The 57,671-nt window shown below is 67.2% G+C and carries 50 protein-coding genes (1 of these 50 running past the window's edge); 38 read left to right on the top strand and 12 right to left on the bottom strand.

All coding sequences use genetic code 11. The features are described from left to right. Window positions 1-72, bottom strand: the beginning of a protein-coding gene (locus QCD75_RS00250; protein WP_301224518.1) for a gamma-glutamyl-gamma-aminobutyrate hydrolase family protein. The gene continues 759 nt to the left of window position 1, outside the view; 72 of the gene's 831 nt are visible here — the first part of the coding sequence; it begins with the start codon at window positions 70-72; its stop codon lies off the left edge, out of view. A gap of 53 nt (window positions 73-125) precedes the next feature. Here QCD75_RS00250 and QCD75_RS00245 point away from each other — a divergent pair, with 53 nt between their 5' ends. From QCD75_RS00245 to QCD75_RS00225, 5 genes are all read left to right on the top strand, one after another. Next, window positions 126-614, top strand: coding sequence for a polyketide cyclase / dehydrase and lipid transport (locus QCD75_RS00245; RefSeq protein WP_301224516.1), 489 nt, complete (start codon window positions 126-128; stop codon window positions 612-614). A gap of 118 nt (window positions 615-732) precedes the next feature. After that, entirely contained in the window at window positions 733-1,440 is a 708-nt protein-coding gene (locus tag QCD75_RS00240) for a FadR/GntR family transcriptional regulator (protein ID WP_301224514.1), read from the top strand. Between the two features lie 196 nt (window positions 1,441-1,636). After that, the gene (locus QCD75_RS00235; RefSeq protein ID WP_441005416.1) at window positions 1,637-3,025 is read left to right on the top strand and encodes an MFS transporter; all 1,389 of its coding nucleotides are present in this window, start codon (window positions 1,637-1,639) and stop codon (window positions 3,023-3,025) included. Between the two features lie 27 nt (window positions 3,026-3,052). After that, window positions 3,053-3,826 (top strand): SDR family NAD(P)-dependent oxidoreductase, encoded by a 774-nt coding sequence (locus tag QCD75_RS00230; protein ID WP_301224510.1) that lies wholly within the window; start codon window positions 3,053-3,055, stop codon window positions 3,824-3,826. A gap of 134 nt (window positions 3,827-3,960) precedes the next feature. Further along, window positions 3,961-5,094, top strand: a complete 1,134-nt coding sequence (locus QCD75_RS00225; RefSeq protein ID WP_301224508.1) for an LOG family protein — start codon at window positions 3,961-3,963, stop codon at window positions 5,092-5,094. A 4-nt stretch (window positions 5,095-5,098) separates the two neighbouring features. On the opposite strand, the gene QCD75_RS00220 is transcribed toward QCD75_RS00225, so the two are convergent. After that, complete coding sequence (locus tag QCD75_RS00220) at window positions 5,099-6,025, bottom strand: matrixin family metalloprotease (RefSeq protein ID WP_301224506.1); 927 nt, start codon at window positions 6,023-6,025, stop codon at window positions 5,099-5,101. Beyond that, on the bottom strand, window positions 6,025-7,254 hold the full coding sequence (locus QCD75_RS00215) for a VIT1/CCC1 transporter family protein (RefSeq protein WP_301224504.1): 1,230 nt from the start codon (window positions 7,252-7,254) through the stop codon (window positions 6,025-6,027). The genes QCD75_RS00220 and QCD75_RS00215 overlap by 1 nt, the downstream gene beginning before the upstream one ends. Before the next feature lie 264 nt (window positions 7,255-7,518). On the opposite strand from QCD75_RS00215, the gene QCD75_RS00210 reads away from it, so the two are divergent. After that, entirely contained in the window at window positions 7,519-7,755 is a 237-nt protein-coding gene (locus tag QCD75_RS00210; protein WP_301224502.1) for a hypothetical protein, read from the top strand. Between the two features lie 160 nt (window positions 7,756-7,915). Here the strand turns inward: QCD75_RS00210 and QCD75_RS00205 are convergent, their stop codons facing one another. After that, window positions 7,916-9,439, bottom strand: a complete 1,524-nt coding sequence (locus QCD75_RS00205; protein ID WP_301224500.1) for a sodium:solute symporter — start codon at window positions 9,437-9,439, stop codon at window positions 7,916-7,918. A gap of 311 nt (window positions 9,440-9,750) precedes the next feature. Between QCD75_RS00205 and QCD75_RS00200 the strand changes: the two genes are divergently transcribed. The 13 genes from QCD75_RS00200 to QCD75_RS00140 all read left to right on the top strand — a co-directional run bounded on the left by QCD75_RS00200 (window position 9,751) and on the right by QCD75_RS00140 (window position 26,238). Beyond that, window positions 9,751-10,326, top strand: a complete 576-nt coding sequence (locus QCD75_RS00200) for a helix-turn-helix domain-containing protein (RefSeq protein ID WP_301224498.1) — start codon at window positions 9,751-9,753, stop codon at window positions 10,324-10,326. A 304-nt stretch (window positions 10,327-10,630) separates the two neighbouring features. Further along, a complete protein-coding gene (locus QCD75_RS00195; protein WP_301224496.1) occupies window positions 10,631-12,034 on the top strand; it encodes an ammonium transporter in 1,404 nt (467 codons plus the stop codon). After that, entirely contained in the window at window positions 12,031-12,372 is a 342-nt protein-coding gene (locus QCD75_RS00190; RefSeq protein ID WP_301224494.1) for a P-II family nitrogen regulator, read from the top strand. Before QCD75_RS00195 ends, QCD75_RS00190 begins: the two co-directional genes overlap by 4 nt. 118 nt (window positions 12,373-12,490) lie before the next feature. Beyond that, complete coding sequence (speB, locus tag QCD75_RS00185; RefSeq protein ID WP_301224492.1) at window positions 12,491-13,615, top strand: agmatinase; 1,125 nt, start codon at window positions 12,491-12,493, stop codon at window positions 13,613-13,615. Further along, window positions 13,612-15,312 carry a thiamine pyrophosphate-binding protein gene (locus tag QCD75_RS00180; RefSeq protein WP_301224490.1) on the top strand — a complete coding sequence of 567 codons (1,701 nt, stop codon included), beginning with the start codon at window positions 13,612-13,614 and terminating at the stop codon, window positions 15,310-15,312. Before speB ends, QCD75_RS00180 begins: the two co-directional genes overlap by 4 nt. A gap of 166 nt (window positions 15,313-15,478) precedes the next feature. Next, the gene (locus QCD75_RS00175) at window positions 15,479-15,958 is read left to right on the top strand and encodes a MarR family winged helix-turn-helix transcriptional regulator (RefSeq protein WP_301224488.1); all 480 of its coding nucleotides are present in this window, start codon (window positions 15,479-15,481) and stop codon (window positions 15,956-15,958) included. 10 nt (window positions 15,959-15,968) lie between these two features. After that, window positions 15,969-17,696, top strand: coding sequence for an MFS transporter (locus QCD75_RS00170; protein ID WP_301224486.1), 1,728 nt, complete (start codon window positions 15,969-15,971; stop codon window positions 17,694-17,696). 290 nt (window positions 17,697-17,986) lie between these two features. Beyond that, entirely contained in the window at window positions 17,987-19,720 is a 1,734-nt protein-coding gene (locus tag QCD75_RS00165) for an ABC transporter ATP-binding protein (RefSeq protein WP_301224485.1), read from the top strand. Next, entirely contained in the window at window positions 19,717-21,786 is a 2,070-nt protein-coding gene (locus QCD75_RS00160) for an ABC transporter ATP-binding protein (protein WP_441005415.1), read from the top strand. The genes QCD75_RS00165 and QCD75_RS00160 overlap by 4 nt, the downstream gene beginning before the upstream one ends. 50 nt (window positions 21,787-21,836) lie before the next feature. Beyond that, window positions 21,837-22,301, top strand: coding sequence for an acyl-CoA thioesterase (locus tag QCD75_RS00155; RefSeq protein WP_301224754.1), 465 nt, complete (start codon window positions 21,837-21,839; stop codon window positions 22,299-22,301). Between the two features lie 78 nt (window positions 22,302-22,379). Continuing rightward, window positions 22,380-22,658 (top strand): hypothetical protein, encoded by a 279-nt coding sequence (locus QCD75_RS00150; protein ID WP_301224483.1) that lies wholly within the window; start codon window positions 22,380-22,382, stop codon window positions 22,656-22,658. A gap of 93 nt (window positions 22,659-22,751) precedes the next feature. Next, window positions 22,752-24,983 carry an McrB family protein gene (locus QCD75_RS00145; RefSeq protein WP_301224481.1) on the top strand — a complete coding sequence of 744 codons (2,232 nt, stop codon included), beginning with the start codon at window positions 22,752-22,754 and terminating at the stop codon, window positions 24,981-24,983. A gap of 52 nt (window positions 24,984-25,035) precedes the next feature. Further along, entirely contained in the window at window positions 25,036-26,238 is a 1,203-nt protein-coding gene (locus tag QCD75_RS00140) for a 5-methylcytosine restriction system specificity protein McrC (RefSeq protein WP_301224752.1), read from the top strand. 21 nt (window positions 26,239-26,259) lie between these two features. Here the strand turns inward: QCD75_RS00140 and QCD75_RS00135 are convergent, their stop codons facing one another. The 3 genes from QCD75_RS00135 to QCD75_RS00125 form a co-directional block, all read right to left on the bottom strand. Further along, window positions 26,260-26,550 (bottom strand): hypothetical protein, encoded by a 291-nt coding sequence (locus QCD75_RS00135; RefSeq protein WP_301224480.1) that lies wholly within the window; start codon window positions 26,548-26,550, stop codon window positions 26,260-26,262. A gap of 162 nt (window positions 26,551-26,712) precedes the next feature. Next, the gene (locus tag QCD75_RS00130) at window positions 26,713-27,144 is read right to left on the bottom strand and encodes a very short patch repair endonuclease (protein WP_301224479.1); all 432 of its coding nucleotides are present in this window, start codon (window positions 27,142-27,144) and stop codon (window positions 26,713-26,715) included. 35 nt (window positions 27,145-27,179) lie between these two features. Next, window positions 27,180-27,614 (bottom strand): pyridoxamine 5'-phosphate oxidase family protein, encoded by a 435-nt coding sequence (locus tag QCD75_RS00125; RefSeq protein WP_226758546.1) that lies wholly within the window; start codon window positions 27,612-27,614, stop codon window positions 27,180-27,182. 372 nt (window positions 27,615-27,986) lie between these two features. Between QCD75_RS00125 and QCD75_RS00120 the strand changes: the two genes are divergently transcribed. After that, the gene (locus QCD75_RS00120; RefSeq protein ID WP_367400614.1) at window positions 27,987-28,643 is read left to right on the top strand and encodes a DUF6318 family protein; all 657 of its coding nucleotides are present in this window, start codon (window positions 27,987-27,989) and stop codon (window positions 28,641-28,643) included. 443 nt (window positions 28,644-29,086) lie between these two features. After that, the gene (locus QCD75_RS00115; protein ID WP_301224445.1) at window positions 29,087-29,587 is read left to right on the top strand and encodes a PKD domain-containing protein; all 501 of its coding nucleotides are present in this window, start codon (window positions 29,087-29,089) and stop codon (window positions 29,585-29,587) included. A gap of 34 nt (window positions 29,588-29,621) precedes the next feature. On the opposite strand, the gene QCD75_RS00110 is transcribed toward QCD75_RS00115, so the two are convergent. After that, window positions 29,622-30,956, bottom strand: a complete 1,335-nt coding sequence (locus QCD75_RS00110; protein WP_301224750.1) for a GAF domain-containing protein — start codon at window positions 30,954-30,956, stop codon at window positions 29,622-29,624. A 205-nt stretch (window positions 30,957-31,161) separates the two neighbouring features. Here QCD75_RS00110 and QCD75_RS00105 point away from each other — a divergent pair, with 205 nt between their 5' ends. The 12 genes from QCD75_RS00105 (at window position 31,162) to QCD75_RS00050 (ending at window position 44,209) form a co-directional block, all read left to right on the top strand. Then, window positions 31,162-32,952, top strand: coding sequence for an NAD(P)/FAD-dependent oxidoreductase (locus QCD75_RS00105; RefSeq protein WP_301224443.1), 1,791 nt, complete (start codon window positions 31,162-31,164; stop codon window positions 32,950-32,952). A 134-nt stretch (window positions 32,953-33,086) separates the two neighbouring features. Further along, window positions 33,087-34,142, top strand: a complete 1,056-nt coding sequence (locus QCD75_RS00100) for a 2,3-butanediol dehydrogenase (protein ID WP_301224441.1) — start codon at window positions 33,087-33,089, stop codon at window positions 34,140-34,142. Window positions 34,143-34,224: 82 nt separating this feature from the next. Then, window positions 34,225-35,298, top strand: coding sequence for an alkene reductase (locus tag QCD75_RS00095; RefSeq protein WP_301224439.1), 1,074 nt, complete (start codon window positions 34,225-34,227; stop codon window positions 35,296-35,298). A 292-nt stretch (window positions 35,299-35,590) separates the two neighbouring features. After that, window positions 35,591-36,301, top strand: a complete 711-nt coding sequence (locus QCD75_RS00090; protein ID WP_301224437.1) for a GntR family transcriptional regulator — start codon at window positions 35,591-35,593, stop codon at window positions 36,299-36,301. Window positions 36,302-36,578: 277 nt separating this feature from the next. Then, a complete protein-coding gene (locus QCD75_RS00085; RefSeq protein WP_301224435.1) occupies window positions 36,579-37,583 on the top strand; it encodes a sugar phosphate isomerase/epimerase family protein in 1,005 nt (334 codons plus the stop codon). A gap of 108 nt (window positions 37,584-37,691) precedes the next feature. After that, window positions 37,692-39,449 (top strand): dihydroxyacetone kinase subunit DhaL, encoded by a 1,758-nt coding sequence (dhaL, locus tag QCD75_RS00080; protein ID WP_301224433.1) that lies wholly within the window; start codon window positions 37,692-37,694, stop codon window positions 39,447-39,449. Continuing rightward, window positions 39,446-39,928 carry a ribose-5-phosphate isomerase gene (locus tag QCD75_RS00075; RefSeq protein WP_301224431.1) on the top strand — a complete coding sequence of 161 codons (483 nt, stop codon included), beginning with the start codon at window positions 39,446-39,448 and terminating at the stop codon, window positions 39,926-39,928. Before dhaL ends, QCD75_RS00075 begins: the two co-directional genes overlap by 4 nt. Before the next feature lie 2 nt (window positions 39,929-39,930). Beyond that, entirely contained in the window at window positions 39,931-40,917 is a 987-nt protein-coding gene (locus QCD75_RS00070) for a 3-hydroxyacyl-CoA dehydrogenase family protein (RefSeq protein WP_301224429.1), read from the top strand. Window positions 40,918-40,983: 66 nt separating this feature from the next. Beyond that, window positions 40,984-41,751, top strand: a complete 768-nt coding sequence (locus QCD75_RS00065; RefSeq protein WP_301224427.1) for an SDR family NAD(P)-dependent oxidoreductase — start codon at window positions 40,984-40,986, stop codon at window positions 41,749-41,751. 12 nt (window positions 41,752-41,763) lie between these two features. Then, window positions 41,764-41,889: a hypothetical protein gene (locus QCD75_RS00060; protein WP_301224425.1), complete on the top strand. Its 126-nt coding sequence runs from the start codon at window positions 41,764-41,766 to the stop codon at window positions 41,887-41,889. Between the two features lie 67 nt (window positions 41,890-41,956). After that, window positions 41,957-43,342, top strand: a complete 1,386-nt coding sequence (locus QCD75_RS00055) for an MFS transporter (RefSeq protein ID WP_301224423.1) — start codon at window positions 41,957-41,959, stop codon at window positions 43,340-43,342. A 12-nt stretch (window positions 43,343-43,354) separates the two neighbouring features. After that, entirely contained in the window at window positions 43,355-44,209 is an 855-nt protein-coding gene (locus QCD75_RS00050; RefSeq protein WP_301224421.1) for a triose-phosphate isomerase family protein, read from the top strand. Window positions 44,210-44,379: 170 nt separating this feature from the next. Here QCD75_RS00050 and QCD75_RS00045 read toward each other — a convergent pair whose 3' ends face one another. Next, window positions 44,380-48,024, bottom strand: a complete 3,645-nt coding sequence (locus QCD75_RS00045) for a TM0106 family RecB-like putative nuclease (protein ID WP_301224419.1) — start codon at window positions 48,022-48,024, stop codon at window positions 44,380-44,382. A 185-nt stretch (window positions 48,025-48,209) separates the two neighbouring features. Between QCD75_RS00045 and QCD75_RS00040 the strand changes: the two genes are divergently transcribed. From QCD75_RS00040 to QCD75_RS00020, 5 genes are all read left to right on the top strand, one after another. Continuing rightward, on the top strand, window positions 48,210-48,815 hold the full coding sequence (locus QCD75_RS00040; RefSeq protein ID WP_301224417.1) for an SOUL family heme-binding protein: 606 nt from the start codon (window positions 48,210-48,212) through the stop codon (window positions 48,813-48,815). Window positions 48,816-48,952: 137 nt separating this feature from the next. After that, window positions 48,953-51,391, top strand: a complete 2,439-nt coding sequence (locus tag QCD75_RS00035; protein WP_301224748.1) for a Tex family protein — start codon at window positions 48,953-48,955, stop codon at window positions 51,389-51,391. Window positions 51,392-51,550: 159 nt separating this feature from the next. Further along, window positions 51,551-52,945, top strand: coding sequence for an OFA family MFS transporter (locus QCD75_RS00030; RefSeq protein WP_301224415.1), 1,395 nt, complete (start codon window positions 51,551-51,553; stop codon window positions 52,943-52,945). 1 nt (window position 52,946) lies between these two features. Beyond that, on the top strand, window positions 52,947-53,075 hold the full coding sequence (locus QCD75_RS00025) for an MFS transporter small subunit (RefSeq protein ID WP_264196830.1): 129 nt from the start codon (window positions 52,947-52,949) through the stop codon (window positions 53,073-53,075). 59 nt (window positions 53,076-53,134) lie between these two features. Beyond that, window positions 53,135-54,973 (top strand): gamma-glutamyltransferase family protein, encoded by a 1,839-nt coding sequence (locus QCD75_RS00020; protein WP_301224411.1) that lies wholly within the window; start codon window positions 53,135-53,137, stop codon window positions 54,971-54,973. 16 nt (window positions 54,974-54,989) lie between these two features. On the opposite strand, the gene QCD75_RS00015 is transcribed toward QCD75_RS00020, so the two are convergent. From QCD75_RS00015 to QCD75_RS00005, 3 genes are all read right to left on the bottom strand, one after another. Next, window positions 54,990-55,238, bottom strand: coding sequence for a VOC family protein (locus tag QCD75_RS00015; RefSeq protein ID WP_301224409.1), 249 nt, complete (start codon window positions 55,236-55,238; stop codon window positions 54,990-54,992). A gap of 78 nt (window positions 55,239-55,316) precedes the next feature. Continuing rightward, window positions 55,317-56,342, bottom strand: a complete 1,026-nt coding sequence (locus QCD75_RS00010; RefSeq protein WP_301224407.1) for an alpha/beta hydrolase — start codon at window positions 56,340-56,342, stop codon at window positions 55,317-55,319. Between the two features lie 107 nt (window positions 56,343-56,449). Further along, window positions 56,450-57,671: HNH endonuclease signature motif containing protein (locus QCD75_RS00005; protein ID WP_301224405.1), on the bottom strand; the 1,222-nt coding region annotated here is incomplete at its 5' end.

Raw genomic sequence — 57,671 nt, 5'->3', positions numbered from 1 at the left:
CGTGGAGCTGCTGAGCCGGACGGGAATGCCGATGCGGGGCCGGCCGCAGCGGGGGAGGGTCGGAATCTGCATGATTTATTCTGCAACAGATCTTCTGTCCCACAACGCAGGTCTAGGCTTAGCGGATGACCAACAGATATCTCGTGTCCCGCAGCCGCTTCATCGCGGCCGCTCCGGAAGCCATCTTCGAAGTGCTGTCCAACCCCGCGCTGCACAGCGTGATTGACGGTTCGGACACCGTGAAGGGCGCCCAGCCGCGCGGCCCCGAACGGCTCGCCCTGGGTGCGAAGTTCGGCATGGACATGAACATGAAACTGGACTACAAGATCCTCAACACGGTGTGCGAGTTCGAGGAGGGCCGGCGGATCGCCTGGCGGCACTTCGGCGGCCACATCTGGCGGTACCTGCTGGAGCCCGCGACCGACGCCGCCGGCAACCCCGGCACCCTCGTCACGGAACAGTGGGACGCACGGCAGGTGCGCGCCAGGATCCTGCTGCGCCTGGCCGGCTACCTCCGCCGCCATCCGGCCAACATCGAGCAGACCCTCGCCAAGCTGGACGCCTACGTTGCGGCCCCCGGGCGGCGCCAAGCCGGCACTCCCGGGGCTTCCTGACGCCTGGGCCGCGCCCATACGGGCCGTGCCGCCGGGCGGTGGCTCCCGCCGCGTCCGGCGGCTTCTGTAATGTGGATGGCACCGGGAGCAAAAGGCAGGACTGAAGGTAGGAGCCGCGATGGGCCGCAGGACACTCGTTGACGACCTCGTCGACGGCCTGCTCGCCGACATCCTGGACGGCAAACTGCAGCCCCACCAAGCCATTCCCCCTGAAGCTGACATCGCCAAGGCCTACGATGTCAGCCGCCTGACGGTGCGCGAAGCGCTGAAGGCCCTGCGCGCGCAGAATATCCTTTACGTGAAGGCCGGCCGCGGAACCTTCGTCAATCCGTCGGACAACTGGACCGGCCTTGATGCGATCTTCAAGGCCGCCTCGCACGGCAGCGGGGCGGAGCAGGTGGGTGCAGGCCTGATTGAGATGCGCCGCATGGTGGAAACCGGGGCCGCCGCGCTGGCGGCCAAACGCCACACCCCCGAACATGCCCAGCAGATGCGCGAGTGCATCGCGGACATGAAACGCTTCCATGATTCCGGCGACCTGGATGCCTTTGTGGCGGCGGACATCGGCTTCCACGACGCCGTGCTGAAGGCCTCGGGCAATCCGTTCGTGCGGGCGCTGTTCGCCCAGCTGGGGCAGCTCCTGTACCTGAAGCGGCGCGAAACGTCAGCCGTCGAGGAAATCCAGGTGCACGCCATCGAGTACCACCAGAAGGTCCTGGACGGGATCCTGAGCGGCGACGCCGAGCTGGCCCGCCGCAGCATGGACGAACACATGGACCAGACGTACCGGGACTACGAGCGCTACGTGCACAACGCGGCGTCCTGACCCGACGGTCGCACGCCGGCCGGGGGCTTGACGTAACCCACGTCACTCTTTTATGCTCTTCCTCATGCTCTTCCATCAGATGTCTGACATCTGACTCAGTTCCTTTCGAGCCGGTACACCCGGACTGAGCCTCCCCACCCTCCCCACGGAGACCCGCCACCCCCGCCGGTGCGGGCCTCCGTTAGACAGAAGGTCGATGATGACTTCCCTCTCCCAAAAGTCCGCCGGACTCGGCGAGCTCGGCGAGCGCACGCTCCGCAAGGTCCGCCGCCGCGTTATGCCGCTGATCGTCCTGCTCTACTTTGTCGCCTACCTTGACCGCAACAACGTCGGCTTCGCCAAACTCACCATGAGCGAGGACATCGGCTTGAACGCCGCCGCGTACGGGCTGGGCGCCGGCATCTTCTTCCTCGGCTACGCGCTCCTCGAGATCCCGAGCAACGCAGGCATGTACCGGTTCGGCGCACGCAAGTGGCTGGCCCGCATCCTCATTACCTGGGGCATCTTCGCCACGGCCATGTGCCTGGTGAACGGCGAATCCACGTACTACATCGTCCGCTTCCTGCTGGGGGCGGCCGAGGCCGGGTTCTTCCCCGCAATCCTCTTCTACCTGACCCTCTGGTTCCCCGCCGCGCAGCGTGTGACCGTGCTCGGCATCTTCATCCTGGCCCAGCCGGTGTCCAACGCCCTGGGTGCCCCGGTGTCCGGGCTGCTCCTGCAGATGGACGGCGTCATGGGCCTTCAGGGCTGGCAGTGGCTCTACATCATCGAGGGCATCCCGGCCATCCTCCTGGGCCTGCTCACGCCCATCCTCATGACCGACCGCCCGCGGGATGCCAAATGGCTCGACAATGACGAGCGTGAATGGCTTGCCGGCACCATGGAAGCCGAACTGGCCGTCAAGTCCGGCGCCGGCAACCACAACTTCCTGGCTGGCCTCAAGGACAAGCGCACCCTGGTCTACTCCGCCCTCTACTTCGGACTGGTCTGCGGCATCTATGGGCTGGGCCTGTGGATGCCCACCATCGTCGCCGCCCTCGGCAAGTTCTCCACGCCCCAGATCGGCTTCATCGTCTGCATCCCGTACACCGTGGCCGCCGTCTTCGTCTACTTCTGGAGCAAGCGTGCGGACCGGACCGGGAAGCGTGCCTGGCACACCGCCGTCAGCATGCTGCTGGCCGGCATGGGCCTGCTGGCCGCAGGATACCTGCTGCCCGTCAACCCCGTTCTGGCCATGATCGGGCTGACGGCCTCGGCCATGGGCATCTACGGCGCCATCGCACCGTTCCTGTCGATGCCTTCCGCCGCCCTGACGGGGGCGGCCGCTGCCGCCGGCCTGGCCATGATCAACTCACTGGGCAACCTGGGCGGGTTCGTTGCCCCCTACGCCGTCGGACTCCTGAACGACGCCACGGGCAGCAACCAAAGCGGCCTGCTGTTCCTGTCCCTGTGCCTGTGCATTACCGCGGTGGCAACGTACCTCTACTCCCGCAAACGCCCCGAGGGCGATGCCGCGCTGGATCCCGCAGTGGCCGCGGCCGCCGCAGCGACCACCGGCTCCACGGCCCCCACCAAGATCTCCTGACCCCGACATCCCCAAAGGAAACACAAAATGAGCGCAACCACTTTCCCCACCGAACGCACAGTTGTTCTGACCGGCGCTGCATCGGCCCGAGGCATCGGCCGCGCCGCCGCAGACCGGATGGCCAGCGAAGGATGGTCCATCGCCATCCTGGACATCAACGCCGAGGACGCCAAAGCCGCCGCCGCCGAGATCGGCTCCAACCGCGCGGTCAAGGCCATCGGGGTCGGGGCGGATGTCTCCGATGCGGCGTCCGTTGACCGGGCGATCACCGAGATTGAAGATTCGCTGCCGCCGATTGTGGCCCTGGCCAACCTGGCGGGCATCAGCTCCCCGACGCCGTTCATGGAAACGACCGTCGAGGAGTGGGACAAGGTTTTCGCCATCAACATGCGCGGAACATTCATCGTCTCCCAGCGGGTGCTCAAGGGCATGATCGAGCGCAAGCTCGGGCGGATTGTGAGTATCTCCTCCATCTCCGCCCAGCGCGGCGGCGGCACCTACTCCAAGGTTGCCTACAGCGCCTCCAAGGCCGGCATTATCGGTTTCACCAGGGCCCTGGCCCGGGAAGTGGGCGAATTCGGCGTCACTGTCAACGCCATCGCACCCGGTCCGATCGACACGGACATCATGGGCGGCGCGCTGAGCGACGAGCGCAAGGCCCAGATGTCCGAGGGCATCATGATGGGCCGCGTCGGCACCCGCGAAGACGTGGCGGCACTGATCGCCTTCCTGCTGGGACCGGATGCTGGCTACATTACGGCCGCCACCTATGACATCAACGGCGGCCTCCAAGTTTCCTGACGCGATCCGTAACCACCCACGGGTGCCCCGCCGGTTTCGGCGGGGCACCTCCGTGTTGGCGGCCCCTGTGCCTGCCGCGGCGGAGCCGATGACCTTGCAGGGACCTGCAGCTGCGCCCCCATTAGGCTGGCCCTATGAACGCCGCCCGCAGCCTGCACCCGAGCCCGCGAACACTGGAGGTCGAAAGCCTGGACAGCTTCGACCGGCTGGTCGCGGCCGGGGCCAGGACGATGCAGGGCTGGCATGCCCAGTCGCTGGACCTGCGCGGACGCACAGCACAGCTCAAGGCCATGAACGCGCAGGGCGGGATCTTCCTCGGCTGCACCTTTGACGACGGCGTGGAGGATGCGCTGCGCAGCCGCGGCGCCCTCATTTTCCCCAAGCTTGCGGCGGTGCCGTTCAATCCGTACCGCGCACGGCTATACACCCCGCAGGAGCTTTACGAGGGGATCGGCGAATCACGCTATGAGGACACCCTGGACGCCAGGGTGTACCAGTGGAGCATCCAGCCGGGACAGCGCCACCGCCTGGACGCGACCCTGGCCGCGGCCCTGCACGACCACTCGATCGGCGATGCCCTCGAGGAGCTGACCCGCTCCGAACTCTGCGTGGGCCGGACCATGGTGGGCGTGATGGGCGGGCACGCGGCGCGGCGCGGTTCCGGTGTTTTCGAGGAGGCCGCGCTGCTGGGGCGGCTGCTGGCCCGGGACGGCCGGGTGGTTGCCACCGGCGGCGGTCCCGGCACGATGGAGGCTGCCAACCTCGGCGCCTACCTGAGTGACGCCCCAGAGCAGGATTTCCGGCGGGCACTCGACGACCTCGCCGCGGTTCCCGGCTTCAGGCCCTCTGTTTCGGCGTGGACGCGTACTGCCGCCGCCGTCGTCGAACGCCATCCGGAGGGCACGCCGTCACTGGGGATCCCCACCTGGTTCTACGGGCACGAGCCGCCGAACTTCTTCGCCACCCACATTGCCAAGTACTTCGCGAACGCCATCCGCGAGGCCATCCTGCTGGAGCTATGCAACGGCGGCATTGTCTTCCTGCCGGGATCCGGAGGCACCGTGCAGGAGATTTTCCAGGATGCCTGCGAGAACTACTACGGCACCCCGGAAACCATCATGCCGATGGTGCTGGTGGGACTGGAACACTGGCTGCGGCGCTACCCGGCCTGGCCCCTGCTGCAGAGCCTCGCCGCGGGGCGGGGGATGGAGAGCCGGATCTTCCTGGTGGACACGGTGGAGGAGGCGCTCGCCGTCCTGGACCGTTAGGCGCTCACAGGTCCTTGCGGCAGTGCGCCTTGCCCAGCTCGTACAGGCCGTTCAGATCGCCGGCGGCCAGGCCGTCCGGGGCACCGATCTCGGGGTACATCAGCTGCGTCGGGTCGTCCACATGCTCCAGCCCCATGACATGGCCGAGTTCGTGCAGGATCACCGCGGTGGCATACGCGGCTCCGTCCCGCCGGTTGAGGTCCTCGGCGATCTGCGGAGCGTCGAGTTCCAGGCTGCCGGTGACAAAGCTTTTGGGTCCGGCGCCGAAGCTGAAGTGGGTGCTGCCGCCGGTGCCGATCACCGGGCCCTTGAGCTGCGGGGCCTGCTCCGGGGTAGTCCAAGCGATCAGCAGCGGCGCCCAGCGTTCGCCGTAGACGTCCTGCTGGTAGGGGACGCGGGACTGCGAGGGCTGCTCGGCGGTGGGCCCGTCGTTGACGAATTTGATGCCGGTCGCCCGGGACACGGTCCTGATCGCGTCGTCAACCAGGCGTTCGGCGCCCTCCGGGGCGACTGCCGCGTTCACCACAAAATGCAGCGGCCGGCAGGGCGAGTAGCCCACCGGGGTGCCGTCGTCGTTCATGGCCAGGAACTTGTATGAGCTGCTGGAAAGGGCCGGTTTCTGCGGGCGGCCCAGCGGCTCGTCCTGCTCCTGCAGTCCGGGCGGGGGAGTGTCGGTCCGCACGGCTTCAGCCGCCGCAGGCTGCCCGGGCTGGGCCGGCTGGCCTGCCTGCCCCGCCATCGACCTGCCCGGCCCGGTTCCGCGGCTGACCTCGAAGAGCCCGGCGAATCGCGGATCCCCGTAGATGAAGCCGGCCGCCAGGAACGCGGCGCCGGCAATCAGGGCTGCCGTGGCGAGGCCCCGGATGATCCGCCACGTGGTGCGTGAACGGCTGTGCCGCGGTGTCCGGTCCCGGAACTCAGGACCGTCCACTAAGAGACCACGGCGCCGAAGGCCATGCCCAGCAGGTACGTCACGCCGGCGGCGCCCATGCCGATGGCCAGCTGGCGGAGGCCGCGGGAGGTGGGCGAGGTGCCGGAGAGGAGGCCGACGACGCCGCCGGTGAACAGCAGCGCCAGGCCCACCAGGACAGCGGACACGGCGAGGGCCGCGACGCCGGTCATGCCCAGGACGAAGGGCAGGATCGGCACGATCGCGCCGGAGGCGAAGAAGCAGAAGCTCGACGCCGCCGCGCTCCAGGCGGTGCCGACCGCTTCGTGCTCGTCGCGGGCCTCCGGCAGCTCCGGCTGCAGCGAAAGGCTGGGGTCGCAGTCGCAGTCGAGCAGGCCCATCCGCTCCGCGACGCGGTGTTCGGCAGCCTCCCGCGACATGCCGCGGGCCAGATAGACCAGCAGGAGTTCGTTGTGCTCGATGTCCAGCGAGGGTGCGGCGGCCAACGTGATCTGGGTGGGGCGGGTCGCGGCCAGGAGTTCGCGTTGCGAGCGTACGGAAATGAACTCGCCGGCCCCCATGGACAGCGCCCCGGCCAGGAGCCCGGCGACACCGCTGAGCAGGACCACGGAACTGCCCACACCGGAGGCGGCCATGCCCATGACGAGGGAAAGGTTGCTGACCAGCCCGTCGTTGGCGCCGAAGACGGCCGCACGGAAGGTGCCGGCCAGCCGGTTGCGGCCCCGGGTCGCGAGCCCGCGGACGACTTCCTCGTGGATCTGTTCGTCGGCGACCATGGCCGGGGTGGCCGAGGGGTCGTTGGCGTACGGCGAACGGCTTTCGGCCCGCTGGGCGAGGGCCAGGACAAAGACCGAGCCGAAGTGGCGGGCCAGGAAGCCCAGCAGTTGGCTGCGGAGCGAGGCGGGGCGGGGCCGGCCGGCGTGCCCGCCGAGCAGCTGGAGCCAGTGCGCCTCGTGGCGGCCTTCGGCTTCAGCCAGGGCAAGCAGGATCTGGCGTTCCTCGCCCCGGCGGTTTTGGGCCAGGTCGCGGTAGACGGAGGCTTCGGCCCGTTCGTCGGCGAGGTATTGCCGCCACCGCTTGATGTCCGCGGGGCTGGGCTTTGCATCTCCCGGCGCTGCGGCGGGCGGTGTTGCATCTCCCGCCGTTGCGGCGGGCGTTGCTGAGGGGCCGGGTGTTGCGGCCGGTACCTCGTGGCGGGATTCGTGGTGGGGTTCTGGGTTGAACGGGTCAGATGTGGCGTGCTGGGACACGGAAGCTCCTGGGCTTGAAAAGGGCATGGTTCGGCCCCATTGCGTATTCAGCGTACCCCGTATTTCCGCGGATTTTCGGCTGGCGATCCTTAGTAGAGAGTTTAGGCGGACCGTAAAAAGGGCCCGCGCCGCAGGGCCTTTCGAGGCTGTCGGGATCCGGCTCGACGGGAGCCCTTGACCGTCCGGGTTCCCGGTGTTCGAATGAAACCCAGGGCGGGCTCTCCGGGGCCCTTGCCGCCACCCCAGTCACACGGAGGTTGCATCATGGACAACATCGGCTCAAGTCCAATCCAGCCGGCCCGGGATTCCCTCGAGTCCGACCCCGCGTACGACTTCGCCGAGGATGCGCCCGTGAGTGATGGCGAGGAGAGCGAGGAGGACGAGCTGTTGGAAGAGGCCGATCGGCTCGTTCCCCTCGAGGAGGAGGACTTCCTGGGCGACGAGACGCCGGTAGTGCCTCTGGAAGGGGAAGAATTCCTTGAGCCGGAGGAAAACGAATGATGCCCCCGGTGGCTTGAACGTCCGACGGCGGCGCCCCCGGAAGGGGAGCGCCGCCGTCGAACTTTAATACGCAATCCGGACCTTGGTGCGTCAGGACGTTCCTGGCTCCGGGGCCTGGTCCGTCCGGAACTGGCGCGTCCGGAACTGGCGCGTCCGGGCCCTAGTGCGTCAGGACGGGGACCTGTTCTTCCTCGGCCGCACCGCCGGCCACCCGGCGGTGCCAGTTGGCCATGACCGCCGGATCCGTCGGCCTGGTCAGCAGCGACACCGCAATGTAGACGGCTGCGGAGGCCAGCAGGCCGTAGTAGATCGGTTCGTTGGCGTAGATGCCGTCCAGCGGGACCTCGGCGTTGATCTCCAGGAAGATCATGGTGCCCAGCGTGATGACCGAGCCCACGGCCATGGAGGCAGCCGCGGCGACGCCGGTGCCGCGCTTCCAGGCCAGGCCGCCGAGGATGGCGACCAGGAGTCCGCCAACGAGGATGTCGTACGCGATGGTCAGGGCGGCGACGACGTCCTTGGTGATGATGGCGATCACGATCGCCACGATGCCGAGGCCCAGGACCCACATGCGGTTGGCCTTGACGTCGTGCTCCGGGTTGTCCGTGTCGTCGGTGTTGATGTTCTTGCCGAACCAGCCGGCAACGAACGGCAGGACGTCGGCGCGGGCCACCGTGGCGGCGGCGATCAGGGCGCCGGAGGCCGTGGACATCATGGCGGCAACGGCCGCGGCGAGCACCAGGCCGCCGATGCCGATCGGCAGCAGGTTGGTGGCGACCTCGGCGTAGACAACGTCCTTGCCGAGGGCCTTGACGTCGATGGCCGGCAGGGCGACGCGGGCGCCGAGGCCGATCAGGGCGCCGGCCGCACCGTAAAGGATGCAGTAGATGCCGGCCGTGGCACCGCCCCAGCGTGCGACCGTGGGCGTCTTGGCGGTGAAAACGCGCTGCCAGATATCCTGGCCGATCAGCAGGCCCAGGGTGTAGACGACGAAGTAGGTGATGATCGTCTGGATGCCGATGCCGTCAATCTGGAAGAAGCTGGCGTCCACGCGGGCGCGGATCCCCTCGAAGCCGCCAGCGGCGTTGAGCGTCAGCGGCAGCATCAAGAAGAAGATCCCGACCGTCTTGATGACGAACTGGACCTGGTCGGCCAGGGTGATGGACCACATGCCGCCGATGGTCGAATAGACCAGGACGATCGCGCCGCCGATGGCGATGGCGAGGGCACGGTCCCAGCCGAAGAGCACCACGAAGATGGTGGCGTAGGCGCCGGTGGATGTGGCGCAGAGCATCAGCGTGTAGGCGAGCATCACGATGCCCGAGGTCTGGGTGGCGTGGCTGCCGTACCGCAGGCTCAGCATCTGGGAGACCGTGTAGATCCTGAGTTTCTGGATGGTGCTGGCGAAGAGCAGGCTGAGCAGCAGCACGCCGGCGCCGATCGCGACCACGAGCCACATGCCGGAGATGCCGAACTTGTAGCCGAGGCCGACGCCGCCGACGGTGGAGGCGCCACCGAGCACGACGGCGGCCATGGTTCCGGTATAGAGGAACGGGCCGAGGCGGCGGCCGGCCACCAGGAAGTCGCTGTTGTTCTTGGTGCGGGACTTGCCCCACCAGCCAAACGCCAGCATGGCGACCAGGTACACCACCACAATGGCGATGTTGACGAAACTTGCGTCCATTAAGGGCTCCTCGGAGCTGTTCGAAGCAGGGCTGAACCGGCCGGCACGCCACAGGGCGGCGGCGATCGGGTGCTTCTTGACGGGTACGGAGACGGGGTGCCTGCGGAAGTGTCCCGTGGCCGGGTAACACCACCGCGGTTCGGCGGTCGCTATTGCCCTATAGGCAACACTTGTTGCCAAACACTAGGTGTGATCCGCGTAACAGTCAAGGCGTATGACGCGTCGCGGGGGGATCAGGCCGCCGGGGGATGCCGTCCCGCTAGTATTGCTCCAATGATGGGGCCGAGCGGCCGGCCGTGAAAGGTTCCTAAATGAAGGCTCTACCAGTTGAACCGAGCAACGTTCCCGTTGCCATCGGTTCCCGGATCCGCGCCGCGCGGCAGTCGCAGCGGCTCACCATCGAGCAGGTTGCCGATGCCACCGGGCTGACCAAGGGCTTCCTCAGCCGGGTGGAGCGCGACCTCACCTCACCCTCGGTCGCTTCCCTCGTGACGCTCTGCCAGGTGCTCTCCATCTCGATTGGCGATCTCTTTGCCGCACCGGAAACGCATCTAACCAAAAAGAACGAGGGCCCGCGGATCTCGCTCGGCGGCGAAGGGATTGTGGAGCGGCTGCTGACCGCGCGCTCCGAGCGCCGGGTGCAGATCATCCAGGCCGTGATCGAGCCCCGCGGCCGCGGCGAATCGGAACTGTACGCGGTGGACTGCGACGTCGACGTGCTGCACGTCGTCAACGGCAGCATCCGGCTGATCCTCACGAACGAGGAATTTGTGCTGCACGCGGGGGACACCGTGACCTTCCCGGGCCGTGAGCCGCACACCTGGGTGAATCCGACGGACGAAGCCGTCGAGGTCCTCTGGGTGCTGGTCCCCGCCGCGAGCCGCTAGGGCCCGGTGTCTAGGGCTACGGCTAGGGCTACGGCCCGGCCATGGCCGGGCCGCGGGCCTGCGCGCCCCGGTGCCGGGCCGCGAGCCATGTGAGATGTACGTCACACGCTGTTAACGTCGCCGAAACACCGATTTAGCTTTGGCGCTTCCCTTGTTACGTGGCCGCAATACCGGCACAGCCCGCCTGAAACACGCCCCCGGTAGCGTCGGCAACGGGGGAGGGACGGGCAACTGTGCCGACATAAGTAACGGTCTCGCCGATCCGGCGCCTTTGGAGCGCCGGCACTCAAGGAAGGCTCCCACAATGAACATGGCTGTGCTTGCAGTAGCAATGGAAGTTGATCCCCAGGCGCTCGACCCTGGTGCGACGGCATGGATGCTGGCGGCATCCGCGCTGGTTCTCTTGATGACTCCCGGTCTGGCCTTCTTCTACGGCGGCCTCGTCCGGATGAAATCCGTCCTGAATATCATGATGATGAGCTTCGGCGCCATGGGCGTGGTGGGAGTCGTCTGGGCCCTGTGGGGCTACGGCATGGCGTTCGGGCCCGACTCACTCAACGGATTGATCGGCGACCCCTTTGCCAATTTCGGCCTGAGCGGGCTGACCAGCACTATCGGCACCAAGGCCGCCGGCCTGCCTGACATGGTGTTCATCGGATTCCAGGCCACCTTTGCCATTATTACCGTAGCCCTGATCAGCGGTGCCGTCGCTGAACGCGTCCGGTTTGGACCCTGGCTGCTCTTCGCCGCCTTGTGGGTCACCCTCGTTTACGCCCCCATTGCCCATTGGGTCTGGGGCGGCGGCATCTTCGGGGCCGACGGCGTCATCGGGAGCAAGATCTCGGCCCTCGACTTCGCCGGCGGAACCGTGGTGCACATGAACGCCGGTATTGCCGGCCTCATGCTGGCGGTGGTCCTTGGCAAGCGGCTGGGCTTTATGAAGGACCCGAACATCCGCCCGCACAACCTGCCGTTCGTGATGCTCGGGGCGGGGCTGCTGTGGTTCGGCTGGTTCGGGTTTAACGCCGGCTCCGAACTGGCGGCCGACGCCACGGCGGCCCTGGCCTGGACCAACACGCTGCTCGCAACGTGTGCCGCGCTGCTTGGCTGGCTGCTCATCGAGCGGCTCCGCGACGGGCACGCCACCTCCCTGGGCGCCGCCTCGGGCGCAGTGGCCGGGCTCGTGGCCGTGACCCCGGCCTGCGGATTTGTCGACCCCATCGGCGCCATCGCGATCGGCGTCGTGGCGGGCGCGGTCTGCGCGCTCGCCGTGGGACTGAAATTCAAGATCGGACTGGATGACTCCCTGGACGTGGTGGCCGTCCACTTCGTCGGCGGCCTGTGGGGCACCCTGTCACTGGGCTTCTTCGCCCTCCCCTCGGCCAAAACGGAGGGCGGCCTGTTCTACGGCGGAGGCATGGCCCAGTTCTGGCCGCAGCTGCTCACCGCGCTCATCATCACATTGTGGAGTGGCCTGATGACCACGCTGATCGCCTTCATCATCCACAAGACCATGGGCATGAGGGTCTCCGAAGCCGACGAACTCAACGGCATCGACGTGACCGAACATGCCGAGACAGCCTACGAACTCCTGATGGTCGGCGGCAGCTTCCACCCGGGGGATCCGCACGGCAAGGCCGATGCTGACGCAGTGGCCGCCGAGAGCCAGCAGGAGGGCGAGCGCAGCCGCGGCAAGGTGTCCACATGAAGCTCGTCACTGCGATCGTGCGGCCGGAACGCGTCGACGCCGTCAGCGCGGCCCTGGAGGAACTGGGCGTCAACGGCCTGACCGTCAGTCCGGCCAGCGGCTACGGCCGGCAACGCGGCCACGTGGAGGTGTACCGGGGCGCCGAGTACACCTCGGACCTCCTGCCTAAGGTCAGGGTTGAGGTGCTGGTCAACGAGGATGTGCTCGACGCCGTGATGGACGCCATTATGGCGGCGGCCCGCACAGGAAGCTTCGGGGACGGCAAGATCTGGACCTTCGAGGTGCGCGACGCCGTCCGCGTGCGGACGGGGGAGCGGGGCGCCTCTGCAATCGCCTGAGGATCCATCGGTGGGGCCAGGGAGGGTCAGCTGGTAAACAATTGATGCGCAATACGAAACTTCGAGTGTATGATGGCTGTCACACCCGTCGGTCAATCCTCGAAGGAGAGGCTTTCTTTTGGAAGAGCTGCGCATCGAGGCCAATGGCAACCTTGGCCCCATTGATTCATCCCGCATTCCGCGCTACGCGGGAGCCGCCACCTATGCGCGCCTGCCGCGGCTGGACCAGGTCGCCAAGGCCGACGTCACGGTTGTCGGCGTGCCGTTCGACTCGGGCGTCTCGTACCGGCCCGGCGCCCGCTTCGGGTCCAACCACATCCGCGAGGCCAGCCGGCTGCTGCGCCCGTACAACCCGGCGTGGGACGTCAGCCCCTTCGAAAACATCCAGGTGGCCGACGCCGGCGATATGGCGGTCAACCCCTTCAATATCCATGAAGCGATCGAGACCATCCAGCAGAACGCCCTGGACCTGACCGCCTCGGGCAGCAAGCTGCTGACCCTCGGCGGGGACCACACCATCGCGTTGCCGCTGCTCCGCGCCGCCGCCGAACGCGCCGGCCAGCCCATTGCCATGCTCCACTTCGACGCGCACCTGGACACCTGGGACACCTACTTCGGCGCGGAATATACCCACGGCACCCCGTTCCGCCGCGCCGTCGAGGAAGGCATCCTGGACACCGAGGCGATCAGCCACATCGGCACCCGCGGCCCGCTCTACGGCAAGAAGGACCTCGACGACGACCACCGCTTCGGCTTCGGCATCGTCACCTCCGCCGACGTCTACTACCAGGGCGTGCTGGAAACCGTCGCCAAGGTCCGCGACCGGATCGGCAACCGCCCGCTCTACATCTCCGTCGACATCGACGTGCTGGATCCCGCCCACGCGCCCGGCACCGGAACCCCGGAGGCGGGCGGCATCACCAGCCGCGAGCTGCTGGAAATCATCCGCGGCTTCCGCGGCATGAACCTGGTCGGCGCCGACGTGGTCGAGGTAGCCCCCGCGTACGACCACGCGGACATCACCGGCGTCGCCGCCAGCCACGTGGCCTATGAACTCGTCACCCTGATGGCGGACCGCGCGGTTGATGGCGACCGTTTCGGCACGCCCAGCGGGTACGCGGTTCAGGCCCTCGGCCAGGAATCCCGCCGCCCGGCCGGCTTCGCGGCTCCGGCTGGTTTCGCGACGCCGGCTGGCTTCCCGGCTCCGGCGGGCCGGGGCGCCGGGAACGGAGCCACCCAGTGACTGGTGTGCGTAACGGCGGCGACCTCGTCGTCGAAACCCTCGAAGCGCTCGGCGCCAAGACCGTATTCGGCATCCCGGGCCAGCATGCGCTGGGTCTCTTTGACGCCATGGGCCGCGGAAACCTGCATTTTGTCTCCTCGCGGGTGGAGAACAACTCGGCCTTCGCCGCGGACGGTTATTCCCGGGCCACCGGCGAGGTCGGTGTCCTGTTCCTCTCCACCGGCCCCGGCGCGCTGACCTCCCTGGCCGGCCTGCAGGAGGCCTATGCCACCGGCGTTCCCATGGTGGTCGTCGCGAGCCAGATCCCACTGGAAGGACTCGGTGCCCGCCGCAAGGGCATGCTGCACCAGCTCGATGACCAGAAGGCCTCGGCCGCGAACGTCACCAAGAGCCAGCGGCTGATCCAGCACGCCTCCGGTATCCCCTCCGCCATCCAGGACGCCTGGACCGAGGCGATCTCCTCGCCGCAGGGCCCCGTCTGGCTGGAAATCCCGCAGAACGTGCTGCTGGATCCCATCATGGTGCCGCCGGTGGAGGACGCGCTCGCCGAAGCCGCGGACAATCCGCCCCGCGTGGAACTGGTCCGCGAGGCCGTCAAATGGCTCGCGACGGCAGAACGTCCCGCCATCATTGCCGGCGGCGGCACCCGCCGCGGCCGGGCCGAAAAGTCGCTGCTCTCCATCGCCGAGAAACTGCGGGCACCTGTCATCTGCACCCCCGGCGGGAACGGCGCATTCCCGTGGAACCACGAGCTCTCGCTGCAGTCCTGGATCGAGGACCAGTACATGACGGAGCTGCTCGAGGACGCCGATGTCCTGATCGTGATCGGCTCCTCGCTCGGGGAAGTCACGTCCAACTACTTCACCTTTGCCCCGCGCGGCAGGATCATCCAGATCGATGCGGAACCGCGCGTGCTGGAATCCAACAGCCCCGGCCTGGGCATCCGGGCCGACGCCGGCCAGGCGCTCGCCGCCCTGGACGCAGCCCTTGATGCCGCCCTTGATGCCGCGCTCGGTGCCGCCCTGACGGAGCCGCGTCGAAAGCGCGCGGACTGGCACGGCACCCCACCTGAGACCCTGGTGAAGGACGCCCTCGCGAAGGTTAAGGCCCGGCTGGAATCCCAGGACCTGGGCAAGGAACTGAAGTTCATGGCGGACATCAGGGAGGCCGTGCCCTCCGGCATGCAGACCTTCTGGGACATGACCATTTCCGCGTACTGGGCCTGGAGTTGCTGGGACGCCCGCGCGGGCCAGTTCCACTCCGCGCAGGGTGCCGGCGGACTCGGCTTCGGTTTCCCCGCGGCGATCGGCGGCGCCGTCGGCCTGGAAACCACCGGCAAGTCCGGCGCTTCAGCCCGGGTGCTTGCCGTCTCCGGCGACGGCTCGGCGATGTACTCCATCTCCGAACTGGCCACTGCCAAGCAGCACAACGTCCCGGTCACCTGGCTGATAGTGGACGACGGCGGCTACGGCATCCTGCGGGAATACATGGTCGGCGCCTTCGGCAAGGCCACCGCCACCGAACTCGCCCGTCCTGATTTCGTCAAGCTCGCCGAGGCCTTCGGGGTTCCGGCCGTCCGGGTTGCACCCGAGGACGTCGGGGACGCCCTCAAGGCCGGTTTCGCCGGCCACGGGCCGAACGTCGTCGTCGTCGAAACCCTGCTCAGGATGTTCGCCCCCACCCACGTGGAGCCCTGAGCAACACCCTCCCCGCCCCCGCGAGCACGAGCGCGGACCGGCAGCACTGCTGCCGGTCCGCGCTCGGCATTTAAGCCCGGAAATTAAGCCCGGAAATAGGGTTAGTTTCCCAAAGTAACTAATTTCCTGCTATATTGTTGCCTTAGGCAAGCAAAGAGGGGCCCTCATGGCAGTTGAGCCGGACACCGCAGCCAAACTCGTCCACCAGATCTTCGATTTGCAGCGTGCTGTGCGCTGCGTCGCCGCCGTCAAGCTTCGCGGGGAGGACACCGGCGTGGCGCTTCAGGGCGTCCTGCGGTTCGTGGGGGAGGGCGAAGCCCGGGCCACCCAGCTCGCGGACCGGCTCGGGGTCAGCGCGCCCGTCCTCAGCCGGCACATTGCCGAGCTGGAGGAGCAGGGCTACGTGGTCCGCCGGCCTGACCCCCTGGACGGGCGGGCGCAGCTGGTCGCGCTCTCCGACTCGGGGATCGGGAAACTCCGCTCCATCGAGGACCAGCGCGCCGCGACACTCCTGGGCTTCCTGCAGGACTGGAGTGAGCAGGACGTCGAAGAGACAACGAAAACCCTGCAGAAACTTGCTGAGTCCCTCAGGACCTCGGCCCGGGCAACGACGGCCGGATCCCCCAATACGACCGAAATTGTTTAAGGAGCGTCCCATGGCAGCAACCACAGAAATGCCCCCCGCACCAACGTTGGTGATGACCCACCGCCAGATCATGGAAGCCCTGACCGGCCTGCTGGCCGCGTTCTTCACCGCGATCATCAGCAGCACGATCGTCGCGAACGCGCTTCCCACGATCATGTCCGAACTCAACGGCACCCAGACCGACTTCGCCTGGGTCATCACCGCGGCCCTGCTGGCCAACGCGGCGACCACCCCCATCTGGGGCAAGCTGGCGGACCTCTTCAACAAGAAGGTGCTGGTCCAGCTCAGCATCGTAATCTTCGTCGCCGGGTCCGTCATGGCCGGCCTGTCCGAGACGATCCCGCTGCTGCTGACCGCCCGCGTGATCCAGGGCATCGCCATGGGCGGGCTCACCGCGCTGGCGATGGCCATCATCGGCTCCATCATCCCGCCCCGCGACCGCGGCAAGTACTCCGGTTACATGGGCGCCGTGATGGCCGTGGGGACCGCCGGCGGCCCGCTGCTCGGCGGCTTCATCGTGGACAGCCCGCTGGGCTGGCGCTGGACCTTCTTCGTCTGCGTTCCGCTGGCCATCGTCGCGCTCATCCTGCTGCAAGTCACCCTGAAGCTGCCGCACGTCCGGCGCCCTGCCAAGATCGACTGGCTCGGCTCCATTCTGCTGACCTCCGGCGTGAGCCTGCTGCTGATCTGGGTGTCCTTCGCCGGCAACCCGGACTACTACGACTGGTGGTCCTGGCAGACCGCGGCCATGGTGGGTGGCGGCATCGCCCTGCTGGCCCTGTTGGTCCTGGTCGAATCCAAGGTCTCGCAGCCGATCATTCCGCTGAAGATCATCTCGCAGCGCACCACCGCCCTCGCCATCCTTGCCTCGATCGCCGTCGGCGTCGGGATGTTCGGTTCCTCCGCCTTCCTTGGCCAGTACTTCCAGGTGGCACGCGGCGCATCACCGACCGAAGCGGGGCTCCTGACGCTGCCGATGATCGCCGGCAACCTGATCGGCTCCGTGGTTTCCGGACAGCTGATCAGCCGGACTGGAAAGTGGAAGCGGTACCTGGTCGCGGGCTCAATCCTGCTGATCAGCGGCCTCGGAATGACCGGAACCATCGATCACACCACCGAACTCTGGCAGACCGGCATCTACACCGCGGTCCTGGGCCTCGGCCTGGGCCTGCTGATGCAGAACCTCGTCCTGGCGGTGCAGAACACCGTGCGGGCCAGCGACATCGGAACCGCCAGCGCCTCGGTCGCGTTCTTCCGGTCGGTCGGCGGCGCCATCGGCGTCTCCGTGCTCGGTGCCATCATGGGCAACCGGGTCAAGGAACTCGCCACCGAGGGCCTTGCCGCCGCCGGGATTCCCGCCGGGGGCGGATCCGGGTCCAGCATGGACCTCAAGGACCTGCCGGAGCCGGTCCGCGAGATCATGCGGGCCGCCTACGGTGACGCCACCGCCCAGATCTTTATGGTCTCCGCGATCGTCGGCCTCGTCGCCCTGGTGGCCATCCTCTTCATCAAGGAGGAGCCGCTGCGGCGCACCGTGGATATCGCCACCCCCTCCGCCAAAGTCAACGCCGCCAAAGTCGACGACGGCGGCCCGTCCGCAGGGACTGCGGTGGAGTCGCCGGCGCCTGCGTCGGCTGCGTCCGCCGGACCGGTGGCCGGGACCGGCATCGTCGATCTCGACCGGGAATTTGTCGAGGTGCTCAGCCAGCAGCGCGAAAGCCAGCGCCGGGCCAAATAGCCAGGAAGACTGCCTGCGATCGGCACTGCGGCCGCCCCGATAATCAGGGGGCGGCCTCGGTGCCGCACTATTGTCTTTGCAGTCCGCGGGAATGTCGTCGCAGGGCGTGAAAAGTACGCCGTTTGGATGATTTTCAGTGTCCGATGTTCCGCGCGGGCCGGTCGTTTCGTAGAGTTGGATCGCTAAGGCTGTCGGACCCCTCTGCTTGGACTGGGGACATGCGGCAGGCGTATCCGGCCGGACTCTTCTCCAGCCTCATCCACTTCGCTATCTCCTAAGGACTCGTGGGCATGCTTGTCACCCTCATACGGCGCTTCTCAAAGCCGTATCTGCCATACATCGGTGCGGTGGTTTTCTTCCAGCTCGCCTCCACCATCGCGGCGCTGTATCTTCCCAGCCTGAACGCCCAGATCATTGACGAGGGCGTCTCCCGCGGCGACACGGACTACATCTGGCGTACCGGAGGGGTGATGCTCGGCGTCGCCCTGGTCCAGGTTGCCACCGCGATCGCCGGGGTCTACTTCGGATCCAAGGCCGCCATGGCATTCGGCCGCGACCTGCGCCGCGGGGTGTTCCGCAAGGTCTCGAGCTTCTCCGCGAAGGACGTCAACGTCTTCGGCGCCCCCACCCTGATCACGCGCGGCACCAACGACGTCCAGCAGGTGCAGATGCTCATGCTGATGGGCCTGAACTTCATGGTGGCCACGCCCATCATGTGCATCGGCGGCATCTTCATGGCTCTCCGCGAGGACCTTAACCTGTCCTGGCTGGTCTGGGTTTCCGTTCCGTTGCTGGTGGTGGTGGTCGGCTACATCGTGGTCCGCCTGATGCCGCTCTTCCGCACCATGCAGAAGAAAATCGACCGGCTCAACGGCATCCTCCGCGAGCAGATCATCGGCATCCGCGTTGTGCGTGCCTTCGTCCGCGAACCGCACGAAGCCGAGCGCTTCGGCGCGGCGAACAAGGAACTCACCGATGTTTCGCTGAAGATCGGCGCCCTGTTCGTGCTGATGTTCCCCGCGATCGGCATGATCCTGCACATCTCCACCGCGGCCGTGCTGTGGTTTGGCGGCCAGCGGGTCGACGCCGGCGAGATGCAGGTCGGCTCGCTGACGGCGTTCCTGCAGTACCTGCTGCAGATCCTGATGGCCGTCATGATGGGCACGTTCATGGCCATGATGATTCCCCGCGCCTCGGTCTGTGCTGACCGCATCGGCGAGGTGCTCGACGTCGAACCCTCCATCCACGAGACCCTCACCCCGGTGGCGCCGGCCGCCAAGGCCGGCCGCGTCGAGTTCCGGAATGTGTCCTTCGCCTACCCCGGCGCCGAAGCGCCGGTCCTCAGCGGCATCAGCTTCACCGCCGAGCCCGGCCAGACGGTGGCGATCATCGGCTCCACCGGCGCCGGCAAGACCAGCCTGCTCTCGCTGCTGCCCCGCCTCTACGATGCGGACTCGGGGGAGGTGCTGCTCGACGGCGTCCCTCTCACCCAGCTGGACCGCTCGGAGATCACGCAGCGCGTGGCCATGGTGCCGCAGCGGCCCTACCTGTTCTCCGGAACGATCGAGCACAACCTGCGTTTCGGCAAGCCCGAGGCCACGGACGAGCAGCTCTGGGACGCCCTGGCCGTGGCCCAGGCAGCCGACTTTGTGCGCGAGAAGAAGGACGGACTCGGCGCTCGGATCTCCCAGGGCGGCACCAACGTCTCGGGCGGCCAGCGCCAGCGCCTCTGCATCGCCCGGGCCCTCGTCACCGAACCCAAGGTTTTCCTGTTCGATGACTCCTTCTCCGCCCTGGACGTCGCCACTGACGCCAGGCTCCGCCGCGCCCTCAAGGCGAAAACCGCCGACGCCACCGTCATCATTGTCGGCCAGCGCGTGTCCACTATCGCCGACGCCGATCAGATCCTGGTGCTCGACAACGGACGGATCGTGGACCGCGGCACGCATGAGGAACTCTTGCAGAGCTCCAGCACCTACCAGGAAATCGTCGAATCCCAGCTGACCGCGGAGGCCGTGGCATGAGCACCAACGAAAAGGTCGAACTCGAGCCCGCGGGCACCGTATCCGCCGCCGGGTCCGCCGCGGCCGGGCCGGACGACGACTTCTACGAAGAGGAATTCACGCCCGGCGAGGCCGACGGCGGGATGTTCGGCAACCTGCCCGCGAAGAAGGCCCAGCACTTCTGGCCCTCCGCGAAGCGGCTGATGGGCCTGCTCAAGCCCGAGCGGACCGGCATCATCGCCGTGCTCGCGATGGTGACGGTCGCCGTCGTCCTCAATGTTGTGGCGCCCCGGATCCTCGGCCAGGCGATGGACGTGATCTTCGGCGGAGTCGTTGGCAAACAGTTGCCGGCCGGGGGGACGAAGGAGCAGTTCGTCGAGGGCCTGCGCGCCCAGGGCCAGGACAACTTCGCCGACATGCTCGCCAAGATGAACGTCGTCCCCGGTGCCGGCGTCGATTTCCAGCAGCTCGCGTTCCTGATCAGCGTGGTGCTGGTGATGTACTTCGTCGCGAACATCTTCCTCTGGCTGCAGGGCTATGTCCTGAATGTCCTCGTCATGCGGGTGGTCCGCCGGCTGCGCGATGACACCGAGACGAAGCTGAACCGGCTCCCGCTGAACTACTTCGACACGCGCCAGCGCGGTGACATCCTCTCGCGGGTCACAAACGATGTGGACAACATCCAGCAGGCACTCCAGCAGGCCTTCGCGCAGCTGGTGAACTCGGCGCTGACGGTCATCGGCATCGTCATCATGATGTTCATCGTGTCCTGGCAGCTGGCCCTGATTGCCCTGGTCGCGTTGCCGCTCTCGGCCGTAGCCGCCGGCATCATCGGCTCCCGCAGCCAGAAGCTCTTCGCCGCCCAGTGGAAGAACACTGGCGAGCTCAACGGCCAGATCGAGGAATCGTTCTCCGGCCACGACCTCGTCCGCGTCTTCGGCCGCGACGCCGACATGCTGGCCCGCTTCGACGAGCGGAACGAAGCTCTCTACCAGGCCAGCTTCGGGGCGCAGTTCGTCTCCGGCATGATCATGCCGGTCATGCAGTTCGTCTCCTACCTCAGCTATGTCGGGATCGCCGTCGTCGGCGGGCTGCGCGTGGCCTCCGGCGGGATGAGCCTGGGCGACGCCACCGCGTTCATCCAGTACTCTCGCGAATTCACCCAGCCGCTGGGCCAGATGGCGGGCATGGCCAACATGCTGCAGTCCGGCGTCGCCTCCGCCGAGCGGGTCTTCGAATTCCTCGACGCCGAGGAACAGGACGCCGAGACCGCCACCGAGCAGCTGCCGCCCAAGACCGACGGCCACGTCGAGTTCCGCCACGTCACCTTCAGCTACACCCCGGACAAGCCCCTGATCGAGGACCTGTCGTTCACCGCGGAGCCGGGGCACACCGTGGCGATCGTCGGCCCCACCGGTGCCGGCAAAACCACCCTGGTGAACCTCGTGATGCGTTTCTACGAACTCCAGGGCGGCAGCATCACCCTGGACGGCGTCGACATCACCCACCTCAGCCGAGCGGAACTGCGCGCCAAGGTGGGCATGGTGCTGCAGGACGCCTGGCTCTTCGGCGGGACCATCTACGACAACATCCGCTACGGCAAGCTGGACGCCACCGAGGACCAGGTGATGGAAGCGGCAAAGGCCACCTTCGTGGACCGCTTCGTCCGCGCCCTCCCGGACGGCTACAACACCGTCATCGACGAGGAAGGCAACAACGTCAGCGCGGGCGAGAAGCAGCTGATCACCATTGCCCGGGCCTTCGTGGCCAACCCCTCGCTGCTGATCCTGGACGAAGCCACCAGCTCGGTGGACACCCGCACCGAAGTGCTCGTCCAGAAGGCCATGGCCGCCCTGCGCACCGATCGCACGAGCTTCGTGATCGCCCACCGCCTCTCCACCATCCGCGACGCCGACACCATCCTGGTGATGGAGGCCGGCCGGATTGTGGAACAGGGTGCCCACGCCCAGCTGCTAGAGCTCAAGGGGGCCTACTACCGCCTGTACATGTCCCAGTTCGCGGGCGAAGACGCGGAGACGGCCTTTTCGGAAAACACGGCAAACGACGCGACGGCGGTGCACAGTTGAGCGCCGACGGGCGCGCCGCAGAGCCCCGGCGCATCGAGGTGCAGATCCCGATGCGCTGGGGCGACATGGACGCGTACGGCCACATCAACAACGTTCAGCTCGTCCGGATCCTCGAGGAAGCCCGCATCGCGGCCTTCGGGCCGCCGCGCGGGCCGGGGCTGCCGGGGGTTGAGCCGCCGGTGTCGCTCTTCAACGTGGTCCCGGAGGGGACCCTGGCGCTGATCGTGGAGCATAAGATCCGCTATGTCCGGACCCTCGAGTACCGCAACGTCCCGGCCCTGGTCCAGCTGTGGGTCGGGGCCGTGAAGGGTGCCAGCTTCGACATCCACTATCTGGTCCAGGACCCCGTTACCCGCGAGGACTGCGTCCGGGCCACGAGCCACCTGGCGTTCGTGGACGAGGCTACCGGGCGGGTGCTCCGGCTGACGCCGGAGCAGAAGGACAGGCTGGCTCCGTACATGGCCGTCCGCCCAGCCCCGGCCACGGCCACGGAACCCGCGCACCCGGTCCGATAGCCTCTACCTCGGCCCACCGTTCGTCCCTAGAATGAACAACCCGCGGGCAGTCAGCCCGGAAGCCAAGGAGTACTAATCATGGTGAACAAACGAGCACAGATCATGGCGCACAAGCGCAGGAGGAACGCCCGGAAGAAGACCTGGAAGGAACTCTCGCCGATGGCGAAGTTCGGCACGATTACGGCCGCCATCGTCCAGCTCTCGCTCCTGTTCGCAGCCCAGCGCGACATCTCACACCGCCCGGCCGAACAGATCCGCGGCAGCAAGACGTTGTGGCGGCTGGCCACCCTGGTCAACTTCATCGGCCCGGGCAGCTACTTCACGTTCGGCGTCAAGCGGACCCCTGCTGCCAAGTAGCACGCCGTCCCGCCTCCGCGCGGAGCTACCGGGCAGTAACTTTGGGGGCGCCCCATGATGCGGGCGTCCAGCTTAAGCCTGTAAATTGAAGGCATGACCCCAGCCAAAAAGCCTGCCATGCACCGCGCCCTCGGCATCTCCAAGGAGATCGAGGACGCGGCGTGGTTCGTCTTGGGGCCGGGGCTGCACGGTAAGGCGTCGGCCCTGGACGGACGCACCAAAACCTGGTCGGTGCCCGCTGCCGCGGAGCTGCTCCACCGCCTCGAGCGCGGGGTCCCGGACCCCAAAGCTCCCATGATGACCAACCTGCGGCAAAACCTCCAGGACGCCTCCCGGGGTGCCAAGCAGCTGGCCGTCGAGCTGCTCTTCCTGCAGTCCCTGCCGTTGGCGCACGAGGTGAAATCCCTCAAGGTCAAACGCGCGCGCGTCGCCGAAGCCGCCTCCTGGCTGGAGCCGCCGCTGGAACTGCCGGATGAGCTGTTCGCGGGCATGACGGACCACGGTGTCATCCGGGACCGCACCGCGGAGTTCAACTGGACCATTTGGGACCACCTGAAGTGGCTGTGCCGGTTCGTGCAGCACGTCGCCCGGCGTCCGGCCGGCGCCGTCGCCGCAGCGGTCAAGGACCCGCTGGCCTTCCACCAGCTCGTTGCCGGCACGCCCGGTGACCAGCCGGCCATCCGCCGCAGCATCGAGTTCCTGGTCTGGCCCAGCTACTTCGAGCCCGTGGTGGCCGACGTCGAACGCCAGGAAATCCGTGACGCCTTCGCCTCCCTCGTGGGCGGCGCGAAGGGCGACAGCGACGAGGACATCTCCGCGGACATCCACCGCATCCGGCTGCACCTCGACGAACAGGCCGGCCAGCGGATCGACTGGTACTCCCGGCAGCTGGTCAGCCAGTGGCGGAAGGTGGGCGACCCCGGGCGGCGGGCCTGGCTGCTGCGCACCCACCACGACAACGCCGACCTGCTCGGCAGCTGGCAATCCGAGGAGCGGGTGACGCTCGACGTCGAGCACCTCCGCCTGCTGGACCCCGGCGTCAGCGCCGGGCTGGTCCAGCACGCCGTGGATGAGGACTACAAGCACCTCGGCTACGTCGAGCGGGAGGACACGAAAACCGCCGTCTTCGCCTTCCTGACCGTCATGAAGCCCGGCGACCTGGCCCTGTACCAGAGCGCCGGCACCGTCCGGGTGGGTGTGGTCCTGGGCGAGCCCGAACACCACGAGGCCAACCGCCGGCTGCGCCGGAAGGTCCGCTGGTTCGACGAAACCCACAGCATGACCGAGCTGCCCCGCCACGTGCAGCGGCAGCTGGCCACCTCCGGCATCGTCGTGGACATCACGCGCGTCATCCAGGCCCTGGAGGCGCTGCTTCCCGCCGAAGCGGAAGCCGAGACGGACGAAGGCGCCGAGCCGGCCGCCGTCGTCGAACCTGTCTGTGAGGGGTTCCGCCCGCTGACGCCGGAATTCGCCGCGTCGCTGCACATGGACCTCGAGCCGCTCCAGGAAATCGCCGAACTGCTGGAGGAGAACCGCCAGTTGGTGCTGTATGGCCCGCCCGGCACCGGCAAAACCTACCTGGCCAAGCACCTGGCCGCCCAGCTCGCCGGAGACACCACCGATGAGCGCGTCAAGCTGGTGCAGTTCCACCCCTCGTATGCCTATGAGGACTTCTTCGAGGGCTTCCGTCCGGACAAAACCGAGGAAGGCCAGGTGTCCTTCAAACTCGTGGCGGGGCCGCTGCGCCGGATCGCCGAAGAGGCCGCCAAGCCGGGGAACGAGAGCAAGCCGTATTTCCTGATCATCGATGAGATGAACCGGGCCAACCTCGCGAAGGTCTTCGGCGAGCTGTATTTCCTGCTGGAGTACCGCGACGACCGGATCTACCTGCAGTACAGCCCCAACGAGCCCTTCACGCTGCCGGACAACCTCTACATCATCGGCACCATGAACACCGCGGACCGGTCCATCGCGATGATGGATGCAGCCATCCGCCGCCGCTTCTCCTTCATCGAGCTCCACCCCAAGACGGAGCCGGTGAAGGGATCGCTGCTGCGGTTCCTGCAGGCCCGGGAGCTGGACACGACGCCGGCCCTGCTGATGGACGCGCTCAACGATGCCATCGATGAATGGGACCGGGACCTGATGATCGGTCCGTCCTACTTCATGAAACCGTCCGCGCAGACGCCCAAGGGCCTGCGCCGGATCTGGAAGTACGAGCTGATGCCGCTGCTGGAGGAGCATTACCACGGCCAGCTGAACCGCGCGCAGTTGGAGGAGCGGTTCGGGCTGGACCAGTTGCTTGACCGCCTTGCGCGCGTCTAGCCAGCCGGGGCCGGCCAGCCGCACGGCGCCGGGCTCCAAGCCGGTCCGCCGGATCGTCCTTGACGAGCTGTCCCGGGGCGTCGTGGAACGGCTTGACCCTGCCAGTGCGGCCTACGTCAATGGCAGCGGCCTGGCCAATGCCTCGCCCATGGGGATGGGTTTGTTCCGGATCGAGCCTGTGGGGAAGGTCGGCTCGGTGCGCACTCCCACAGTGCAGCTCGAGGTGCGGCCCAAGGAACGGCTTGGCCTGGACCGGCTGCTGTTCCTGCTCGGCTACGCCGGGGACCAGGGCTTCCGGGAGGATTGCGTCGCAGCGGTCGAGGAAGCGGACCTGTGGAGCGCACTGGCCGAGTCGCTGGCCCAGCTTGCGGACCGGGCGCTTAGCCGCGGTGTGCTGCAGGGCTACGTTAATGTGGAGGAATCCCTCCGGACGGTCAAAGGCCGGATCCGGATCTCGGACCAGATTTCGCGCCGGCCCGGCATGCTGGTTCCCCTCGAAGTTTCCTATGACGAGTTCACCGGGGACATCGCGGAGAACCGCATCCTGCGGGCTGCGCTGGAACGGATGTCCCAGGTCCCGGGGGTCCGGCCGGAGGTGCTGAGCCGGCTCCGCCAGCTCAAGGGCAAGCTCGCGGCCGTGACCCGGCTGCAGTCCGGCGCACCCCTGCCGGTGTGGCGCGCCAGCCGGATGAACACCCGGTACCAGGCCGCGCTGCGGCTCGCCGAGGTGATCCTGCGCCATGCTTCGGCGGAGGCCGGCGACGGCACGCAGCAGTCAGCGTCGTTTGTGGTGGACATGTCCACGGTGTTCGAGGACTTCGTCGGGACGGCGCTCCGCGAGGCCATGGCGGCATACCCGGGGGAGATGCGGCTGCGCTACAACGCCCTGCTCAATGAGGCCGTCCGCGATACGGACCGGATCGTGGTGCAGCCAGGAGCGGTCCACCTGCTGGGAGGCCGGCCGGCGATGGTCTACGACGCGAAGTATCGGGCCGCGACCGATACCGGCGCGTCCCTGTCGGGGGACCACTACCGGATGCTCGCGTATTGCACCTCGCTGCGGGTGCCGACGGCATGGCTTGTGTACCCCGGCTCGGGAGAGCTCAAACTGCGCCGGATCCTCAACACTGACATCGACGTGGTGGAATTCCCGCTGGACCTGTCGAAGCCGCCAGCGGAAATCCTGGCCTCCGTGGCGGACCTCGCGCAGCAGTCCTGGGGCGAAGTGGTGCGTCAGGCGACCATCAACCGCTGACGCGCTTCGGGGGAGCCGCAGTCAGCTGGCTTGCTGTTCCGCCGACACGGCCAGAAGGTGGCTCAAGAGGGCTTTTTCCGGCTGGCCGGGGTTGTTGGCGACATGCCAGCGAAGCTTCTCACGCACCGGGGCTTCTTCGGGCGTGGTATCAGCGAGAATCGCGTCGATGATCGCGGACACCTGCCGACGCAGCGGGCTAAGGTCATGCTCGCCATCTGCGGACCGCCGGCACTCCTGGGCCCAGGATTCCTGGGAGGACTTCGGTGGCCGAACTGTGTTCAGCGACGCGTTGGACTTCAGCAAGTTCGGCATCTCACGCTCTCCCGTGGTGAATTAAAACGGTAAGTGCGGACCCGGGTAGGGTCCTTGTCCCCAGATTGGGATATTACCCGAGGCAGGCCAGTCTGTCTGGTAGTGCTGAGCTCTCTTCATGATGTCGCTAAAACGACTTCCGCCAGCAGCGAGGCGACCGGCCTATGCGGCTGTTCCCCGGAGGAAATCATCCAGCTGCTTTTCCAGCGCCGAGCGATCCTTGAGTTCGCACTCCCAGACGGTGAGGACTTCCCAGCCTGAGCGCTCCAGCTGATGGCGTTGTTCGGCGTCGCGGTTCCGCGTGCGTGTGCGCTTGGTTTCCCAGAACTCCGCATTGGCCTTGGGCGCGTGCTGCCCGACCCTGCAGTCATGGAAATGCCAGAAGCAGCCGTTGACGAAGATGACTTTGTGGCGGCCGGCAAAGACCAGGTCCGGGTTGCCGGGGAGCCGTCCCCCGCGGGCGCTGCCGTGCAGCCGGTAGCGGTAGCCCTTGGCGTGGAGCAGCTTTCGGACCAGCAGTTCGGGCTGGGTGTTCTTCCCGCGGATGCGGGACATGTTCCAGCTGCGCCGCTCGGGTGTCAGCTTGTCCGCCATGGTTTAAGTCTAGGCGGGCTTCCGGAGCCCGCTTGTTAGATCTCCCGCTCAGGGTGCTCGCCGAATTGGAAGTGGCGCCCGCTTACGGAGGTGGGCGCGATCTCGACGTAGAAGTCCTTCAGGGTGGGCACCCACGGCTTGAGCCCCAGGGCCTCTGCCGCCGCGATATCGGCAGACTGTTCCAACACCCGGGCCGTGCCCCGCAGGACGATCGACCACGCCTCGTCGGAGAGAATGCCGTCCGTTTCAAACAACACCTTGGAATTGATGGTCAGTTCAGCGAGTTTGTTGCCGGGGGCAGTCCGGAGATAAAGCTTCCTGCCGCTCACGGCGTAGTTCACCGGAAAGATATCCGGTTCGCCGCCCACGATGACCACGAGCCTGCCGTGCTTGGTGCCTTCAATCAGCTTCCAGCTCTGGTCGTCATCAAGGATCAGGATGGGGTTCTCGTCTGCATGTTCGAACATCATGGGTTCATTGTTCTGGCCTATGTAGAAAAATGCCAGAGGCTGGGGCGGGAAAGTCGATCTGAGTCGCTGTGAGGCGGAGCATTTGCGGCGAAGCGATCAGGCTCGCGCGAATTGTCGGACCTCATCCGTAGGCTGATGCCGTTCGCCTTCAAACGGTCGCTCTGGATTTTCTGGGGTTGCCGGCAGCGGTGCAGGCTGATCCGCTCCTTCAGTGAGGCGGTCCCGCCGCCCTTGTGGTTTGGGAAGTTGGCCGCCCGGGCGCTCAATCGAGCACCTGTGGATAACTTGGATGTCCAAAATGTGATGTCAGTTACCCTTAAGTCATTGTTTGGCTTCAGGCGTCTTGATTTCTATCGGGGGGAATAGCTGACCATGACATCTCGCACTCCATCTTTCGTCCGCCGCAGACGCGTTTGCGCAGCCATGGTCGCTCTGTCCCTGTTCCCGGTCGCCGCCTGTACCGCCGGGGGAACAACGCCGGGTGCAACGGCCGCACCCGGGTCCTCGAGTCCGACGGCGTCGCCTACACCTACCGCCACCCCCTCGCCATCGGCCAGCTATAAACCGGCCGATGCCTCGGGCAGGGCGGAGAACGTGCCGGTCCCCGTTCTGCCGGACGCTGCGAAGGCCGAGACGAAGGAAGGGCTGGAGGCATTCGCGCGGTACTGGTTTCAGTTGCTGAGCTACGGGTATGAGACGGGCGACGCTAGCCGCCTTGAGGCCACAACCAGTTCAGGTTGTGAAGCCTGCGAACATGCCAAGAAAGTGTTGACGGGGTGGCACAGTGACGGCCGGTGGTTGGTTGGAGGAAGACTCGATACCCCATCCATATCGACGAGATTCCGGGTTACGTCCGACGGCAACTATCAGGTGGCGATACAGGTGTCGCAACAGGCTCTGTCCTATTACAACGCCGACGGCAGTCTCGATAGCGCGGATCCCAAACCGGAAGATACGGGCAACCTAATGCTGGCGGTCTTTAGGAACGGGTCCTGGTACGTAAACAATATTCAGCCGATCGCGGGATAGTCATGAGGGGGACGGCTCGCCTCGACGTCGGATTATTTCTCCTGGCAGTGTTTGCAGGAACCTCCTTCAACGCGGGTATGGCCAACGACGGAGCGGATGGGAAGCCAGTCAAGGGCACTTGGGTTCCGGGAGCTGTAACCGTCGGGGCATGGACATTGGACCCTGGGTCAGGAGACTTTATCTGGGCTGAGCCCGGGACCGTAGCCTCCGATCCATACCAATACAAGTACGAGCTGCAGTGCCATCTGGGCGGCGGCGACTTCGATACAAAGTGCCTGGCTGTCGTCGTGGACTGCAAGAACGGCCCCGACGGCAAGGACGGAATTCCAGTCGTGTGGCTGAAGGCCCCGGCTGGCGTGCCAAACCCGACGTGGAGCTTTCACTCCGGGCCCACGTGTCTTTTCGATCCCAAGCCGGAGGATTTGCTGCCCAGGATCGCCGCCATGATCCAAACGGAGTTCCAGAGGCTGCCCATCGCTGCAGGATCTGTCACGGCTCAGCCGAGCCCACATACCCTGCGCGGTGCCGAGACCAACTTCTTCGCGGCCGCCGCGGAGCAGCAATTCGACATCACCCTACTGACGCAGAAAGTTCACGTCGTTGCCAAGCCCGTCCAGTACACCTGGAATTACGGCGACGGCACCTCGCTGGGGCCGCAGACCTCGGCGGGTGGATCTCTCCCGCAGGACCGCTGGGGCGAAAAGACAGCCACCAGCCACATCTACACCCAGACCGGAGACTTCCCGGTGGTGCTGACGACGCATTTCCAAGGGACTTACTCCGTCAATGGAGGCCCGCCTTTGCCCATCCCGGGCCAGGGGCAGTTCAGCTCACCGCCGCAGACCGTGAGCGTCTGGCGCTCCATCACCCGGAACTACGCTGACGACTGCCTCCGCAACCCGCAAGGCCAAGGGTGCCCCGGCGTCGTGCCGCCGGCTCCCTAGCATCGGGACCAACACGACGCCAATGGCGCAGCGCTCAGGCTCGCAGCTCCCGGTCGACCCGTTCCATCCGTGCGCTCACCAGCTGGCAGCGTGGATCCTGGGGTCCCAGCAATGCGGCCGCAGTCGCTGCGGCAGCCGTATCCGAGGAGCCCATGTCGCTGGTGCACCACTGCAGCATCAACCGGGCGTCACCGCTGGCCCGGACGGAGGCGCCGACGGCTTCATTGAGCTCATCGCGCATGAACCCGACGGCGAGGTTGCCCGAACGGTTGAGGAGCTTGGCAGGGTAGGCCGCAACGGCTTCCGCCACCCGGCCGTCGCGCAGATGGCCAGCCACGATCGAGGCATCCGTCACCACCGTGACGGCGGACGAGAAACGGTAGGGGTTCGCTTCCACCACATTGCCCAAGATGCTGCGTACCCGGTGCATCTCGGTCCGGATGGCTGCAGCGGTGCCCGCGTCGCCATGGATCTCGTAGGCCAGTTCATCGGCGCTCCACCCCTGGGTGCGGGAGGCCAGCAGGGCCAGGATTTCGGCGCGGCGCAGTGTCAGCGGCCGGCGGGTGCCGCCGTCGAGCGCCGCAGATGGCGCGTCCCCCAGCAACTGCAGCACCAGCTGTGACCGGGCACCGGCCTCGGAACGCCCACCAGCGAACCCGGCGGCGCTCCAGGTCCTGCCGCCGGCACCGACGGGAGGGGCCGCGGACTTCAACAGCTCCTCAGCCAGCCGCACGCCACAGCGCACCAGGCGAAGGCTGTCCGGCGTGACTGATTCATACGGGCCGGAAACGTCCAGGACGCCAACAACCTCGCCGGTCAAAGGGTCCCGGATCGGGGACGCCGTGCAGGCCCAATCGTGGTGCGTCCGCACGAGGTGTTCGGCCGAGAACAGCTGCGCCGGGGCGCCCGTCACCAGTGCCTCGCTAATAGCGTTGGTACCGACCCCGGATTCGGACCAGTCGGCACCCTCCACGAACTCCAGCGAGTCAGCAAGTTTCAAGGCCTGCTTGCTGCCCACGCGCCACAGCACTTCACCCTGATGATCGGTGACGATCAACAGGTGCCGCCCGGTAGCCGTCTCATCGGCCAGCAACTGCGACAGAGCGGGCATCACGGCGGAAAGCCTGTGGCCGGCACTGAGCGAGCGCGCCTCGGAAACTTCGTGCCGGTGAACCGGGCGGTGCTGGTCCGGATTGATGCCCAAAGCCAGGGAACGCTGCCAGGACTTGACGAGGGACGGAGACAAATGCGGACTTGGCGTGCCCGAAACCGTGGCCTCGTGCGCCTTGCGGAGGGCCCGTGCGTACTCCGCCGGCGCAGAAAACCTCAGGTCCGAAAGCTGCGTGATGGGACGGCTGCCCGGCCGCATGCTCATATTCCCAACCCGCCCTCGAATCATCGCACCCGGCCAGCTACGCCGGCCCCCGCCCGGCGGTAAGCGCGGGCCAAGAGCCGGAGAGCTCTGTGTAACCCGATTGTAACCCCCTGAGACTTTTACTTGTGAGGCAGGTCACTGCATGGCCCGGTTGCCATGCAACGGGACCGGCCCACAGCTGGCAAAGGAAAGAGGAAACATGCCTGAGACTCCAAACGGCGTGGTCGAGGCGTGGCTGGCGCAGTTCGATGAGGCGCTGCGCAGCCACAACACCGACAACGTGCTTGAACTATTCGACGACGATTCGTACTGGCGCGACTTCGTCTCCTTCACCTGGAACCTCAAGACCCTGGAAGGCAAAGAGGACATCCGGCGCATGCTGGATGCGACCCTGGACGACGTGAAGCCCAGCAACTGGACCCTGGCCGAGGACGCCACCGGGGACGCCGCCAACGCCGAGGCCTGGCTGAATTTCGAAACAGCCCAGGCCCGGGGTTACGCCCACCTGCGCCTTCGAAACGGCAAATGCTGGACCCTTCTGACCACCATGCAGGAGCTCAAGGGCTTCGAGGAAAAGAAGGGCGTGAACCGGGAGAAAGGCGTCGCCCACGAGATCACCAAGGGCCGCAAGTCATGGCTGGAGCTGAAGGAAGAGCAGGAAGCCCGGCTCGGCTACGAGGACCAGCCCTACACCGTCATTATCGGCGGCGGCCAGGGCGGAATCGGGTTGGGGGCGCGGCTGCGCCGGCTCGGCGTGCCCACCATCATCATCGAAAAGAACGACCGTCCGGGTGACTCCTGGCGGAACCGCTACAAGTCCCTCCACCTCCACGATCCGGTCTGGTACGACCACCTGCCGTACATCAAGTTCCCGGATGACTGGCCGGTATTCGCGGCGAAGGACAAGATCGGCGACTGGCTGGAAAACTACACGCGGATCATGGAACTGAACTACTGGTCCAAGACCGAATGCACCAACGCACGCTTCGACGAGTCCTCCCAGGAGTGGGTCGTTGAGGTGGTGCGCGACGGCGAACCGGTCACCTTGCGCCCCAAGCAGCTCGTCTTCGCCCTGGGCGTCTCGGGGTATCCCAGCGTCCCCGCGTTCGACGGCGCCGAGTCCTTCCTGGGGGAGCAGTACCACTCGTCCAAGCACCCGGGCGGCGGGGACTGGACCGGGAAGAAGGCCGTGGTCATCGGCTCCAACAACTCGGCCCACGACATCTGCGCCGATCTCTGGGAGCACGGCGCGGACGTCACCATGGTCCAGCGCTCCTCCACACACATCGCCCGCAGCGAATCCCTCATGGACCTGGCCCTCGGCGGTCTCTACTCCGAGAAGGCGCTCGCCAACGGCGTCACCACGGAGAAGGCCGATCTGCTGTTCGCCTCGCTGCCGTACCGGATCCTGCCCGAAGCCCAGATCCCGGTCTATGCGGAGATGGCTGAGCGGGATGCCGAGTTCTATTCCCAGCTGGAGGCCGCGGGCTTTGACCTGGACTTCGGCGTTGACGGCTCCGGCCTGTTCCTCAAGTACCTGCGGCGCGGCTCCGGCTATTACATCGACGTCGGCGCCTCGCAGCTGATTATCGACGGTCGGGTCAAGCTCGCCAACGGCGAGGTCGGCAAGATCACCGGGAACGCCGTCGTGATGGCCAACGGGGCGGAGCTGGAGGCGGACGCCATCATCTACGCCACCGGCTACGGGTCCATGAACGGCTGGCTGGCCGATCTGGTCTCACCCGAGGTGGCGGACGCCGTCGGGAAGTGCTGGGGCTTCGGTTCCGATACTCCCAAGGACCCGGGGCCGTGGGAAGGGGAACTGCGCAACATGTGGAAACCCACCAACGTGGACAACCTGTGGATCCACGGCGGCAATCTGCACCAAAGCCGCCACTATTCCAACTATCTGGCGCTGCAGCTCAAGGCCAGGATGGAAGGGCTGCCGACGCCGGTCTTCGAGCGCCAGCCCACGCACCACACGCGCTGACACGGACGGGCCGTGACAATCACAGCCCCGGGAACCACACTGGGGTGACGGCCACCGTTGTGATAATCCAACGACATGCCGTGGATGCGCCCGACCGGGCGCATCCACGGCCCATAATGCGAAGGACAAACACCATGAAAGCAGCACGATTCCACGCCCGTGAGGTCCTCCGGATCGAAGACATTCCGGAGCCGGAGCTGCGCCCCGGAGCAGTGAAGATCGCCGTCGCCTGGTGCGGGATCTGCGGGACTGACCTCCACGAATTCCTGGAAGGGCCCATCTTCACCCCGCCGCCCGGCCACCCCCACCCGATTTCCCACGAGGAAGCCCCGGTCACCCTGGGGCACGAATTTTCCGGCACCATCGAGGAACTGGGCGAGGGTGTGACCGGGCTCGCCGTCGGAGACAGCGTGGTGGTGGAACCATATATCGTCTGCAACGAATGCGGCCCGTGCCTCAGCGGCCACTACAACCTGTGCACCAAACTCGGCTTCATCGGCTTGGCGGGCGGCGGCGGGGGCCTGAGTGAGAAGGTCGTCGTCGACACCCGGTGGGTCCACCCCGTCGGCGACATCCCGCTGGACGAAGCCGCCCTCATCGAACCCCTCGCGGTGGCCTATCACGCCGTCGGCCGGGGCGACGTCAAGGCCGGGGACGTCGCCGTCGTCGGCGGTGCGGGCCCGATTGGCCTGCTGACCGCAGCGGTCCTCAAGGGCCTGGGCGTCACAACGATCGTCACCGAGCTGTCGGCGGCCCGGAAGGACAAAGCGGTGTCCTCCGGGGTCGCTGACCATGTGCTGGACCCGAGCTCCGATGACGTCAAGGCACGGGTCCTGGAACTGACGGGGGGCCTGGGGGCGGACGCAGCCTTTGAATGTGCCGGCGTGAATGCCGTGCTGGACACCATGCTCGACGTCGTGAAGCCGGCCGGCGTCGTGGTGAACGTCTCGATCTGGGGACGTCCGGCCACCGTGGACATGCAGAAGGTCGTCCTGAAGGAAATCGACCTCCGCGGCACCATCGCCTACTGCGGCGATCATGAGGCAGCGATCAAGCTCGTCCAGGAGGGAAAGGTTGACCTGAAACCCTTCATCACGGGACGAATCGCCCTGGATGATCTTGTGGACAAGGGCTTCGACACCCTGATCCACCACAACGACACCGCGGTCAAGATCATCGTCCACCCGTAGTGATCCGGGTCCCACCCGGAATAGTTGCAGGCGCTACGCAGTTGCAGCCAGTGAACCCAATCCCTGGTGAAAGGAACTGCGCATGCTGTTTTCCCCGATGACTCTCGGCGAGCTGGAACTGCCCAACCGACTGGTGATGGCGCCGCTGACCCGCGTCCGCTCCGGTAAGGAAGGCATTCCCGGCCCGCTGGTTGTCGAGCACTACCGCCAGCGTGCTTCGCTCGGACTGATCGTCAGTGAGGGCACGTATCCCAGCCGGGCCGGCCGGGGGTTCCCGGGCCAGCCCGGCTTGGTAACCGAGGAACAGCTTGCGGGCTGGGCCAAGGTCACCTCCGCCGTGCACGCTGAGGGCGGCCGGATCTTCGCCCAGGTCATGCACGCCGGCCGCGTCACCCACGAAGACACCACTGGCGGTTACGAAGTGGTCGCTCCCAGCGCCATCGCGATCGACGGCGAAACCCGCACCTACGAGGGCAAGCAGGCGTTCCCCGTCCCGCGTGCGCTGACCACGGACGAACTGCCGGGCATCGTCCAGGAGTTCGTCACGGCGTCCCGCAATGCGATCGGTGCCGGGTTCGACGGCGTCGAGCTGCACTCGGCCAATGGTTACCTGCTGCACGAATTCCTCGCCCCGTCCGCCAACCAGCGCGACGACATCTACGGCGGCTCGCCGGAGAACCGTGCCCGCTTCGTCATTGAAGTGACCCGGGCCGTAGTGGATGCCGTTGGTGCCGACCGCGTCGGCATCCGGATCTCCCCGGAGCACAATGTCCAGGGAGCCCTGGAGCTCGACGCAGCCGACGTCCGGGAAACCTACGCCATCCTGGTGGATGCCCTGGCGCCCCTGAAGCTGGCCTACCTGAGCGTCCTGCACAAGGAACCCGCCACCAGCGAACTGGTGCAGGATCTGCGCACCCGCTTCGGCGGAACCTTCCTGCTGAACTCGGGCTTCGGCGTCATCACCACGCGTGAGGAAGCCAAGGCGCTGGTCGCTGACGGCCACGCTGACGCCGTAGTCGTGGGACGCCCGGCCATCGCCAACCCGGACCTGGTCCGCCGCTGGAGTGAGGGACTTCCGGTCAACCAGCCGGATCCGTCCACGTTCTACACCGACGGCGCCGAGGGCTACACGGACTACCCGGCCTACCAGAACTAGGTTCCCGAGAGGCAACTCCGCCGCCACCTCCGGCGCCCGGAACCTCCCGCACCACCATCGCGGCTGGACATGTCCCGCCGCGGCCATGAACAGTGGACAGAATGCCATTCTGTCCACTGTTCGCTTTTAAAAATGAGCATGTCCCCCGGGTATGTGAGCCAGGAATGGGCATGTCCCGCGGGTATGTGGGCCCGGAATGGGCATGTCCCGCGGGTGGGGACGTCAGGGATGAGCATGTCGCGAGCACGTCTCCGGAAGACTCCCGCTTCGGCCAGTCCTATAGGATTTGATCATGCAACCAGCTCCGCCAGGCAACCGTGCTGAGGTCCGCACCAAAGGCCGCACCATCAGCCGCCAGGTCCTCGCTGATCACGTGTACGAAGAACTTCTGGCGTCGCTCATGGACGGCCGGCTCGAACCCGGGGCCGTGGTGAGCATCGACGGCACCGCCAGGGAACTTGATGTGTCGCCGACGCCGGTCCGGGAAGCGCTCGCACGCCTGGAGCACACCGGCATGGTGCGCCGCGTGGCACTTAAGGGCTACCGGGTCGCGCCGGTCTTCACCCGGGAAGACTTTGCCGAACTCATGGAGGCACGCCTGGCGATTGAACCCGTAAACGCCCGCCTCGCGTGCGCCCGGTTGACGTCAGAGCACCTCGCCGAGCTGGAGCGGGCTGTCGCCGACCTCAAGACTGCGCCGCGGGGTCCGTCGTTTGCCGAATACCGCGACTATCTGGAAGCGGATGAGAGGTTCCACCGGCTGATTGCGGAACAGACCGGCAACCAGTTCATGGTCGCCGCCTACGCCGCCCTTGGGGGACAGGTCCAGCGGTTCCGCCTTTTCGGCGGGGTGGGTATCACCGACGCCGAGAATGCCATCGCCGAGCACCAGTCCGTCCTGGACGCATTCGCCACGGGCGACCCGGAGAAGGCGGCAGCTGCGATGGCTGACCACGTGAACAAGGTGCGTGGCCGCGCCATCGCCGACGCGCCGGCAGGCTGACCCGGGCCCGAGCCCGAATCCAGTTTCACCGGCTGACGGCCGCCCGAGCGGCCCTACCCCGTCCTGGCCTGCGCAGCCCGACTTCGCCCAGCTTGACCCGAGGTCCGCCGCCGTCCCGGAGAAGGGCCCCTTCGAGAATTTCACGGGAGCCCTACCGCGGCCGGGTTTTCCCCTATAGGATCTTCGATTATTGCCGAAAACCCCGGGTGTGATCTTGACAACACTCTTCGGATAGTAAATCCTATAGGAAACAGGATTCCACGAAGGAGTGAACCCCATGGCGTACACAGCCGAAAACTGGCCGATCACCGCAGCGCTGCTGCAGTTCCCCGGCGTCGACGCCGCCGGAACTCAGATCAACGATGCACCCGCCGCGGCCTGGGCCGAGGTCCTCACCGAGGTCAAGGACGCAGGCTTCGCCGATGCGGACCTCACCGACAGCTGGGTCCGCCCCGGTGACCTGAGTGCCGCCCGCCTTGCCGAGTTCAAGCAGACCGCTGAGAATGTCGGCATCGGCATCCCCGTCATCTCTGCCATCCGCCGCAGCGTGATTGAAGAGGGCAACTGGGAAGCGAACCTGGCCTACAGCCACCGCACGATCGACGCCGCCGCCGAACTCGGCTGCGAGGTGGTCTCCTTCGGGCTGCACCAGGCCATCACCGCCGAGCAGCAGAAACAGCTCTGGTTCTGGACCGTCGAAGGACATAAGGACCCGGTGGGGGACAAAGAGACCTGGGGCAAAGCAGTCACCCGGCTTCGCGAACTGGGCCGGCACGCGGCCGAGGTCGGCGTCCTGCTCTCGCTCGAAATGTACGAGGACACCTACCTCGGCACCGCGGACTCGTCCGTCCAGATGGTCCAGGACATCGGACTGGACAACGTGGGCCTCAACCCCGATCTCGGCAACCTGATCCGGGTGCACCGCCCGATCGAGGACTGGCGCGAGATGGTGGCCAAGACCCTCCCGTACTCCAACTACTGGCACATGAAGAACTACATCCGCGATGAGGATGCGGCCCGTGACAGCTATGTCGCCATGCCCGCACCGATGGAAAGCGGCCTGATCAACTACCGCGAGGCCTTCCGGATCGCCCTGTCGGTCGGTTTCCAGGGCATCCTGTGCACCGAGCACTACGGCGGCGACGGTCTCAGCGTCACGGCCAGCAACCAGGACTACCTCCGCCGCCGGATCCTGCCCAAGACCGAAGGCTATGCCCTCGGCCAGAGCCAGGTCGCACAGGGCCGGCAGAAGCCGGCCGCCGCGGCCCTCGCCAGCGTCTGACCCGGCGTCTGACACAAGCGCCAGGTGCGGCCGTCAAGCCATTTGGGGGCGGCCGCACCACACCCCAGCCCCCGGCAATACTTTCCAACACGGATTCAATGAGGAACCATGACCCAGATCTTCGACAACCCCGCTGACTTTGCGGATGAAGCGTTGGACGGCTTTGTGGCAGCCAACCGCGGGTACGTTGCCCGCGTGGACGGCGGCGTCGTCCGCTCCACCGAGGTCCCGGCCGGGCAGGTGGCCCTGGTGGTCGGCGGCGGGTCCGGCCACTACCCGGCCTTCGCCGGACTTGTGGGACCCGGACTGGCCGGCGCCTCCGCCTGCGGCAACATGTTCGCCTCGCCCGCCGCCGGCCAGGTCTACCGGGTGGCCAAGGCCGCCAACGCCGGGGGAGGGGTGCTGCTGAGCTACGGCAACTACGCCGGCGACGTCCTGCACTTCGGCCAGGCCCAGCTCCGCCTCAACGCCGAAGGCATCGAAACCCGCACGGTCCTCGTCACGGATGACATCGCCAGCGCCCCGCTCGACCAGATCGAGAAGCGCCGCGGGATCGCCGGTGACCTGACGGTCTTCAAAATCGCCGGCGCCGCCGCCGAGGCAGGACTGGACCTCGACGGCGTCGAGAGGCTCGCCGTCCGGACGAACTACCGCACCCGCTCCCTCGGCGTGGCCTTCGACGGGTGCACCCTGCCGGGAGCCGACGCCCCGCTGTTTTCCGTCCCTGCAGGACAAATGTCCCTGGGTCTCGGAATCCACGGCGAACCGGGCATCTCCGAACACCCGATGCCCACCGCCTCCGAACTCGCCGAACTGCTGGTCACCAAACTCCTCGCCGACAAACCCCACGACGCCGGCAGCCGCGTCGTGGCGATCGTCAACGGCCTGGGCACGGTCAAGTATGACGAGTTGTTTCTGCTCTTCGGCAAGATCGAAAAGCTCCTCCTCGCCGCCGGACTGACAGTGGTGGAACCGGAATGCGGCGAGCTCGTCACCAGCCTGGACATGTCCGGGCTCTCCCTGACCCTGCTCTGGCTGGACGACGAACTTGAGCAGTACTGGGCGGCCCCGGCGGACACCCCCGCGTTCCGCAAGGGCAGCATGGCACCGCGTGCCGCGCGTCAGCTGGCCGCGGCGGACGCGGAAGTGACGTCCGACGTCGAACGCCCCACCACGGCCGCGGCAGACCTCGGACGGCAGGCCGCCGCCATGCTCCGTCAGGTGCGGGACGTCGTCGTCGAGCACGAGGACGAGCTGGGCCGGCTGGACGCAATCGCCGGCGACGGCGACCACGGCATCGGGATGCGACGCGGCGTGGACGCTGCCGTCGCAGCCGCCGAGCAGGCGGCCGCGAACGACGCCGGCGCCTCCGCCGCGCGCGTCCTGACCTCCGCCGGGGAGGCCTGGAGCGAACGCGCCGGCGGCACCTCCGGCGCCCTCTGGGGATCCGCGGTCATCGCTGCGGGACTTTCGCTGGGAAACCGTGAGAGCTACAGCGGCGAGGACGCAGCGGCCGTGATCACCGCCTTCGTCGGTGCGATCACCGAACTTGGCAAGGCCGATCCGGGGGACAAAACCATGGTGGACGCCCTGCTGCCCTTCCGGGACACCTTCCTCACGGCGTTCGACGGCGGCGCGTCCGTCGCCGAAGCGCTCGCCGCAGCAGCCGCCGCCGCCCGGGCCGCTGCCGACGCCACTGCGAAGCTCCGGCCCCTGAAGGGACGCGCCCGGCCGCTCGCCGAAAAGAGCCTCGGACACCCCGACCCGGGAGCGATTTCATTCGCCCTCATCGCAGCAAGGATTTCTGCACACACCGACAGCCGGCTCGCTCACCCCGAACCGGCCCAGCAAGGAGCACAGGCATGAGCACAGCAGCAGGCTGGCGCGTGGTCGTCGGAAACGACGAAGCCGGCGTCGAATACAAGAACGCCCTCAAGGCACTGCTCGAAGCGGATCCCCGCGTCGCGTCCGTGCAGGACATCGGTGTCGGCGCCAATGACTCCACCGCGTACCCGCACGTCGCCGTCGAGGCCGCCCGGATAGTGGCCGAGGGCGGCGCCGACCGGGCCCTGCTGATTTGCGGCACCGGCCTGGGCGTCGCCATCGCGGCCAACAAGGTCCCCGGCATCCGCGCCGTCACCGCACACGACAGCTACTCGGTGGAACGGTCGGTGCTCAGCAACAACGCCCAGGTCCTCACCCTCGGGCAGCGCGTCATCGGCCTGGAACTCGCCAAAAAACTAGTCAGCGAATGGCTGGGCCACCGCTTCGACGAAACCTCTTCCTCCGCCGCCAAGGTGGACGCCATTTGCTCCTACGAGCCCGAATACACGAAGGCAGTCTGACCATGACCGAATCAACGAACACCGCAGCCGCCCTGAACGCCGCCCGCAGGATCGCCGTCGTCGGCTCCGGCTACATGGGCGGCGGGATCGCACAGGTCCTGGCGCTCGGCGGTGCCCGGGTGGCCCTGGCCGACGTGTCCGCCGAAGTGGCGCAAAAGAACTACGAGCGGCTGCTGGCCGAATCCGACGAATTCGTCGCCGCCGGACTCTTCCCGGCAGGCTCCACCGCCATCCTCAAAGAGAACCTCTGGGCCGCCCAGGACATCGAGGAAGCAGTGGCGGACGCCGACTTCATCGAGGAAGCCGTCCCCGAGATCCTTGCGATCAAGCACCAGACGCTGGCACGGATCAGCGCCGCCGCCCGCCCCGACGCCATCATCGGGTCCAACACCTCCACGATCTCCATCGCGGAGCTGTCCGAGCCCGTCACCCACCCGGAGCGGTTCCTGGGCGTGCACTTCTCCAACCCCTCGCCCTTCATCCCCGGCGTTGAGATCATCCCTCACGCCGGGACCTCGGCCACCACGATCGGCGCGGTCCGCGAGCTGGTCCACGCCGCCGGCAAGCAGACCGCCGTCGTCAAGGACGTCACCGGCTTCGTCCTCAACCGCCTCCAGTACGCCCTGTTCCACGAGGCCGCCCAGCTGGTGGAGCAGGAGATCGCGACGGCGGAGGACATCGACACCCTGGTCCGCACCACGTTCGGCTTCCGGCTGCCGTTCTTTGGGCCGTTCGCCATCGCCGATATGGCGGGGCTGGACGTCTACAACTTCTGCTACAAGTCGCTGCAGACGGAATTCCCGGAGCGCTTTGCGACGCCGAAGATCCTCAGCGAGCTCGTCGACGCCGGGAAGCTGGGCACCAAGACCGGTGCCGGCTTCCTCAACGTCCCCGCGGAGCGCACACCGGAGCTCATCGCCTACCGGAACAAGGCGTACGTGGCCATGCAGAAGCTCATCGATGAGCTCGGCCCCGCCCCCATCAGCTGAGCCCCGCATCAACTGAGCCCCGCATCAACTGAGCCCCGCCATTTTCACACTTTCAGGAGCAGTTTCATGAGCAACTTCCCCGCAGAACGCACCGCGATCATCACCGGCGCCGTTTCCGAGCGCGGCATCGGCCGCGCGACGGCAAACTACCTGGCGGCACAGGGCTGGAACGTCGGCATCATCGACCTCGACGACGCCCGGTGCAAGGCCGCGGCCAAGGAACTGGCGGCCGAGCATGGCATCAAGGCGTTCGGCGCCGGCGCCAATGTGGGCGACGAAGCATCCGTCCGCGCAGCCATCGACGCAATCGAGGCCGAACTGCCGCAGATCGTGGCCCTGGCCAACGTCGCCGGCGTCAGCTCCCCGGTCCCGTACCTGGAACTGGACGCGGCCGAGTGGGACCGGGTCCTCGGCATCAACCTCAACGGCGTCCACTACGCCACCCGCCGGATCGCCGAGTCCATGGTCAAGAACCGGATCGGGCGCATCGTCAACATCTCCTCCGTCTCCGCCCAGCGCGGCGGCGGCACCTACTCCAAGACCCCGTACTCCGTGGCCAAGGCCGGCGTGATCGGGCTGACCCGTGCCACCGCCCGCGAACTCGGCGAATACGACATCACTGTCAACGCCATCTCTCCGGGCCCCATCGATACCGACATCATGGGCGGCACCCTGAGCCAGGAACGCAAGGATGACCTCACCAAAGACCTCGTCGTGAACCGGGTGGGCTCCACCCGGGACATCGCGGCCGCCATCGCCTTCCTCATCAGCGAGGACGCCGGCTACATCTCCGGCCAGACGCTGAATGTGGATGGCGGACTCTACATGCACTAAGGAAGAAGCGCCGTGGCACAACCGAATAAGACCGCAGCCTCCGGATTCGCGTCGTGGAGCAGGGGACGGAAGATCTACCTCGCCGTCGGGATCCTGGCCTGCCTGGCCGGGATCATGATCATCGCCTTGTCCCGCTAAAGAACACCCCTTTTGACCGCTCCACCCACCTGATTCACTCAACTAATCTGCTCGACGAGGAGTTTTGATGTCCGTTGTATCAACGTCCACCAGGGACCTTCTGGAGACCCCGGTCCTAAAATCGGCGATCTCCAAGGCGTCCCGCCGGCTTATGCCGATGCTGGTCATCCTGTACGTGGTGGCCTTCCTGGACCGCACCAACGTGGGCTTCGCCGAAGCCGCCCTCGGCGTGGACAAGGGCATCACTGCCGGCGCCTACGCCCTCGGTGCCGGGATCTTCTTCATCGGCTACGCCCTGTTCGAAATCCCGAGCAACCTGCTCCTGACGAAGTTCGGCGCCAAGATCTGGCTGGCCCGCATCGCCATCACCTGGGGAATCGTCTCCGCGTGCTTCGCGTTCGTCCAGGGCGAGACGTCGTTCATCATCCTGCGCTTCCTGCTGGGTGTCACCGAGGCCGGCCTGTTCCCGGGCGTCATCATGTTCCTCGCCGCGTGGTTCCCCAACAAGGTCCGCGTCAAGATGTTCGCCATCTTCTACCTGGCGCAGCCGTTCTCCCAGATGCTGGGCGCGCCGCTCTCCGGCTGGCTGATCAACATCGGCGACCAGGTCCCCGGTGTCCAGGGCTGGCAGGTCATGTTCTTCGTCGAGGGCATGCTGGCCGTCCTCGCCGGCGTTGCGGCGTTCTTCTTCCTGATCAACAGCCCGCAGGACGCCAAGTTCCTGAACAAGGAAGAGAAGAGCGCGCTTCTGGAGGTCATGGCGCTGGAGGACACCGTGAAGGAAGAATCCGGCCCGCGCGGCGTGCTCGCAGCCATGAAGAACGGCAAGGTCTGGTACTTCACCGTCATCTACTTCTGCCTCCAGATCGCCGTCTACGGTGTGACGTTCTACCTGCCGCAGCAGGTCGCCCAGCTGACCGGGCAGAAGGTCGGCTTCGCCGTCGGCCTGATGGCCGCGATCCCGTGGTTCTTCGGGATCTTCGCCTGCTACTTCATCGGCAAGGCCGCCAACACCGTGGTCCGCCGCCGCATCTGGGGCACCGGGCTCTTCATCTCCACCGGACTCTGCATCTTCGGCTCCGCATGGGCCGGCGCGAACCACATTCCGGCGCTGGGCATCATCTTCATCACCCTCGCGGTGTGCAGCTTCCTGTCCATCGGCCCCATCGCCTGGTCCTACCCGACGGCGTTCCTCACCGGAACAGCGGCCGCAGCGGGCATCGGCCTGATCAACTCCCTGGGCAACCTGGGCGGCTTTGTCGCCCCGATTCTGCGGACCTCGGTCAACCAGATGACGGCCTCCGACACCGGAACCATGGGCGTTTACGCGCTGGGTGTCCTGCCCTTCCTGGCCGCGGCGATGATGTTCGCCACCAAGCGGTTCAAGAACAAGGCAGACGAGCTGCTGGAGCAGCAGCCCTCCGTCCCGACCGTTGCACCCGGATCCAAGTAGAAAGCAACACCAATGCAGCAGCACCACCCCAGCCAGATGACCGGCGGCAGCATCCTGGTCGGTGTCAGCACCAAGATGTACCTGGGATATCAGGACAGCCTGGACTGGCTGGGGCTACTGCGCTGTGAAGTGGACACCCGCCCGGCCCTTGCGGCCGGGCGGGTTGTCCCGTTTGTCATTCCGTCTTTTCCCGTCCTGCCCGCCGCCGCCAAGCTGCTGGCCGGTTCGCCGCTGCTGCTCGGCGCCCAGAACTGCGGCTGGGCCGACGGCCCGTGGACCGGGGAGGTGGCCCCGTCCATGCTCGCGGAGCTCGGCGTCCGGCTGGTGGAAATCGGCCACGCCGAGCGCCGGCGCCACTTCGGCGAAAGCGACGCCATGATTGCGCGCAAGGTCCGGGCGGCGGCCGACGCCGGGCTCACACCGCTGCTGTGCGTCGGAGAGTTCGACCGCGGTGAGCCCGCTGCCGCTGCTGCATTCGTGCACGGGCAGATCCGCTCGGCCGTCGACGGCGACTGGGACCTTGCCGCGCGCCTCGTCATCGCGTACGAACCGGTCTGGGCCATCGGTGCCACGGAGCCCGCCGACGCAGGGTTCGTGTCCGACGTCGTCCGGCAGCTCCGGGAACAGCTAGCGGTCTCCGGGCTGGGGAACCTGCCCGTCATCTACGGCGGCTCGGCAAAGCCCGGGCTGCTGCCCGCCCTCGACGGCGTCTCCGGCCTCTTCCTGGGTCGCTTCGCCCACGACCCGGGGAACTTCGGGGCCGTCTTGGATGAAGCACTCCTGCTGGCTGAGGACATGGCTGTGGCGGCTATCCCCGGGACGGCCGCGGCAGTTTCGGTTCCCGCCAGCGCCGCCCGCCGCAACTAGAAGAACCCGCTGCACGCGCCGTCACCACTGGACATGTCCCGTCGTGGCGGCCACCGGTGGACATAATGCCATTGTGTCCAGTGGCGGGGCCCAAGAATGGGCGTGTCCCCGGCTGGGGCGGTCCAAGAATGGGCATGTCCCGCGTGTGCGGGCCCGGAGATGGGCATGTCCTACTGGCTGGCCGCCACGGAGCGTTGGCACAGCCCGATGAACCCGCCCAGTTGCTCCAGGCCCTCGGGGTGCGCGGGGAGGTAGTTGGTCAGCTCGGGTGCCCGGACCACGACGGCGCGCCACTGTCCGCGGGAGACCGCCACGTTGATCCGGTTGCGGGAGAGCAGGAATTCCATGCCGCGCGGCGCCTCGGCCACCGCCGAACAGGCCATGGACACGATCACCACGGCGGCTTCCTGGCCCTGGAACTTGTCCACGGTTCCCACCCGGACGCCGCGGAAGCCTGCGGCATCCAACGCGTCGCGGATGACGTTGACCTGGGCGTTGTAGGCCGCGACCACCAGGATGTCGGCGGTGTCGAGCGGCCGGGTGCCCTGCTCCGAGTGCCAGTTCAGGCACAAGTGGCGCCGCACCTGGCGGACGACCTCGGCGGCTTCCTCGGCCGACGACGTGATGTTGCCGCTGTGCTCCACCATGACTGTCTCGATTCCGGCCGGAACTCCCTCGAGCCGCCGGAGGTCCGCGGCCGGCGCTGAGCGCAGCTTGCCCTCGTAGGAGAGCTCCGAGACCGCCCGGCACAGCTCGGAGGTCATCCGCCACGAGTCGGCCAGGAAATAGCCGAGTTCCGGCGGAAGGGTGGCATGTCCGGCGGAAACCCAGCCCAGGGCTGACTCATCCACGGGTTCGGGGTGCGAGCCCTGGCTGACCTGCGGCAGCTGCTGGGGATCGCCGAGCAGCAGCAACCGGCTGCTGGCCTGCGCCACGGCGAGGGTGTTGGCCAGGGAGAATTGACCGGCTTCGTCGATCACCAGCAGATCCAGCGAGTCGGCCGGGACGTTGGCCCCCGTCATGGTCCACGCCGTCCCGCCGACCAGCGCCCCTCCCGGCGAACTGAGCAGGCGCGCCACATCCTTCGCCGAGCGCTGCTGCCAGGGGAGGGGCTCCGCGTGTTTCACATCCTTAGCCACCAGTGCCGGATCGACCCCGGCCTTGGTCACTGCCGTCTTCAGCAGGTTCTCTACCACCGCATGGGACTGGCCGACGACGCCGACCTTCCACCCGCGGGCCACCAGCCGGGCGATGACATGGGATCCCACATGGGTCTTGCCGGTCCCGGGCGGACCCTGGACTGCCACATAGGAGCGGTCCAGGGCTCCGACGGCCTCCGTGATCGCGTCAATGAACCGGTCCGGCCCGTCGCCGGGCGCGGGCAATTGCGCCCCGGAGCTCAACCGCGGCGGAACACGGCGGACGAGATCCAGGGCCGGATGGCGCGGGAAGGCCGCCGGTCCGGACCGCAATGCCGCGGCCACGTCGGACGCGAGGGCCGCCAGTGCGTCCTCAAGGCTCTTGGTCTGGATGGGTTGGTCTTCGGTCAGGGCGGCGGGGACCTGACTGTAGGGTTCGATGGTCTTGCGGAGCTTGTCCCGGATGATGACGGTGTCCTTGCCGTCCTCGTGGCCCAGCTCCAGAACCTCGGTCCCGAACCAGCCGTTGCGTCCGGTCCCGTTGATACCCGTGCCCTCCAGCCCGGCCGGAAGCGGCGGCTCATACATGCGGAACCAGGTGCTGCCCTCGCGGAGATCGGAGCCCGGGCTGACTGTGCCGATCAGCTTCACCTTCCGCTCCGGAAGCTTCGCCCCGTCCTTCCACCAGTCCTCGAGCACCTCCGCGTCCTCGACGAGGAAAACGTTGCGGTCCTGCTGGTGATGCGTGTCGGGGCCGTTCTCACACCGGTCGAAGTGCGCCCACCAGAACGCCTTCCGCTCCCGGCGGTGATAGCTGACCGCCGCCGCCAACATGGAAACGGCCTTCCGGTCGTCCTCCGCCAGCCCGACGGCGGCATCCGCCAGCCCGGCCAGCGCCACTTCCAGCGGGTCCAGGTCAGCGGCATCCGTCGCGTCATCCAGCGTGGTGTCCGCGAGCCCGCCGCCGGCATTGGACAGGCCGCCAGCCGTGGCCGTGGAACCTATGCCGTCCCCGGCTGGCCTGATCCCGCGCTCCCGCGCCAGCCCGAGCAGCCAGTTCCGGAGCTCCAGCGTGGAGAGGCAGTCGTATTCGTTGTAGTCGGAGATCCCGGCGAGAATGCTGGAGGCTTCCTCAACCCGGCCGTCGTCGCGCGCATCGCAGTAGTGGGCGTAGGCCACCACCGAGGCGCCGGCGTCCTTCACATCCCCGGAGCGAAGATTCGTCCCCATGTAGAGCGGTTCGAGCTTCTTGATGCTGTAGGAATTCTCGGAGATCCGGATGCTGTTCCGGACCGTCTGGTAGAGATCCACCAGCAGCCCCTCGCGCAGCCATTCGTCGACGATGTCCTCGCCGGCAACGTGCAAGACGGAGAGTTTCCGGAGCGCTGTCTTCTCGTAGGCCGCGTAGTGGTAGACGTGCATGTCCGGATAGTCCTGCCGGCGTTTCTGCACGTAGTCGAGGAAATCGAGGAAGGCCTGCTTCTCCGCTTCCCGGCTGTGTGCCCAGAACGGCCGGAACACTCCGGGGACGCCGGGGCCCGTCGGCGCTTCGATGACGCCGAACAGGTATTCCAGGCCCCAGACTCCGGTGGCGCTTTCCTGCCACAGGGGATCGCCCTCGAAGTCGAAGAAGATGTCGCCCTGGCTGGGTGGCGGCAGTTCAGCCAGCGTGTTTTCCGGAATCAAACCAAAGCGAATGGTGTGCTCTTCGCCGTCCTTGGCGTACCGCACCTCCCCATCCGCGGCACCGACCCCGCTCTGCATCCGTGCCTGGTCCTGGAGCCGCAGCAGTGCGCCGTTCGCGCCGGGGAGCCGGGCCTCCGCGAGCTCCTTGACCGTGAAGATGTTCTGTCCGTGGAGTGCCTTGCGCTGCGCCGAGTTCATCCGCGCCACGAGGAGCAAGTCGTCGGTGGCTACCACCTGCTCCTGGCAGTAATCGCAGCGGCCACAGGCGCTGAGTCCTGGCGCACCCCACTGCACGGTGCCGGGCTGCGCCAGCTGCGAGGAGGTCAGGGCCAGGAACCGGTCCCGGCGCTCGCGGAAGACCGGCAGGATCTCGGAAAGTTTGTGGTGGCTGCGGACGTAGTCGAAGCCGCCACCCGGGAGCGGGACGGTGGCGCCGAGGACCAGGGTCACCAAAGGGGCCGGTGTTATCCCGGCCTTGAGCAACTGATCGCCGTAGGCGGCAAGCTGGAGCAGCGCGGTGACCTTCGCGTGGCGGGCCAGTTTGGTGTCGAACACCGCGTAGCTGCCGTCGGCCTGCCGGACCAGGAAGTCGGAGCGGCCGTGGAACTGGCCGTCGAAGAAAGCGGCCTGGAACACGACATCGGCGCCGGAGCGCAGGGCGTCCAGGGATTCCCGGTGCTTGGCCAGCAGGGTGGCGCGGTCCATGGTTTGTGCCGGCACGACGTCATACACGCCGCCCTCGGACACCGGATCCCAGTGCCCGAACTCCTCCACGAAGCCGTCGAGGACCTTGTGCTCGTGGCGGTCGCCCAGCACGGCTGCATGCTTGAGCATCTCATCGTCGTCGAAGGACGCCTTGGGCGAGCGGCCGAGCTTCTCGTCGAGCTTGCGCAGCAGCTGGTACTCGCAGCTCGCGGCCGTGACGAGGTCGCTCGCGGAGAACACCAGGTCCTGCGCGGTCCCCGCTACTTCCGGTTCAAGAAAAAACACTGTGCCCCCGATATTGATGCGCTGCGCATGAAGCCGCCTGCCGCCAAAGACCCGCCGGCAGCGCGGCCTGGCTCCCTGCTCTTCAAACTATCAAAGCCCTCTGACAAGCAAGCGGGAACCGGAACCCGGAACCGGGCAGGATACCGCTGGTTCCCGTCGCAGGATCGGCGTAGGGTCTGAGGACTATGACCGAACAGCAACCCTATGAGCTGGTCCAGCGCTTCGCGCACTTCGAGCTGCGCCGCTATCCCGCGTACGTGGTGGCCGAAACACAGGTCAACGCGACGTTTGACCGGGCCGGGAATGCTGCCTTCCGGCACCTGTTCAACTACATCAGCGGCAACAACAACGCCCGCCAGAAGCTGGCGATGACGGCACCGGTAATCCAGGAGCTCGGTCCTTCGCAGAAGCTGGCGATGACCGCCCCGGTGCTTCAGAGCGGTCCGCTGCCGGGAGGCGAAGGGACCGCTGATTTTGTGGTCGCCTTTGTGCTCCCCGCAGGGTTGACAGCGGAGACGGCCCCGGTACCGGCTGACCCCCAGGTCAAGATCCGGACCATCCCCGGGTCCCTGGCGGCTGTTCTGCAGTTCTCCGGCAGTAGCTCGGAAGCTGCCTTCGAACGGCGCAACAAGGGCCTCCAGGCGGCACTGGTGCTCGCCGGGCTAAAGTCCGTGGGGCCGCCCCGATTCGCCCGTTTTGATCCGCCGTTCAAACCGTGGTTTCTGCGCCGCAACGAGGTTGTCCAGGACGTCCAGGAGACCACTCCACCCTCGGGTGAGCCAGGCCCCTGAGCCCGGTAAGGCAAAATGGCAGGGTGACCCAAATCCCGCAGCGCCCCGCCAGTTCAGCCTCCGCACCGCCGCCCCGGACTCCGTCCGCCACAGCCCAGGCCCCACAGACCCAGGCCCCGCAGACCCGGGAGTCCGGCATCGCCGCGCAGATCGCCGCCGAACTCGGCGTCCAGGCCTGGCAGGTGAAAGCGGCCGTGGACCTGCTCGACGCCGGGTCCACAGTGCCGTTCATCGCCCGGTACCGCAAGGAAGCCACCGGGACGCTCGATGACACCCAGCTCCGGGAGCTGGAGGAGCGGCTGCGCTACCTGCGCGAGCTCGAGGACCGCCGCCGGACCATCCTCGAGGCGATCGCCTCCCAGGGTGCCCTGACCCCGGAACTGCAGGCCGCCGTCGTCGGCGCCGACACAAAATCGCGGCTGGAGGACATCTACCTGCCGTTCAAAACCAAGCGGCGGACCAAGGCGCAGATCGCCCGCGAGGCCGGGCTGGAACCGCTCGCCGACGCCCTGCTCAAGCGGCCCGAGCTGGATCCGGAACGCGAAGCCGCCCGGTACCTCAACGCCGAGCACTCCATTGACGACGCCGCCGCTGCGCTCGCCGGCGCCCGCTCCATTCTGGTGGAACGCGTCGCCCAGGACGCCGACCTGGCCGCCACACTGCGGGAGCGGCTCTGGACTCAGGGCCGGATGGTGTCCCGGGTGAAGAAGGGCAAGGACGCCGAGGGGCAGAAATTCAAGGACTATTTCGAGTTCTCCCAGCAGCCGTCGGCGATGCCCTCGCACCGCGTCCTGGCGCTGCTGCGCGGCGAAAAGGACGGGGTGCTGGAGCTGGACCTCGCCGAGGCTGAACCGACCGACGACGCCGCCCTCACCGCCGCGCGCGGCCGCTACGAAGCCGCTGTGGCCCGGTTCCTTGGGGTTGCCGACCGCGGCCGGCCCGCCGACGCCTGGCTGCTGCAGACCGCCCAGCTCGCCTGGCGCTCCCGGGTGCTCGCCCGGCTCACGGCTGACCTGCGAAGCCGGATGTTCGCCGCCGCCGAGGACGAGGCCGTGCGGGTCTTCGCTGCCAACCTGCGCGACGTGCTGCTGGCAGCGCCGGCCGGGAACCGGGCCACCCTGGGCCTGGACCCCGGGCTGCGCACCGGGGTGAAGGTCGCCGTCGTGGACGGCACCGGCAAGGTCGTGGCCACCGACACGATCTACCCGCACGCTCCGGCCCGGAAATGGGACGAGGCGCTGCGGACGCTCGTGAGCCTGGCCCGGAAGCACGCCGTCGAACTCGTGGCCATCGGCAACGGCACCGCCTCGCGGGAGACGGACAAGCTCGCCGCTGAGCTGCTCAAGCAGCTCGCTGGCGCGGACCCGGCGGGCCAGAACGCCAAACCGCAGAAGATCGTGGTGTCGGAGGCCGGCGCCTCGGTGTATTCGGCCTCGGCGCTGGCCGCCGCGGAGCTGCCCGGCATGGACGTGTCCCTGCGTGGGGCCGTGTCCATTGCGCGGCGGCTGCAGGACCCGCTCGCGGAGCTGGTCAAGATTGAGCCGAAGTCGATCGGCGTCGGGCAGTACCAGCACGACGTCACCGCCGCCAAGCTGGACCGCAGCCTGGATGCCGTCGTCGAGGACTGCGTGAACGCTGTCGGCGTGGACGTCAACACCGCCTCCCCGGCGCTGCTGAGCCGCGTTGCCGGCGTCGGGCCGCTGCTGAGCGAGAACATCGTCGCCTACCGGAACGAGCACGGCCCGTTCCACAAACGCAGCGAGCTGAAGAAGGTGCCGCGGCTCGGCGCCAAGGCATTCGAACAGTGCGCCGGCTTCCTGCGGATCACCGGGGGAGCGGAGCCGCTGGATGCCTCCAGCGTGCACCCGGAGGCGTACCCGGTGGCGCGGAAAATCAAAGCCGCCGCCGGGGGAAAGGGGCCGGCAGCGGGAAGCTACGCCACCTTGAACCCGCAGGACTTCGTCGACGGCTCCTTTGGCCTGCCCACTGTGCAGGACATCATCGCTGAGCTGGAGAAGCCCGGCCGGGACCCGCGTCCGGCCTTTGCGGCGGCGACGTTCTCGGAGGGCATCGAGAAGATCTCGGACCTCAGGCCCGGGATGGTCCTGGAAGGGACTGTCACCAACGTCGCGGCGTTCGGCGCGTTTGTCGACGTCGGGGTGCACCAGGATGGCCTGGTCCACGTCTCCGCGCTGGCCAACCGCTTCGTGTCCGATCCGCGTGAAGTGGTCAAATCCGGCCAGGTGGTGCGGGTCAAGGTGCTTGAGGCCGATCCGGAACGGAAGCGGATCTCGCTGACGCTGCGGCTCGACGACGAACCGGCGGCCGCCGGGGGACGGGCGGCCCCCAGCGGGCGCGTCGATTCGCGGCCGGACCGTCCGCGGCCAGCGGGTCAGCAGGCGGCTCAGCAGGCGGCCCCGTCATCAGCCCGACGGGCGCCGGCGCAGCAACCGTCCGGGGAACCCGCCCCCGAGCGGCGGGCTCCGGCCAGGGAGTCGCAGAAGTCCACCCCGGTCCCGCCGCCAGCCAACACCGCGATGGCGGAGGCCCTGCGGAAAGCCGGACTTGGAAAGTAGCCCGACCGCTCACCGCGGAATTCCTACCACTCGGCGCACGACTAGTACGTTTGCTGATGATTTGCACCATGATTGCCGGAGGCAACGGCCCGCATTTGGGGGCCATTCGCCTCTGTGCCGCCGGGACACCGACGTCTTCGACAAGCAAGGGGAGCAACAATGGGCTGGCTGGACCGCGAACGAACGATCGCCCCACCGGGATTCAACCGGTGGCTGGTGCCGCCCGCAGCGCTCGCGGTGCACCTGTGCATCGGCCAGGCGTACGCGACGAGTGTCTACAAGACGGCGCTGGTGAAGCACTTCGGCGCCAGCCTGACCGAGATCGGCGTGATCTTCTCGATCGCCATCGTGATGCTGGGCCTCTCGGCCGCCATTATGGGCACGTGGGTGGACAAGAACGGTCCGCGCAAGGCGATGTTCACCTCGGCGGTGTTCTGGGCCAGCGGTTTCCTGATCGGGTCGCTCGGCATCTTCAGCAGCCAGCTCTGGCTCGTTTACTTGGGCTACGGCTTCATCGGCGGCATCGGCCTGGGCATCGGCTACATCTCTCCCGTCTCCACCCTGATCAAGTGGTTCCCCGACCGCCCGGGCCTCGCTACCGGCATGGCCATCATGGGCTTCGGCGGCGGTGCCCTGATCGCCAGCCCGGTCTCCACCGCGCTGCTGAAAATGTATGACCCCAATTCCGGGGCCAAGGGCTGGATCGCCAGCGGCGACTCCGTCGGCAAGCTTTTCCTGACCCTCGCCGTCTTGTACCTCGCTTACATGATGTTCGGCGCGTTCACCATCAAGGTCCCGGCCGAGGGCTGGAAGCCGGCCGGCTTCGACCCCTCCAAGGTCAAGGCCGCCACGCTCGTCACCACGGACAACGTCTCCGCCAAGAACGCCGTGAAGACCAGGCAGTTCTGGCTTGTCTGGATCGCCCTGTTCTGCAACGTCACCGCCGGCATCGGCATCCTCGAACAGGCGGCGCCGATGATCCAGGACTTCTTCCGCCAGTCCGACGGCGTGTCCCTGGTCAGCGCCGCCGTCGCCGCCGGCTTCGTCGGGCTGCTCTCGATCGGCAACATGTCCGGCCGCTTCGCCTGGTCCGCCACCTCGGACGTCACCGGCCGCAAGCGCATCTACATGATGTACCTCGGCGTCGGTGCCGTGCTCTACGCCGTGCTGGCACTGGCCGGCTCCACCAGCACGTTCCTCTACGTGGCGCTCGCGTTCATCATCATCTCCTTCTACGGCGGCGGCTTCTCGACCGCCCCCGCCTACCTGCGCGACCTCTTCGGCACCTTCCAGGTCGGGGCGATCCATGGCCGGCTCCTTACGGCCTGGTCCGCTGCCGGCATCGCCGGGCCGCTGATCGTCAACGCATTCCTGGATGCCCAGGGCAAGCCCGGCCAGCTAACCGCTGCGTCCTACCAGCCGGCCCTGCTGACCATGGTGGGGCTGCTGGTGATCGGCTTTGTCGCCAACCTGCTGGTCAACCCTGTCGATGCCCGGTTCCACGAACCCCGCCCGGGCCGCGCCCGGTCCGACGAACCCGCCTTGGAGGCCTGAAATGAGCACTGCACAGACATCGGTCAATCCGTCGACCGGGAAACTGGTAATCGCCTGGGCGCTCGTCGGGGTTCCGCTGGGATACGGCGTATACGAAACCCTCACCCGGGTGGCGGCCCTGTTTGGCTGAGCCAATGACGGCTGGCGGTTCCTTGGGTTCCCCGGGGGGGTTCCGCGCAGACCGGTCCGGTGGCGTTCACCCGTCCGGAGGTGTTCACCACCCGCCCCACGCTGCAGGGCACCTTCGGGATGAGCGCCTCCACGCATTGGCTCGCGACGGCGGCTGCCCAGGCGGTGCTGGAACGCGGCGGTAACGCGTTCGACGCCGCAACGGCCGGAGCCTTCGTACTGCATGTAGTGGAGCCGCACCTGAACGGTCCGGGCGGGGACATGACCGGAGTCTTCGCCACCGCGGAGGAACCCGGCAAACCCGTCGTGCTGATGGGCCAGGGCCCGGCCCCGGCCGGAGCCACCCCGGTGCACTATCTCGCCGAAGGCCTGGAACTGGTGCCGGGCTCGGGTGCCCTGGCCGCCGCGGTGCCCGCCGCCGTCGACGCCTGGCTCCTGCTGTTGCGCGACCACGGGACGTGGGAACTGGGCGAGGTGCTGGAACTCGCGATCAACTATGCCGGGGACGGGCACCCGATGCTGGGCAGGGTCGGCACGACAATCGCCGCCGTAGCGGAACTGTTCCAGACGCACTGGCCCGCCTCGGCCGACCTCTGGATGCCAGGAGGCCGGATTCCGGCCGAAGGGGAGCTTGTCCGGAACCCTGCGTATGCCCGGACGCTGCAACGCCTGGTCGACGCCGGGGCAGCCGGTTCGGTTGAGCAGGCGGGGAACGACACCCGCGAGGCCCGGATCGATGCCGCTCGCCGGGAATGGCGCGAGGGCTTCGTGGCCAAGGCGATGGTGGAATCCGTCCAGACCCCGCACCGGCATTCCTCCGGCAAGGACCACCGCGGGGTCCTGGCACTGGAGGACCTCGCGGGATTCCAAGCCGGGTACGAGCCGGCAGCCACGGTGGAGTTCCGTGGACACACGATCGCTAAGACGGGGCCGTGGGGGCAGGGCCCGGCGCTGCTTCAGACGCTCGCCATTCTCGAGGGGTTCGATGACCGGTACCTCGACCCGTCCACCGAGCTCGGGGCGCACACCATCCTGGAAGCCCAGAAGCTGGCACTCGCCGACCGGGAAGCCTACTACGGCGACACCGACGTGCCGCTGGAGTATCTGCTGTCCGCCGAATACTGCGCCGGACGCCGCGCGCTGATCGGGGAGCGGGCCTCGCATGAGTTCCGGCCCGGCACAGTGCCCGGCCGTGAGCCGTACTTGCCGCCGCTGCGCACCCACAACACGCCGCCAGTTCCTTCGGGGGCGGGAGCGGCAGCCGGCGGCCTCGGGGTGGGGGAGCCCACCGTGGCGCCGGGCGGGGAAACCCGCGGCGACACCTGCCATATCGACGTCGTGGACCGCTGGGGCAACATGGTCTCTGCCACGCCGTCGGGCGGCTGGCTGCAGTCCTCGCCCGCCATCCCGGAACTGGGCTTTTGTCTCGGCACCCGGCTCCAGATGACCTGGCTCGAACCGGGTACACCGTCCACCCTGACCCCGGGGAAGCGGCCCCGCACCACGCTGACACCCACCCTTGTGCTGCGGGACGGCAAGGCCGTGACCGCGCTGGGTTCGCCGGGCGGTGACCAACAGGATCAATGGCAGCTGCCGTACCTGCTGCGCACGATCGTCGGCGGCTACACGCCGCAGCAGGCCGTGGACGCACCCACGTTCCATACGACGTCGATGCCCGGTTCGTTCTGGCCGCGAACCTGGGAACCCGGCGGCGCCGTCGTCGAGGACCGGCTGGGCGAGGACGTCATCGCGGGGCTGGAACGCCGCGGTCACGTCGTCACCAGGGTAGGCGGCTGGACGCTGGGACGCTTGTCTGCGGTGGTGCGGGATCCTGCGACCGGAGTCCTGCAGGCGGCGGCAAATCCCCGCGGTGCGCAGGGATATGCCGCGGGACGTTAGCGGGCGGCGTTGCCATTCAGCCGACGAATTCGTTGAGCGAAGTCAGGTTGCCTTCGGTGGGATAGGGCGGTGGGATGCGCTCCGGCATTTCGCTCAGGGCAATGCTTGAGCCTTGGGCCGCGCCGAACACCATGGGGTGGTCCGTCGGGCCGGTGAGCAGATCGAGGCCGAGGACGTCTCGGTAGAACCTTCGGGCGCGGTCGCCGTCCTGGGCAGGCGGGATGGGATTGACGCAGAAGCGGCTGAGCAAGCCAAGGCTCCTCATTCGCAGAGCCATTTTGGATGCCTCCATCGTGGCAGAATCCGGGTGTCCCTGGCGGTGTCCTTGGGCGGCGCCTGCCTGTCAGCCGGCGCTGCGGACGCCGTCCATGAAGCGGACTGATTCCGCAGCGATCTGCTGCTGGGCCTGGTCGCGGGGGACGCCCGGTTGGCCGTCCCCGGGTTGCTCACCATAGTCTCCGAAGAACGCGTGCACCCCGCCCTGCACAGTTGCGAAGGTGGCGGTTGGAGGGAGCAGCAACTTCGACGCAGCGATCTTGTCAGGGGTGGTGAGGCCATCGTTCGAGCCTGAGATGGACAGCACCGAGAGATTTTCGCTGTCCTCCAGGCTATCCGCGGGGTACGAGCCAAAGAGCAGAAGCCCGGAGACATCGGGGTTAGATTTCGCGAAGGAGGAGGCGCTCACTCCTCCCAGCGAGTGGCCACCGACCGCCCACGCCGTGATCCCGGGGTGGCGGTCCATGGCTCCGCGTGCCTGGCCAGTGTCCAGCAGCGAGATGCCCAGCGGTGGTTTCACGATGACGACCAGATGGCCCGCGTCCACGAGCGGGCCAAGGATGTCCCGATAGGCGTGCGCGTCTACCCGCGCCCCGGGGTAGAAGACGAGTCCCGACGTGGCCTTCCCCTCCGGGGCGAGAGTGATCGAGGTGGCGTCCTCAGCGGAGGTCCCGGTCGTCTGGCCATCGGCGCCGCCGGGCTGGTAGGGGAACGGATTGAGCCATGCCAGACCCGCGACGAGACCGAGGACAACAATCCTGCCCGCAAGGCCGCGGACCAGTTGCCAGCGCGTCACCCTGCGCTGTGGCCTCCGGCTATTGTTCGAACTCCGGTGGAGGTTGGGGCTCCAGCGCCTGAGCAGGGTCGAGTGTTTGATAAGGATGAACATCCAGACAAGGCCCATTGCGACGGCGGCCAACAACAGGGCCGGCAGCGCCGGGTGGCCGCCAAGGACGGCGCTGTTGCCAAACAACATCCAGAGCGGGACCACGATCAGTCCTGCCGCAGTGAGGGCGCCGCTCCACCTCAGGACTGCCGGTCCAAGCCTTGCGGGTTCATGGCTGCCCTGGTCCTCCAGTATCGCGTTTCTCACAGCTCGATGGTATCTCCATCATCGAGATAACTGGATGCTGCACCGTGCAGGACGGCACTTGTGTTCATGTGGCGCGGGGCTTGCCGTCGTTGTTCAGGGGTCCAGTGTCAGACGGGGGTGTCGGGGTCTGTGGGCCGGAAGTAGTGGTTGCGTCGGGGTTTTTGGCGTGGGTCCAGGTGGGGTGGCGGGATGAACCAGGGGATGCCGTGGCGGATTTGGATGCTCCATTGTTCTTTGTGGATGACGTGGTGGTGGTGGGAGCACAGGAGTGCTCCGTTGTCTGTGCCGGTTGTTCCGCCGCGGGACCAGTAGGTGATGTGGTGGGCTTCGCACCAGGGTGCGGGGATGGTGCAGCCGGGGAACGTGCAGCCCTGGTCGCGGGCGGTGAGGGCTTTGCGGATGTGGGGCGGGAAGACCCGTGAGGCGCGGCCGATGTCCAGGACCCGGCCTTCGCTGCCGAGCAGGACCGGGATGATGTCCGCGTCGCAGGCGATCTTCCGGACGGTGGAGGCGGTGACGGGGCCGGTGAAGAGCAGGTTGCCGGTGTGTTCCGTCGTGTCTCCCGGGTGGAAGGGGCCGCCGGTGTTCTGCGGGTCTCCGTCGGCGTGTCCGAGCCGGGCGAGCAGGTCCCGGTAGTCGATGGTGACCCTGACCTGGGGGCGGAGTCCTCCCGCGGCGGGCAGGGTGCCGGCGGCGAGGGCGGCTTTGCAGGCACTGACGAGCCCGTCGAGGAGTTTCTGCGGGCGTGAGCGCAGGTCAAGGGGGACCTCCGCGCGGTCCGGGCCGCCCTCGGCCCACGGGACAGGGCCGCCGGCGACGCCCCCGGCGCAGATCCCGGCGGCCGGGACTCCGGTGGCAAGGGTGGTGCCCGCCGGTGCGGCGTCGGTTCCGGGTTCCGGGGCTGGTGTGCGGGGGTTGGTGGCGGTGTTCATGACGGTGAGGAGGTGTTCGAATTGTTCGGCCGTTCCGAAGATCTCCAGGTGCTGGAGTCCGTGGCGGGGTTTACGGAGGAAAGCGCCCTGGAGTTGGCGCAGGAGCTCTTCGGAGGGCTCGGCGCCGTCCTGGTCCAGCGCATCGGTCCAGCTCCGGGCCACGCGGGTCAGGAAGTCCGTGTCGTTTTCCGCGGCGGTGCGGGTCAGGGCGTGTTCCATCCGGGCGGCGGCGCCGGCGTCGCAGACGTGCCGGACACGGTCCAGTGCCAGGGTGATGATGGTCGCGGGCCGGGATGCGATCTCCCCGGAGGCCACGGCGGCCCCGAGTTCCCCGTGCACGGAAGGCAACGGCCCGCCGGTGAATCCCTGGCGCGGCAGCAGGGATTCGGCCAGGGAC

This window comes from Arthrobacter sp. PsM3, from assembly GCF_030433895.1.
In the GTDB taxonomy this organism is placed as follows: Bacteria; Actinomycetota; Actinomycetes; order Actinomycetales; family Micrococcaceae; genus Arthrobacter.
This window is presented reverse-complemented; position numbering and strand designations above follow the sequence as displayed.

Coding starts and splice junctions, on each gene's coding strand:
- QCD75_RS00245 (WP_301224516.1), top strand. CDS start 126: ATGACCAACAGATATCTCGTGTCCCGCAGCCGCTTCATCGCGGCCGCT.
- QCD75_RS00240 (WP_301224514.1), top strand. CDS start 733: ATGGGCCGCAGGACACTCGTTGACGACCTCGTCGACGGCCTGCTCGCC.
- QCD75_RS00235 (WP_441005416.1), top strand. CDS start 1,637: ATGATGACTTCCCTCTCCCAAAAGTCCGCCGGACTCGGCGAGCTCGGC.
- QCD75_RS00230 (WP_301224510.1), top strand. CDS start 3,053: ATGAGCGCAACCACTTTCCCCACCGAACGCACAGTTGTTCTGACCGGC.
- QCD75_RS00225 (WP_301224508.1), top strand. CDS start 3,961: ATGAACGCCGCCCGCAGCCTGCACCCGAGCCCGCGAACACTGGAGGTC.
- QCD75_RS00210 (WP_301224502.1), top strand. CDS start 7,519: ATGGACAACATCGGCTCAAGTCCAATCCAGCCGGCCCGGGATTCCCTC.
- QCD75_RS00205 (WP_301224500.1), bottom strand. CDS start 9,439: ATGGACGCAAGTTTCGTCAACATCGCCATTGTGGTGGTGTACCTGGTC.
- QCD75_RS00200 (WP_301224498.1), top strand. CDS start 9,751: ATGAAGGCTCTACCAGTTGAACCGAGCAACGTTCCCGTTGCCATCGGT.
- QCD75_RS00195 (WP_301224496.1), top strand. CDS start 10,631: ATGAACATGGCTGTGCTTGCAGTAGCAATGGAAGTTGATCCCCAGGCG.
- QCD75_RS00190 (WP_301224494.1), top strand. CDS start 12,031: ATGAAGCTCGTCACTGCGATCGTGCGGCCGGAACGCGTCGACGCCGTC.
- QCD75_RS00175 (WP_301224488.1), top strand. CDS start 15,479: ATGGCAGTTGAGCCGGACACCGCAGCCAAACTCGTCCACCAGATCTTC.
- QCD75_RS00170 (WP_301224486.1), top strand. CDS start 15,969: ATGGCAGCAACCACAGAAATGCCCCCCGCACCAACGTTGGTGATGACC.
- QCD75_RS00165 (WP_301224485.1), top strand. CDS start 17,987: ATGCTTGTCACCCTCATACGGCGCTTCTCAAAGCCGTATCTGCCATAC.
- QCD75_RS00160 (WP_441005415.1), top strand. CDS start 19,717: ATGAGCACCAACGAAAAGGTCGAACTCGAGCCCGCGGGCACCGTATCC.
- QCD75_RS00155 (WP_301224754.1), top strand. CDS start 21,837: ATGCGCTGGGGCGACATGGACGCGTACGGCCACATCAACAACGTTCAG.
- QCD75_RS00150 (WP_301224483.1), top strand. CDS start 22,380: ATGGTGAACAAACGAGCACAGATCATGGCGCACAAGCGCAGGAGGAAC.
- QCD75_RS00145 (WP_301224481.1), top strand. CDS start 22,752: ATGACCCCAGCCAAAAAGCCTGCCATGCACCGCGCCCTCGGCATCTCC.
- QCD75_RS00135 (WP_301224480.1), bottom strand. CDS start 26,550: ATGCCGAACTTGCTGAAGTCCAACGCGTCGCTGAACACAGTTCGGCCA.
- QCD75_RS00130 (WP_301224479.1), bottom strand. CDS start 27,144: ATGGCGGACAAGCTGACACCCGAGCGGCGCAGCTGGAACATGTCCCGC.
- QCD75_RS00125 (WP_226758546.1), bottom strand. CDS start 27,614: ATGATGTTCGAACATGCAGACGAGAACCCCATCCTGATCCTTGATGAC.
- QCD75_RS00120 (WP_367400614.1), top strand. CDS start 27,987: ATGACATCTCGCACTCCATCTTTCGTCCGCCGCAGACGCGTTTGCGCA.
- QCD75_RS00115 (WP_301224445.1), top strand. CDS start 29,087: ATGATCCAAACGGAGTTCCAGAGGCTGCCCATCGCTGCAGGATCTGTC.
- QCD75_RS00110 (WP_301224750.1), bottom strand. CDS start 30,956: ATGCGGCCGGGCAGCCGTCCCATCACGCAGCTTTCGGACCTGAGGTTT.
- QCD75_RS00105 (WP_301224443.1), top strand. CDS start 31,162: ATGCCTGAGACTCCAAACGGCGTGGTCGAGGCGTGGCTGGCGCAGTTC.
- QCD75_RS00100 (WP_301224441.1), top strand. CDS start 33,087: ATGAAAGCAGCACGATTCCACGCCCGTGAGGTCCTCCGGATCGAAGAC.
- QCD75_RS00095 (WP_301224439.1), top strand. CDS start 34,225: ATGCTGTTTTCCCCGATGACTCTCGGCGAGCTGGAACTGCCCAACCGA.
- QCD75_RS00090 (WP_301224437.1), top strand. CDS start 35,591: ATGCAACCAGCTCCGCCAGGCAACCGTGCTGAGGTCCGCACCAAAGGC.
- QCD75_RS00085 (WP_301224435.1), top strand. CDS start 36,579: ATGGCGTACACAGCCGAAAACTGGCCGATCACCGCAGCGCTGCTGCAG.
- dhaL (WP_301224433.1), top strand. CDS start 37,692: ATGACCCAGATCTTCGACAACCCCGCTGACTTTGCGGATGAAGCGTTG.
- QCD75_RS00075 (WP_301224431.1), top strand. CDS start 39,446: ATGAGCACAGCAGCAGGCTGGCGCGTGGTCGTCGGAAACGACGAAGCC.
- QCD75_RS00070 (WP_301224429.1), top strand. CDS start 39,931: ATGACCGAATCAACGAACACCGCAGCCGCCCTGAACGCCGCCCGCAGG.
- QCD75_RS00065 (WP_301224427.1), top strand. CDS start 40,984: ATGAGCAACTTCCCCGCAGAACGCACCGCGATCATCACCGGCGCCGTT.
- QCD75_RS00055 (WP_301224423.1), top strand. CDS start 41,957: ATGTCCGTTGTATCAACGTCCACCAGGGACCTTCTGGAGACCCCGGTC.
- QCD75_RS00050 (WP_301224421.1), top strand. CDS start 43,355: ATGCAGCAGCACCACCCCAGCCAGATGACCGGCGGCAGCATCCTGGTC.
- QCD75_RS00040 (WP_301224417.1), top strand. CDS start 48,210: ATGACCGAACAGCAACCCTATGAGCTGGTCCAGCGCTTCGCGCACTTC.
- QCD75_RS00030 (WP_301224415.1), top strand. CDS start 51,551: ATGGGCTGGCTGGACCGCGAACGAACGATCGCCCCACCGGGATTCAAC.
- QCD75_RS00025 (WP_264196830.1), top strand. CDS start 52,947: ATGAGCACTGCACAGACATCGGTCAATCCGTCGACCGGGAAACTGGTA.
- QCD75_RS00015 (WP_301224409.1), bottom strand. CDS start 55,238: ATGAGGAGCCTTGGCTTGCTCAGCCGCTTCTGCGTCAATCCCATCCCG.